We start from the raw sequence: 57671 nt of genomic DNA, 5'->3' as shown, positions 1-57671 counted from the left end.
CAGCGCTTTTAGAGAAGTTATAAATCAGTTCGTTGAATAGCTTACTTGATGACTTCTCATTTACTCCTCATTCTCTTCTCTTTGTGCAAATGTTCTTTTAAGAAAAAGTGATTTAAGGGCTAATTTCTTCTCTGTGTAGCGCGCAGCGCCTCGGTGTTCTCGGTGGTAATATTTTATTTATAAGTAACAAGAAGCTACGCTTCTAACCTGAGCAAGCTCAACGTCTACAAGTAAATAAAAGCAATTTAACTTTACTCTCGGTAGTGGGATTCAATAGCTGACATCTAATATCTGAAACCTAATATCTTTCCCTAACAAAACCTAGTTACAATGTTTTTTAAACATCCAACTGGTTCTGACTCGCTCAAAATGAGCGCCAAATTTAAGCGACAAACATAAAATAGGTAAAGTATCTACCTGCTTAGCAATGTCGAACGCGCGCGAAAACTTATGGCCATGCTTAGCTGCCAGCTTAAGCTCGTTAACATATAACGCTTTATATTTTGGAGGGAGCTGTTGCCAGTTCATTAGCGCAATTTGAATAATACCTAACTGTACATCAAACTTGTAAGGGCCTACCTTTTTAGCCTGCTGAATATACTCATAAACACGTTCGCTTGGCCCTTCTTGGTAACTAACAACTTGTGCTAGTGCAATCCAGGTTTCTGGCCAGCTTTGACGCAGCGCTACCGACTGTAAAAGTAATTGCTCTACCTTTTGGTAAATTGCTAAAACATCGGTGGTTTTATCTGTATCAGCCGCTAATTTAAGCATTTGAACATGTGCCATTAACTGCAGATAGTGCGGATGTGTGGGCTCGAGCGAACTGGAAAGGTTTATAGCATCTTGTGCTGATTGTAAATTTTGTTGGGAGTAATTATTAGCACTGCCTTTTAACGTATTAACAGCATTAAAATACCAAGCGTTAGCCCGCATGCTTTGAAAGCTTGAAAAACAAATCGCTAATGTAATTAGCACAAGCACAACTATTTGAACCTGCTTAAAAAGCTTATTGGTATTATTCATCAAATAATGACGCCGTTAAATTAAATGGATTTGTTACAAACAACTCATGGGCTTTATCTACCCCCATTAAATCACTCACAATTTGCCTAGCTTTACTTAAAATAGGTGGCCTGCGTTTAACCGAATGCGCGTCGCTTGCAATATAGTTCACTAACCCATTTTTAAGCATATCAACACTAATAGCTTTTGCTTGTTCGCCCCACTCGCCTTCAATACTTGACGCAGTTAACTGAAATTCACAACCTAGCTGCTTTAAACGCTCTATGTAAAAGGGTTTTGCTTGTATATCGCGGTTACGTTCTGGGTGCGGAATAATCGTTTTAATATTTTTTTTATCAAGCCACGTAATAAACTTATCGTACCCTTGCGGTACGTGTGAGTGCGGTAACTCAAGTAATACATAATTAGCACCATTTAAATTACCAATAAACGGTAGTTTTTTGCTCATAACCAAGGTCATTAGCTCTACATCTAACCTAACCTCTGCTGCAACAGCTAGTTTAATACCAATATTATTTACTAATGCCTGTGCTTTTAAATTAGCTAGATCGTCATAAATATGCGAAGCAGCGTTATTAAAGCGGCCTAAATGAATGTGCGGAGTAGCTACCATGTGAGTTATACCATCGGCTTGTGCCATTTTTAATAGCGCTAAAGACTCCGTTAAGTCTTTAGCGCCATCGTCAAGCCCAGGTAGTATATGAGAATGTATATCTATCATTCGTTTTAAGCTGTTGATTGCTCAGGTTTTTGTGAGTAATCATGGTAATCGTAGTAGCCGTAGCTGTGTTCATCGTTTGACTTACTCATATCAACTTGATTAAGCACTATGCCAGCAACATGTGCTTTAGACTCAAACAAACGCTCAATACCCGCTTTTATTGGTTTAATACGAGTTACATCAGATTTAACCACATAAATAACCGAATCTGCACTTTGTGCTATAACTAGTGCGTCACTCACTGCCTGAGTGGGCGGCGTATCAATAATAATATGGTCATACTTAGCTTTAAGTAGCTCAAGCAGTTCACTAAAACGAATATTAGACAAAAGCTCTAAAGGGTTACCTGGTATTTGCCCACTTGGCATAATAGCAACACCCGACTGCTCGTCTATATGCACACACTCAGTAAGCTCCTCGGTACCTACAATTAAGTTACTTAAACCTGGGTGAAATACCGGAATATCAAAACGTTTTGCAATACTTGGTTTACGTAAATCGCCATCTATAATTAGCACTTTACCCATTTGTGCAAGCGACATAGCTAAATTAGCAGAGGTAGTGGTTTTACCCTCACCTGGGGAGCTCGAGGTAACCGCAATAACTTTAAGGTCGCGCTCTAACTGGGTTAACAATAGACTAGTTCGGAACGTGCGTACCGACTCGGCAAAACGCCTGTAGTTGTCATCAAGGTAAGCATGTATCGGAAACACACTATTTTTTGGCAATTTAACATGCGGCAACAAACCAAGCATACGTTGTGCTAATTTACCCTCAACATCATTTTTTGTTTTAACTGTATCGTTAAGCGCATCAAAGATAAAACTCATTACTACCGCAAAACCAAAACTTGCCACAAAAGCTAAAATAATAATAAGCTTTTTATTTGGCTTTGCAGGTTTATTTGGTGCATAAGCGCGGTCAGTAAAACGTGCGGCAGCCGAGCTAAAATCACTGGTTACTTCGGTTTCTTTAGATCTCGATAAAAAGGTATTAAATATACTGCGGTTTGTTTCAACTTCACGTTTTAACTGGTTATAGGCAGTTTCTTTACGGGTGATCTCTTGGTATTCTGCACGTATTTTAGCTAAGTCAGCCTCAAGCGCGCTTACGGTACGAGTAATTCGGTTTAGCTCTTTTTCAATGCCGGTAATTAGGCCTTTAATTTGCTTATCTAGGTTAGTTTTTACCGTAGCAAGCTCAGCCTTTGCCGATATAATTTTAGGGTGCTTAGGGCCGTAAACCTCGCTTAATTCACTTACCTTACGCTCTACTAAAATAACCTCGCGTTTTACATCTTGTACCACTTTATGTGATGTAATTTCAGGCATGCTACCTAATAGCTCTAAATTATTATTACCGTATTCGCTTATTACACGGTTAATACTTTGCAGGTTGTTTTTTTCGTTACGGGCCACTAGTAATTGTTGCGACATTTGCTCAAGCTCTTGCGTTACAAGTCCTGCAATACCTTCAATATCTACCAGTTTTTGTGCTTCACGGTAAGCTTGTAGTTTTTGTTCAGAGGTATCAAGCTGAATACGTAGTGCCGATAAACGCGTATTTAACCAATTAGATGCCTGCTGGGTAATACCCATTTTAGCGCGCATTTGGCTTTCTATATATACTTCACCCACTGTATTCGCCACTAAAGCAGCTAATTTAGGATCGCTTGACTCAAAACTAATTTTTACTAATTGAGTATTTTGTATTGGAGAAACACTCAAATTGCTTTTAAATTCGTTTAAAAGATATAACATTTCTAGGTGAGATTTATCTTCCTGAGATAATTCAAGCTCCTTCGTCTGTAGAAAAGGTATAAAAGCTATAATAATATTTGCGAACTCTTTAGAAACTGAAGATTTTGGAATAAAGTCCACATGTGACTTTAGGTCTAGCTTAGTGATGACCTCACGAGCAATACTGTCCGACTTAATAACCTCAAACTGAGTTAGGTAATATTCTTTTTTAGATGAGTCGAGGCCGTAAACTTCATCAAAACTTACAGCCTTGCTTTGCTCTGACTCTATTAACAAAGTTGCAGTGGCGCTGTAACGTGGTGTCATAGTCAAAACTAACATTATAACTAAAATTGTAATAACTATAGCGAAACAAAAAACACGCCATAAATTCCTTTTAATAATATTTAAATAAACACCTAAATCAATAAGCTCACCAGAACTGTCCAAAATTTCATTTACGTCATTCTTCATGTTTAATACTCTTTACAACTTAAAATAAGCGCTGTTCGATTTTTATTGTATCGCCCGCTGCAATTAGGCTGTTTAAACCACCTTTTTGTTGCTGCTGTTTAGTTTGCTCTTTAAATATGTATATTTTATCAACAGATGCACGCTCAGTTAAACCACCAGCAAGTGCTATAGCTTGGTTTACTGTCATAGAAGGTTGATAAGGGTAGGCACCAGGGTCTTTAACTTCACCATGAATATAAAAAGGCCTATATTCAACAACTTGAACGTATACATTAGGGTTTATTAAGTAATCAGGTTGTAAGCCTTGTGTTATAACCTGTTCAACTTCAGAAATGCTAAGCCCCGCTAATTTCACTTTACCTAAAAACGGGTAATTAACCTCACCACTATTACCTAAAAGTGCAGTAACCTCTAAATCAGGCTGGCCAAAAACTTTTATTTCAACCATATCTCCTGCACCTAATACATAATTTTGCTCAGACTGTGCAAAACAAACGCTGCTTAAAAATAGCAGCGTTAAACTAAAAATAAACTTCATTAATTAGCCTTTAAAGCGAATGTAAAATTAACACCTACAATAACGCGGTCAAACTCTATTGCGCTTTGAGTAGAATCTTTATCAATAAAGTCTACATAGGTAGACACCATACCAAACTTACTCGCAATATAGTTCAAACCTAAACGTGCACTTTTGGATTTATCTTTACGGCCTACATCACCAGTATATTGCTCATTAGTGTAATTAACACCAGCAAGTGAGCTTAAATAGTCGCTCCAATTATGTGCCCAATTAATACCATATGTACTTTCTTTTATGTAATCGCCTTCAACTAATGGATCTTTTGCTGCACGACTAGTGCTTAACTGCACGGTCGAATAACTTAATGGCTGCCAATTAACCGCAGCTTCCCAACTTAAACCGCTAAAATCTTCACGCTGAGCCGATATAAAGCTCTTTTTTTGATAACCTAACTTAAACGAGCCTGAGGTAACTGCCGTTGCCTCCCATTCCATACCGGCTAGTAATTTAGTATCGTCAGAATCGCGGCTAATACCATTAGCCTGCATCACATCATAACGATAATCTTCGCGCTTTAACTCTATAAAGGTTCTGCTTGAAGCTTGTGTATTGTAGTAAGCAGTAATACCCATTAACGTTTTATCGTAATCACGAAATTGTGAAACAGCTCTAAAATTTTGGTATTTTTTGTTAAAAAAACCAGCCTGCAGTGCAACTTGGGCTTTTGAGCTTACGGCACCATATTCGTATCGAGCATTAAAATTGTGTTGTTGGTATTCTACCAGCTCGTTAATTGCATCACCTAAGCCTTCAGTTAAACCGCTACCACGTGGCTCATACAACCAATCGGCGCTGGCATTAATATCTAACCTATGTTGGCTGGTAAATTCGTTATGCGTTGCAGCACTTAAATTAACTTGGGTAAAATTATCTGCGCTGTCTTTGTTATGCAAGCTTGTACTCGTAGCTGCATTAATACTGTAATAATTTACGCCATCTTCTATCAGTGCATCAATGTTTGGGGTAATAGTCCATATTAAACGCGACTCTTCATCATTCGGGGTGCTAAAAAAGTTATCATTACTGCTAACTCCTGTAGTTAAAGTAGGCGTAATTTCTGCGCCGTCTTTAGTTATAACACTGCCTGGCTTAAGCGCCGCAAATGCTGGGGATGTAACCCCCATACTTACAATTAAAAGTAAGCCTTTAACCGGATTAGTAAGCGTTTGCATTTTTAAATCCCTTAAATATTGTTAAAAAAATAATTTTTATATCAAACCATAACGACCAATGCTTAATATAGTGCAAGTCAAATTCTACCCGTTTTTCCATTTTATTAAGGGTATCGGTTTCGCCTCGCCAACCATTGATTTGAGCCCAACCTGTTATACCGGGCTTTGCTTTATGGCGTAGCATATAAAACTCTACTTTTTTACGGTACTCCTCGTTATGTGCAACAGCATGTGGCCGAGGCCCCACAATCGACATATCGCCTTTTAAAACATTTATAAATTGCGGCAGTTCGTCTAGGCTGGTGCGGCGTAAAAAACCACCTAATGGTGTTATACGGGAATCGTTTTTAGTGGCTTGAGTTACCACTGTGCTGTTTTCGGTCACGCTCATTGAGCGAAACTTCCACACTTTAATTTTACGTCCGTCAAGCCCGTAGCGGTCTTGCTTAAAAATTACAGGTCCTTTTGAAGTAAATTTAACAGCGAACGCTATAGCAATAAGTATGGGTGAAATAAGCATTAATATAATCGACGACACTACTATGTCTTCGGTGCGTTTTATAAACTCACGCGCACCAATAAAAGGCGATTCAAATACGCTTAGTGTGTCTACGTTACCAACATGCTCTACACGTGCATGTATTAAGTTTGATAGTAAAAAGTCGGGTATAAAATGTACATCTACAGTGGTATCACCCAGTTGCAATAATAGATCTGCTATGCGCTTATCAGCTTTCATTGGCAGTGCAATGTAGAGTATGTCTATTTTTCCCTCGCGTGCTGCACAAATAGCGTTTTGTATTGTGCCTGTTACTTCGTAAGTAGCTACATTATTAAATAATCGTTCTGGCTTACGGTCGTCATAAAAGCCTAAAAACTTAAAACCTAACTCATCGTTTTTTTCAATCTCGTCATATAAATATACCGCCGACTCAGTAGCCCCTACTATGGCAACATTACGTAAGTTCATACCGAGCTTACGGCGATTTCGTTTATATAAATTAACGGCATAGCGCCACGTGTATAAAAATATAATACTAAACAGTAACCATAAACCTAAACCAACTCGTGAAAGTGACTCAGTCAACTTAAAAACAAACATAACAAAAAACAAAGTGGCAAATGCTAAAAACAATGCACTCCAGGCTGTAAAAATCATGTCTCTAAATTTACCTGCACGCCACGAACGATAAGCCGAAAATATTTCAGCGCAGTATAAGTAACTTAAGGCAACAGTTAATATTGCAATCATGTAGTGGGTAGTTAGCTCAAAATGATAAAGAAAACTCGAGCATTGAAAGGCCAAAAATAGCGAAAAAATGTCGAACAATCTATAAAAACTAGCATCTGAGGAGCCGTTAGGCTTAAAAGTCCTTGAAGAGGTCATGCGATTCCATTCCTTTATAGCAAATACTTAGAAGTAGATTTAATAATAATTTTACAATATTTTTGCGAGCTTAGCCATACATTACTATTAAGTTCGAATAACAGAAAAATTTACATTCTAACGAAAAAAGAACAATTAGGATAAGGTGAGTTTAATTAAATAGGCTCTTAAACCGAGACCAAACACCAAATGAATATCCTTCAAACAAATCAATTCCCAACGCAGATTTAATCAAATAAGCTATTAATGTAAATGATAATAGTAGTAGAAGTGCAAGCACACTGGTAAAAAAAACTTTTAATAATAGAGAGATTTTTTTACTCCCCTCACTAAGCACTCGCCTATTACGACCACCTAAAAAAACTATATAATAACGATATCTAAAAAAGCTGAGTACGCCGCGAAAGTCAACACTATGTTTCCCCCACTGACGAGCACCTATCGCAACTTTTAGATACATTAGCTGCTCATCAGTAAAGGTTTCTTGAATGTTTTTTGGCATTCTTTGTAAAAAACTATTTACTGCGGGATCATTTTTTATGTTCAAGTTAAAGCTCGCTGAAAGTTTAGTTTATTTATCTTATAAAACATCGAATTAAGGAGTTACTAATATTAAATATAACGTTAAACCTAACCGTTATTTGAACATTAACTTAATGTACAACTTAATAAAAGCATTTTGAAGCGTAAACCTCAACCTAAATGTAAACTCGATTGGATACAAATATTCGATACACTACTCCAACACCCTGCACATTTAGAATACATAACAGCTTTTATAAATATTAATTATAGATCTATAATAAAAATATTGTTTATCATGGCGTTTAATAAAATATCTTTTAGGTTTAATTCCTTTTGTGTCTAAAATATTATCTAAAATTCCATGTTGCTATTCCGCTAGAAATTTAATTTATTAGCTGAGTCCCGGGCATATACGGCATTAATTGGTAAATCTTTACTTATCAGGGCTCCGGCTCCAACAATTAAGCTCGAACCAATTGTTACTCTAAGTATAATAATACAGTTACTTCAATGAAACGTTACCCTTTAGTACTGTAGGTTTTACATCATCAATAGCCGGATATTCATTACAATACCATCATGATTTACAAAACCATTTAAGGTAATGCTGACATTGTTTTCGACACTTATTAAATATGGCTCTTAATCAAAATCGAGATGACCAACGTACCGTCAACCTTTCGCTACTGCCCCACCAAACTTTCGCAGAAGTGCTACTTGACTAAGAACTTTGCGCGTGTAGTCTAATTATGACTCAAGTATAGCAAGTATTTTTTATGGGTTACGTTTAATTTTTGACATTTTTGAATCTTGAATTAGGGATTATTTCGCTTCAGATTAATTAAACAATTGAGTACAACTTTAAAGCTTTGGAATTTTAGATTTTTGTAAATTCATCATAGTAGTTATTAATGATTAGCATTTGATAATATGTGAAATAAAAAACCTTACATTCGAGACGTTAAAGCACATAGTCACTTCATTCTTATATAAAGTCGTCTTTATTAAAAATACAGATTATAGGGGCAATGAAAGAGTATATCCATTTTCTTTACAACTGTGTCACATCCTTGAAATAAATAAAATTATATACCTGTAGCAATACTTAATAGAAATTTATATAGTTTATTAACTATATAATATGCAATTAAAAAACTCAAGCAATCAACTTAGAAATATTTTTTAGATAAATGGATTATAGCAAAGAAGAATAAAGCTATTAGTAGAGTATGTTTGTTAGAATAATATTTTTATAATTTGGCTCTTAAAAGCCATACTTTAATAATCATTAAATAATAAAACTTCCAGTTTTTGATTAGATAATTTCAATGATTACGTATGAATCTCATGTCCACCGTTCCTCAAATAGGTAATCCAGTTAACTTTAGCTTAATTAATTCAGTGAGTTATAATTAAATAAAGTTTAAGCTTTCAATTGAGTCAAACTTTACTATAATAGAAGCAGAAAGTGATAAAGGCAAACTTGGTGAAAATCAAGGACGCAAAGCTTCCGGCCTAAAGTAAATACTTCATTTATTATGGTAGCGGGGTTACCGCATAGACACTAGTTGAAATTCATAACTATACCTTTGTTTACCTATTCATTTTTCAAACCTATTTGAATATTAATTTACTAAAGGTATAAATCATGAAAAAATTTATTATAGTATCATCGTTCTTCTTATTTTCATTTACATTACAAGCAAATACAGCCTTTATTAGTCCTGATGGTTCTGGTAATGGTTATACAGCGAATTCTCCTGCGTCCATTAGTAATCTAAACAATTTATTATCTGACACATCATTAAATAAAATCAATTTGCTTCCTGGAACTTACTCACAAACTGATGCTCTAGTACTTAATCAAGGTAGTCATCCAATGGAAGTTGTTGGGCTTAATAATGTGACATTTAGTAGCAATTACAATTTTTATTCAGGTGGTAACTCAGGGCTTGTTATTGCTCGTAGTAATATTTCATTTAGAAACTTATCATTTTTAAACACCAGGTATTGTTTCCGGTTTAAAAATAATAATGTTGAAAACGTAAACATTGAGAGTGTTAATGCTTACAACAACTCTAGTTGCATAGAATTTGATAGCAATATTGATAAGTATGTATCTAATATTTCGATAAATAACTTAAAAAGTATGGGTTATTACAAGGCTGGTATACGCATAAATGGTTCTGACACCCATAATATTAGTATTTCAAACACAATTTTAGATGGTCTAGCGACTTCTACTGAAAATGAAAGAGATTGTCACATTTCAGGTATTCTTATAGATGGATATTCTAAGGATATATTAATAGATAATGTATCTATATCAAACAATATCGGTGGTATTGAAGGGTGTAGAAGCTACCAGCAAGGTGACGGAATAGTCTCAAATACAAATACCAGCAATATAACTATTAATAATACAGTAATTTCAAATAGTAGAGATGCAGATCTAGATCTTAAAGGAAAAAATATTACTTTAAATAAAATAAAGTCATTATCAGGTAACGAAGCAAGGTATAACTTAAAATTATGGAACAATGAATTTACATGCACCGAATGTTATATAAATACAGCAAACGTGTCTGCTTTAATCGCCTTTGATTCTCATATTAGGATGTTAAATTCAACCGTAAAAGTTGATGAATCTGCGAGACTATGTGATTTACGCTACTTAAACACAAATACAACTGCAATTGATTTTGTTAATACTAATTTCTCATATTACGGTGACTTAGCTTATCAACCAAATAATCTAACTCAATGTAAATAAAATTACCTTTAATTTAAATGCAAACCCAGAATTGCATTTAAATTTATCTAGAGGTTAAATATATTAAATTAAAGTGTTTCTGGTGTTTACCTACCGAAAATAATATTTCAAATAAAGTAATTCATATCTATTTATAATATGGGATATTACATTCATTTACTATTTCGTAATTTACCACTAAAAGGAAATGCTAATATATTAGATTTTTTAACTATTAATTGATGGAAATAAAATGTACTTAAAAGGGTAAAAATACAAATTTTCAAAAACTAAATCAGTATAGGGAGGGTATACTTAGACATTATTAAAGAATAACAATAACAGGTTGATGTAACAAATAGATTGTATAAATAGCATCGGAAAGGAGTTTTATTTTTTCACTTTTATTTCGACCGATATAAGAAAGTAAAGAGATTGATGCTATCCCAAAAAAGGCTCCTATGAATGTAACAAAAACTTTAGTAGAAGATAGTTAGTTGCAGATAACAATAAAGACAGAGAATAAAATAAAGCGCTTGTAAATACAATTTTAGCCATTGTTAAATTTATATTCATTAATTCAAAAAATGCATCTCTCTCTTTATACAAATACATACCAAGAATAAAGTAAGGAGCATAATCAAGAAGAGCTCTTGTTGAGATAAATAAAATTTCAGGTTTTATTATGCAAACCAAACCAAAAAGAAAAACCGAGGAAAGAGGTGTAACTATGAAAGAAAATAGTATATTTTACTGTTATTAACATTCTTACTTTTACAACATAGGGTCAAAAGAAAGTAAAAACATAAATAATATATAGCTAAATTACCTATAAACCAAAGGTGTCCCATCCAATCACCTTTGAGAATATAGTTGTAAACTCCGCTGTAGTGTTCATTGAAACTATAATAATTAAATACTGAATTAATTGTACCTCCAGTGAATATTAAAGGAATCATAACTCGGTTTAATCTGTCTCGAAGAATATTTTTAGAAATCCCTTGTCAAATACTAAAACGTAAAAAACACAAATTATATAAAATACCTCCATACGAAATAATTTAATAAAGTCAGTAAAATAATTAAATAAAATATTTCCTGAATCATTAAATATCCGCCAATCCGGCTGATATTTATATATCAAAGAAGCATGAAAAAAACACCAACAATCATCAATACTGAACTCGTATAATCCAAACCATGGTAGCGAAGGTTTATTATTCTAACTATTATTGTTGTGTCTAAAAGTTTCAGACAAGTTTAAAATTGACTTAAGTAATAACCATGGCTTTAAAAAGCCAGCTAATCGGAATCTATACTCTTTGCGGCATGCTAAACTAAATACAGCTCCAACAATATCTACAATAAAAAATGAGAAAATAATAGAGTAAATAGTACCCAATAAGCCCCACAATTCCATAAACAACAAGCCAGTGCTTAAATTACTAATAAGCAAGCCTAAAGATCTATAAATTAATATTTTGTTATAATTAAGTGATATAAAATATACTCCAGCTAAAGTGTTTCCCAAAGAAAACACTAGAGTTAAACAATACAAAGGTAAAAATTGGACTATATTTTCGGTACCGTCGATAATGTAAGGTAAAATAATAGGTAAAACAAATACAGAACATATCGTTATTCCCAAATATAAATACGAAAAAGCTCTATTTATATGAGTGTACAAAATATCTCTGCTTAATGTGCTTTTCATTAGTAGTGGAATTATAACAACAGGAAATACTTGCGTTGGGACTAAAAGTATTTCCAGCATTCGTGTGGAAAAAGCAAAAACAGCTGTTTCCTCACTTCCTAAAACATTAAATACTAATAACGTGTATATCTTCCCTCCAAGTAAGGCGATTATGTACGTAGATGCGAACGCTGCAGATGTGTAAAAAAAAGCCTTTAATAAATCTTTTTTCAACATATTGAACTTAAAGTCAAAACCTGTTCTCTTGATAAATGCAAGTGTAAAAAGACAATGCTCAATTAGGGTAATTAATCCAATAGTCTCTAACGTCGCTCCGTTATAAATTGCAGTCACTTTTGTAATTAATCCAAATAAATAAATCAAACTTTTCATTTTTGAGATAAATTTATTTTCAGAGTTCATCTCTAATTTGTATTCATTTAGTCTGAAACTAATAATTACTGTTACAAGGCTATAGTAGATAAAAAACAAACTATTATAGTACCATCCTAACCCTAAAAAAGTCAGAGCTATTGGGGTTATAAATAAAAGCCTAAGTACATAAAGAGAGCTATAAACTTCTTTCTTTGTGTGACTTTCAGTATCTGTATAATTACGCCTAAATACATTAGGAGTACCAAATTCAGCTATTGCTAAAAGTATCGTAGCTATTGATATATAATATGCATAATACCCATACTCACTCTTTCCCCATACTTTCATCATACATAATACGAGTATAATAGATGAAAAAACTTGAATAATTCGGTGTAATGAAGAGTAAGAAAACTGCTTCGCAAAACTCATATACTTATTTACTCTGTGTTACGCTAAAAGAACGAAATTGCATAGGACCTCTATCTGATACTTTTCTAGCCGGTAATCCTGCTATAGTTTGATTTCCTTCTTTAAATGATTTGTTTACAACACTATTTGCACCTATTCCAGTATTATCGCCAATAATAATATCCCCATACAATTTTGCCCCCGGGCCTATATAACAATTATCTCCAATGATTGGGACATGTAAGCTATTATTAGTTGCTGCTCCAATATTGACACAAACATGGACTCTACAATTAGTACCTATTCTTGTATGAGAGTTAATAACGATGGTGCCGATGTGAGCAATTGATAAACCCGCTCCAAAAGTATTAACGGGTATTGTAAAGCCAAATTTTTGCCCTACTTTTTTTGAGTAAAACCTGAATAATAACCCCAAAACTCTACCAGCAAAAGATTTATGGCAATTAGTCCAATATTCGGCTCTTCTTAAAGCTCTTTGAAAACGCCAGATATCGTGAAATAGCCATTCTTTAAAGCTATCTTTAGCACCGAGACTTTTTTTATCTTCTAATAAATATCTTTTATAATCATGCTTAGACATAATCATAATTTTCTGCCCCTTAATTTGTTATTGCGAACCGTATGTTGATTATATATTGTCAATGCTGTTATTAAAGCGTAAAGAGTAGACCCCTCTATTTGCCAAAGTGGCATAGTTGCTAAATTCAAAATAAAAAAACCTAAATGACAAGCTAACAGACGACTACTTATTTCTGTTTTTATAACATTTTTATTATTTATTATTTTTAATAGCCACAAAATTGGAGCTGTTAATAAAAATACAAAAGATACAAGCCCTAAAATCCCATACTCAAATAAGTACGAAACAAAAGAGTTATGGGCGTACTTTTCAAAATAGTTCTTCCAGTTATCTGGTCCAAACCCGAATATGTGAACTTGTAATCCAGAGTTAACATACTCAGTAATATATAAACTCCAGTAATATACTCGAGCCGAAAAAATATCCTGCTGACTTCTTGAATAATATATTGCTGGCTTTATAAGATCCCCAGCCTGATTAATTACAACAACAATATCTGAAAATCTTTCACCAAATAAAACGACTAAAACCCCACCGAAAACTACAACCGCAATTGTCAAAAATAAAGAAACAGCCAGCCTTTGAGTTTTTATTAGTGAGTAGGTTACTTGAGTCCACATGTAAAAAATAAGCACAGGTAAACACGCGAGTAATGTTGTTCTATAATTAGTCATTATTAAACTAAATATTGAAATTATTATTAATACATTTTGAAATTTTATTTTTTTCTTTGGAACAAGTGTTAACATACAAAGAAATGTAAATACTAAAATAGAAAATACCGCTTCGTGATTGTAACCACCAACAAAACTCACTGATCCATCCGCCTCAGTAGCTTTACTTTGCCCCAAAAAAATAGATATAACTTGCAAAACCACCGGCATACCTAATGGAATTAATATATAACGTATTGCAACACTCGTTTTTAAATAATTTATAGCAATAAAAAAATGCATAGTAATCGCGATAAAATATATCCATTTTGTTATTGCTGAAATAAACCCAATTATACTAACGTTTACTAGAGCACTTATAAAAATACATATAATAAAAATATACACCGGTGTTAATTTTTTTATTAATAATATTTTTATTGGTAATAAAAAAATCCCAATACTCGCAACTATAATAGCGGCTAAAGCATTTATAGATAATCCAGCAACTATTGGTGGAAATGTTATCTCATGAAAAGCAGAGAGAAAATACCTCAACCAAATAGCCAAACCTACAAACAGTAAACTAGTATTTTTAAGCTTAGCCCCTTTAGTTGCGGTTATGTATAAAAAAATTAAGCCCACTATAAGGGCTATAATCGTCCACATATTTAGCTATCATCTTTTGCGTTAATGCAAGACAACGCTGCGTTGTAAAATTTATTAGCGGTGCTTTCCCAAGAGAAATTACTTTGTGCATGCTCCTTCAACTTAACACCAAGATTAAAACAAAAATCTTTATCATTAGATATTTTCATAAGACCAGACTGCAGTAAGTCTAAATTATCTGCAGGGAATACTGCCCTATCATCATCAAGAATATCTGTGTTAGCTTTAATATCAGCGGCTAAAACTGCTTTACCATTTATCATTGCAGAAAGAATACTGTTAGACATGCCCTCTAAGATTGATGGCGATATAAAAGCTCTACTGTTTTTCAATAAAGCTTCCAATTCTTGTTGCCCTAAATGTCCAACAAATAAAATATCTCCATTTGCATCACTAATCTGTTTATTTAGGTACTCTGGATCTTTAGAGTTACCGCCAGCAATAACCAATTTCATTCTACGTTTTTGAGATATATTATTATGTGCATTAACCAAAAGGTGTAACCTTTTTACAGGATCAATCCTTGCAGCGAATAACATATATTCGTCAGGAATTAAATTATATTTACTGAGCGTATTTACAGCGTCAACGTTAATTGATTTAGCACCGTTTGGTACAAACAAAGCATCAGATCTGTATTTGCTATAGATCTCAATCATTTCTTTACTATTAGCCGTAAATACATTTGCAAAACGCCAAGCACAATATTCACCCATGCGTAAAATGTTACGACTAACAAATCCCCACTTATCTCTTGCGCTATCAATTGCCCTTAGGCTCGATACAACTTTTATTCCGCTTAAACGTAGTAAAGGTGTAAAAATACATGGTCCAGAAGCAAATACAAAAACTACATTTGGTCTACTTATAAACATTAAGTGCAAAACACACCAAAAAATAATTCCGTGTTGTCCTAGTTTTTTATAAATCCAACTTGGACTATTTACTGCTTGTACATTTTTTATAATTTCTTGATTTACTTTACTAAAGTCTTCCGTTTTTGTTCCATAAACAGTAACTTTTGTATTTTCTTTCTGACTTATTACATCTGAAATTTCTCTAATAGCATTCTCTACCCCACCATAGTTTGAGTAAATTCCACGACCGCCTAAAAAGGCTAAACGAATATTTCTCATATCAATGGCTTCTCATTATTTTGGTTTGCTAATGTATTTACTATTATTTCAACAAATTTATCGCGAAATTTATCTGGCGAATAATCCTGAACTCTTAAATAACTTTTTTTAGCTAATTTATTTTTTAAACTTTCATTAAGACTTAAGGTGCGTATAGCTTTCGACAAACCTATTTTGTCCTTAACGTTAATCATTATCCCGTACTCAGTTTCAACATACTCTTCAGCAGGAATAAGCTGATTTAACTTTAGAATCTCACTAGGACCATCAGTGCAATTAGTACTTATTACAGCTTTTTTTAAAGCCATAGCTTCTACTAATGCATTAGGAAAGCCTTCTAAACTTGAAGGTAATATAAAAAAATCTGCATTTTTAATATAAACATAAGGATTTTTTTGAAACCCCATAAAATGGATTTTTTTCTCTAATTTTAAGCTTATTACTTTACATTTTAAACGCTCAAGTTCTGGACCTTCGCCTAATATTCTAAGGTCTTCTTTTATATCTGCTAAAGCATAAGCATCGATTAAAACATCAAAACATTTTGAAGTAACTAACCTACCCATGACTGCTATGTATGGTTTAGTAATGCTAACATTTGAATCTTTCGCAATCTTTTCTATCATATTAATATTGACAGGGTTATGTAAAGAAACAACATTTTTGGGGTTAATAAAATAATTTTCAATCAAACAGTTTTCTACACCTTTTGATACTGCAATAATCTTATCTGCTTTTCCGTAAACCAGCTTAGTTACAATTTTTTTTATATAATAAAAACGTTTATTTAATCTTCCATCAGTATTACTTCGTTCGCTTATGATTGACTTGTAACCAAAAATAAGAGAGCCTAAAACATTAAAAAAATTAGCCCTTGTTAAAAAACTAACTACATACGTAGGTTTTTCTTTTTTTATTAGCACTAAAAAATCAATTAAATTCTTTAAGCTAGGTCTTGGTCCGTTTAGCTGGTTTAAATGTATTTCTGATGGAAGTTGATAAGCAACTTTTTTATCATCGAGTAAAATAACAGAAAAACTATTTAGTGTTTCTGATTCGCTTTGAATTTTAACTAAATTACTAAATACTCTTTCAGCACCACCGCCTTCAAGTGAATTTATTAAATATATACCTTTCAACGTTATTTTCTCTTTTATGAATTATATTTCTTATACCAATTAACAAACTGTTGCATACCGTATTCAATGTTTGTATTAGGTTTAAAGCCAACTTCTTTTTGTAGGCTATCTATATCTGCGAATGTTGCTGGTACGTCACCTGCTTGCATTGGCATATAATTTTTGTCGGCTATTTTACCTGCCGCTTTTTCAATTGACTCAATAAAGGTCATTAATGCGATAGGTTCGTTATTACCAATATTAAACACACGGTATGGTGCTTTACTAGATTCAGGTGAAGTGTTGGTATTATTTGCATTACGCACAGGAACCACATCTTGAATACGTATTATGCCCTCAACTATGTCGTCTATGTATGTAAAATCACGCTTCATTTTACCGTTATTGAATACTTTGATCTCGCGGTCATTTAAAATAGCATCTGTAAATAAGTAAGGTGCCATATCTGGGCGACCCCAAGGACCATACACGGTGAAAAATCGTAAACCAGTCGTTGGTAAATCATATAAATGGCTATAACTATGAGCCATTAGTTCATTCGACTTCTTAGTAGCAGCATAAAGTGATACCGGATGATCTACTGCGTCATCAGTCGAAAATGGCATTTTTTCGTTCATGCCATAAACAGAGCTTGATGATGCATACACTAAATGCTGTACTTTATTGTGGCGACACCCTTCTAAAATAGTAGCAGTGCCCACTAAGTTAGAGTCAATGTAAGCCATTGGGTTTTCTATTGAGTAACGCACGCCAGCTTGCGCTGCTAAGTGTATAACGCGGTCAAATTTTTCATCTTTAAATAAGTTGGCTATGCCGTCTCTGTCGGCTAAATCCATTTTTACAAAACGAAATTGAGTAAGGTGTTTAATACGCTCAAGCCTTGCATGTTTTAATGCAGGATCGTAATAGTCGTTTAGGTTATCTAGCCCTACTACTTCGTGGCCATCGTTACATAAGCGTTCAGCTACAAAATTACCAATAAAGCCTGCGGCACCTGTTACTAAATATTTCATTATTTATTCTCCTAGAATCGATAAACCGCGACCAATGCCGTAGTACTTAATTAATTTTTTATCCATGCGTTCAGGGTCAAATAAGTTACGCCCATCAAATATTACTAACTCGTTTAATTGTGATTTAATTAAATCAAAGTCTGGTGCTCTAAAATTTTGCCATTCGGTACAAATTACTAACGCATCAGCATTATTTAAAACCGATTCTTTAGTACCCATTAAGCTTAAATCTGTACGGGATCCATAAATACGCTGTGTTTTTTCCATTGCCTCTGGGTCGTAGGCTTGTACATTTGCGCCCGCAGCCCAGAGCTGTTCCATTAATATTCGACTAGGCGCTTCACGCATATCGTCGGTGTTTGGTTTAAAGCTTAATCCCCATACTGCAAACGTTTTGCCTTTTATTGCACCAGGGTTATTTGCTAAATCAAAGTGTTTGCTAATGTATTCAAACATTTTATTTTTTTGTGCGTAATTTACCGCTTCAACAGCTTTTAGTATTTGTGATTCGTAGCCTATCCCATCGGCAGTGCGTACTAATGCTTGAACGTCTTTTGGAAAACACGATCCACCGTAACCACAGCCTGGGTATATAAACTGAAAACCAATACGCGAGTCAGAACCAATGCCCTGCCGGACGCTTTCTATGTCAGCCCCTACTCGTTCTGCGATGTTAGCCATTTCGTTCATAAAGCTTATTTTGGTTGCTAACATACAATTGGCAGCGTATTTGGTTAGTTCAGCACTTTTTATATCCATAACAATTATTTTTTTCGTGGTTACGGTTGAAAGGTGCGTATAACTCACGCATTTGTTCTTCAGCTGTTTTTGAATCGGTTCCAATTATTATGCGTTCTGGGCGTTTGCAGTCATTTACTGCGGCGCCTTCTTTTAAAAACTCAGGGTTTGACACAACAGCAAATTCTAAATCGCTTTTACGTACATTAAGCACACTTTGTATTTTTGCTTTTACTTTATTTGCTGTACCTACTGGTACAGTTGACTTATCAATAATTACTTTAGACGTAGACATATGAGTAGCGATTGTTTCAGCTACTTTGAGTACGTATTTTAAATCAGCTGAACCATCCTCGTCTGGCGGTGTGCCTACTGCAATAAACTGTAAATCACCGAATTCAACACCAAACTTAACATCGGTTGTAAATATTAAACGCCCGTCAGCAAAGTTTTTTTCAACTAAAGGTGTTAAGCCAGGCTCATAAATAGGAATAATGCCTTTTTTAGGTTGTTTATACGCGTTTCGTCAATATCTACACAACATACATCGTGCCCTGCATCCGCCAGCACAGTAGCTTGTACTAAGCCTACGTAACCTATACCATAGAATGTAACTTTCATATTCTAGCTTCTTTTAATTTATTATTTAAATAAAGCTTAACGTACTTACTCAGTTTAACTTCAATATAAGTATACATAAGCTTTGCTAAAAGCACTGAGACAATAAAAGCCACTAGTGCAGCCGCTAACTTTGGAATGTTAGCATTCATCATTTTTGTAATTATTACATAACCTATGTTTTGATGAACTAAATATAATGAATAAGAGATTTCACCCATAAATATAAAAACTTTGAATTTTAGGAATTTAAGAACATCATAGACACCTAATAAAAAGAAAATATAAATAAAACCGTAAGCTATGAAATCCTCATTTTCATTATTAATAAATAACACAGTAAAAATTAAAAGAATCTGAAATACATTTCTATATTTTAAATATTCCTTTTTTAACTTATATGTCATTACTCCGAGCAAAAAGAAACTGACATAATTAATGAAAAATAATTTCCCTATAATTTTATAAATATTTTCAGGTAATAATTCAACAGTAAAAGATAAAAATAAAAATGAAAAAAGTGTGAATATCAAAAGATCTATTTTTTTAAATAAGATCAAAACGAAACACCAAAAATAAAATGTAATTTCAACAGTTAATGTCCAATAAACTCCATCAACGTGTGAAATACCCAAAAACTCTTGAAACATTAATAAATTTAATAAAGCGTTAAATACTCCAACCTCACGTCCTTGAAGACCAAATATGTAAACAACTGTAAAAGTAATAATTACAGCAAAAAAATATGTTGGGTATAATCTAGAAAAGCGACTAACAATGAAACTTACTGGCTTGGTTTCCTTACTTATAGACATAAAAATAACAAAACCACTTATCATAAAAAACAAATGAACGCCAAAATGACCAAAGTAAGTCCAATCCATTTCATTAGAGCCAGTGTTATATATTTCATCTATACGGTAGAAATAATGATAAATAACAACTGACAATGCGGCTATGCCTCTTAAACCATCTAGGCTTAATTGTCTAATATGTTTCATTTATAATTACTTAATAGTTCCATGGCTTGTTTAGTAAACTCTTCACCCATATGGCTTGATTGCATTGCATATTCTACATTGGCAAGCATATAGCCCAACTTAGAACCACAATCGTGCGACTGGCCTTTTAAGTGGTATGCTTCGAGTGTTTCTAGGTGGCGCAATTGTAATAAAGCATCGGTAAGTTGTATTTCGCCGCCTGCACCTGGTGGGGTGTACTCTAGTAAATCCCAAATAGTAGGCGATACAACATAACGCCCTGTAATAGCTAAATTACTCGGTGCTTCATCGTTATTTGGTTTTTCGACCATGTTTTTAATTGCAGCATTTTCGCCTGCATTTACTTTTTTACCGGCTATATCAACTACACCATACTGATGCACTTGCTCTTTTGGTACTGGCTCTACCATTACTTGGTTGTAGCCCGTTTTGTCGAATCGGTCGATCATTTGGCTTAAATTGTCGGTTTTTGGGTTTGATTTATATTTATCAATAATTACGTCTGGTAACATTACTGCAAATGGGTTATTACCAACAATTGGGCGCGCTGCTAAAACAGCATGGCCTAAGCCTAGTGGTGCTGATTGGCGAACCGAAATTACGGTTACATCTTTTGGCACTATTGAGCGAACCTCTTCTAGTAAACTACGCTTTACGCGCGCCTCTAGTGTGGCTTCTAGCTCAAAGCTTGTGTCAAAATGGTTTTCAATTGAGTTTTTTGAAGCGTGTGTAACAAGCACAATTTCTTTAATGCCAGCCGCTACAGCTTCGTCAACTACGTATTGAATTAAAGGTTTATCTACCAGAGGAAGCATTTCTTTAGGGATGGCTTTTGTGGCTGGCAACATACGTGTTCCAAGGCCAGCTACAGGTAATACGGCTTTTAAAACTTTCACTTTAATTCCTTTCATTATTATTTTGTAAATATATAAAGAAGAAACTAAAGTTTACTTCCATATAACGTGCTTCACATACCTTGTGTTAGGATTATTATACACGCCATACTATTTGACTCAATAAATAAAACATCCTTTTAGGTTGTTTTTTTGTTAACTTTATGTTGCACCAAACTGGTCGGGTTGAGTCATATTGGGGCATCTAATTCTTTTTGATGATCTACCTTTTTAAAAGTAATAATACTATACTGATTAATGTCGTTTATTAGGGATTACCAACTTAAGGAACATTTGTGCGCTTAGGGCTTTGCATTTTATTTATTGTCTCGTTTTTTGTATGCGCACAAGATATGCTTTTGTATTTGCGTAATAGCGATATTATTACCCGTGCACAGCAACAGTATGGCAACGAAGGTCATAAACGAATTAAAGATTGGCTTAACTTTATTGATGACTCGGCTGATGAAAGCGAATGGAAAAAAATTCACCTTGTTAACGATTTTTTTAATAAAAACATTAAATACAAAAGCGATAAAGATCTTTGGCAGCAAAAAGACTACTGGGCTACCCCACTAGAGAGTTTAGGTGTTGGTATGGGCGATTGCGAAGACTACGTTATTGCTAAATACTTTACGTTAATAGCGCTAGGTGTTCCTGAGGATAAAATTCGTTTAATGTATGTCCGACAGCGCACAGTAAACCAGCCCCACATGGTACTTATATATATAGAAGATCCAAACAGAATTCCCTTTGTTTTAGGTAACTTTAATACTAAACTGCTGCCCGCAAATAAGCGCCCCGATTTAACGCCTATATACAGTTTTAATGGTCAAGGACTATGGTTAGCAAAATCGAAAGGGTTAGGCAATAAGGTAAAAAATAGCCGTGGTGTGTCGGCTTGGAATACTATGCTAGAGCGAATTGAACAAGGTGAGCTTGCTCCCATTAAAAGTAACATTAAAGGAACTACCAGTTATGTCTCGACTTTTTAAAAATGGATTGAGTCTTAAAACCCAAGTTTACGGTTTAATAATCGTTATTTCGGTTGTTTCATTTGTGGTTAGGGTAGTTACAGATGTTGAAACCACCCGTGATTACTTACAAACCCAAATGGGAAGCCATGCCCAAGACACTGCTACTAGCTTAGGGCTTTCTATTTCGCCTTACTTAGATCCAGAAAACTTAGTAATAGCTGAAACAATGGCTACTGCTATTTTTGATTCTGGTTACTATAAAGAAATTAAATTTACAAATTCACAAAGCCAAGTTGTATTTGATCTGGAAAATCCTAAGCGTGTTGAGTCTGTGCCTAATTGGTTTATTGCTTTAAGTAGTTTAAAAGCACCCACTATGCAGTCGGAACTAAATAATGGTTGGATTATGGCGGGTATACTTGAGGTTACAAGCCATACTGGACAGTCTTATGTAACGTTGTGGGAGCATACAAAACGCAGTTTTTATGGTTCTTTTTTAATACTAATTACCTCGCTTGCAGTTGCCTTTTTAATATTACGTGAAGTATTTAAGCCTTTAAAAGCAGTTGAGCATCAAGCTCACCTTGTTACTCGTAAACGCTTTACATTAAACGAAGAAATACCTATTGCACGAGAGCTACGCACTGTAACTAAAGCTATAAACAATATGGTTATTAACTTACAAAGTACTTTTGATTCTTTAACTAAACAAACCCAAGCCTTAACAGAAGAAGTTTATATTGATTCTTTAACAGGGTTAGGTAACCGAAAGTTATTTGAAAATCACTTTAGCTCGGTTGTAGACACAATAACCACCGATGCGCCACTCACTGCAATGATGATTACTCTACCTTCACTTACAAATATAAACCAAAGTGTTAGTTATCAAGATGGTGACGCGCATGTAAAAGATGTGAGCGTTATTCTTACTAAAATTATTGGTAACCTTACTAACTCTAAAATATTTAGGTTAAATGGTAGTACTTTTATTGCCCTTATACCTTACGATACGCAGTTTTTAAATAGAACTCGCTTAGAAATTACCGATGCTTTTAGTAAACAAAAAAATAGCTTACACGTTAATGGGTTTGCTAATTTTGCAATATTGGAAGTGAATAAAGGCTCGTCTATTGGTAGTGTTTTATCTGCTTTGGATACGGGTAGTACTATTGGCGATACAATAGAAACTAACAAAATAGATAAAGACACGCTATTTAGTGTTAAACAATGGCGTACACTTATTCAGTCGATTATTGACTCTGGTGAGGTTAGCTTTTCGGTGCAGCCAGTTAAACGCGCTAACTCACAAAATAAGCAGTGTTACTTTGAGGCTTTTGCCCACTTTACCCATGAAGGTGAAAAGGTTAATAATGGCCATTTATTTGCTATGGCCGAAAAGCTTAATTTAACCGAAGAGTTAGACAAAAAAATAATTCGTAACTTTGTAAACGTTAAAGAACAATACCCTGATGACGTATTTGCTTTAAACGTAAGTAAGGCATCTTTATATTCGGCTGATTTTATACAATGGCTTACCCTTTATGCCCACACTAAACCTGTTATAAAAACTAACCTTATATTTGAGTTACATGAAATTAGTTTACTTTATAATGTACATATAGCTTCAAAGCACATAGATGCAATTAAAGATATTGGTATTAGTGTGTGTATAGAACACTTTGGAACGAGCTTAACGTCGTTTAGGTATTTACAGGGTTTAGACATTGAGTTTGTAAAAATTGATGGTAGTTATATTCAAGACCTTCTTGATAACACGCAAAGCCAATTTTTTATTCAAACAGTGAACAATATTTGTCATGGCTTTGGCATTGAAGTTTTAGCCTGTTTAATTGAAAAACCTGAGACTTTAAAGATACTTGAAAGCTTAGGCTGTGATGGTGTGCAAGGTAATTTAATTATGCCTCCCTCTAAAATAGTCAAAACTAATAATAATGGCGTAAATAAAGAGTTTACTTTTTGCACCGATGCGCTAAAATTTTGTAATTAGAACTCAACCAAGGGACGAGACATGAAATTATTTTTATTAGCTGGCCTAATTGCTGGTGCGTCTGCACTTACAGCTTTACCTAGTTATGCACAAACTGATACTGGTGTAACTGCACCTGCGCAAAATGTAAGTGCTTTGGTAACCATTTTAAATAATGCCACGGCTGAAACATCGCCTGAGCAGCTTGAAGCCGATTTGACTGCCGCAATTTTAGCAATTTGTAGCGATTGTACCCCTGACCAAATTGATGCAATGATGAACGATGTTATTGCTGCAATTGGAGCTGACAGCCCATTAATATCTAACTTTTTAGCTGCAATGACTGCTGCAGGCATTGACAGCGATGCAGTTACTTTAGCTGCAATTACTGCAGGCGTTGATGCTACTGTTGCATCTGAAGCAACAGCAGCCGGCCCAGATGGCGCACCAGCTCCTGATGCTCCGGTAATTGTTACTTTACCAACAACTGCTGTACCGCAAGGTGCCGGTGGCACTGGTGGTGATGCAGGTATATCAGAAGTAATTAACTAACTGCCTTTGCAATATTATAAAAACGCAGCCAATTGGCTGCGTTTTTATTTTGGAGCCGTTACTTTAAGCTCCTACCTTTAAGCTCTTTGTTTGAGAAAACTGTGAATCGTTTATTATTTTTTTTGCTGTGCTGCATTTTATTTTTACTCCCACTCCCTTTAGGCAGCTACCGCCCTTGGGCTATATTAGCTATGGGTTTATTAATTAGCGCTACTTTTTTAACTCATTTAGTTTATAGCGCTACCAATTACGAGCAATCGTTATACCCTCCTTTGTATTCTTGGCCTGTATTTACTGCTTTGGGCTTGGTTGCTGCTGCGTGCGTTGTGCAAATGTACACGGTGAGCGTTGACCCTTTTCAGACAAAACAAATGCTTATTAAAACAAGTTTTATGATTTTATTTTGTTGGCTATTATTTATTTATTGTAATACTGAAAAGCGTATTAAAAATTTAATATATGCAATTATAAGTGCCGGCGTGTTTCAGGCTTTATATGCCACTTATTTAAATTTATCGCCTGATATTATTAGCCCATTATTTGGTTATAAACATACCGACCGTGCTATTGGTACATTTACCTACTCTAACTTTTTAGCTAATTTTTTAGCTTTATGTTTATGTTTGGGTATTGGTGTTTTAGTTAGTGAATTAAAGCGCTCTACTAGCGATTACAAGCAAACATTAAAACAAACGCTTCGGGCGTGGACTGAAATACTTTTAAGCTCAAAAATAATTTTACGTATTTCGTTAATTATTATTATTGTTGCGTTAATTTTAACCCGTAGCCGTATGGGTAACTCTGCATTTTTTATTGCACTAATGGTTGTTAGCTTACTCGCGTTTTTTATTTACAGGCAAAAACCTAAAGCGTTTAAACTACTTATAGTTAGTTTTTTTATAATCGATTTAATTATTATTGGCGCTATATTTGATGTAGAAAAAGTTAAACAGCGTATTAGCGAAACCAGTATTTCATCAGAAACCCGTGACGAAGTTGTGCGTGATTCAATACCCCTTATTTTAGATAAGCCTTTGTTGGGCTCTGGTGGGGGCACATTTTATACTGCGTTTCCAGCGTATCAGTCTGAGCCGTATTCTGGTTACTACGATAATGCCCATAACGATTACGTACAGTTTGCAGTAGAGCTGGGTATACCCACTACAGCCGCACTGGGCTCACTTATACTTTATTGTTTATGGTTATGTATAGCGACTATGCGAAAGCGTAAAACAGCGCTGTTTCAGGGTGTTGCCTTTGGTTGTGCCATTGCAATTATAGATATGTTGCTGCATTCGTTGGTAGATTACTCTTTACAAGCTGGTGCAAACTCAATGTTGTTTATGACTATTTTATGTTTAGCAATATTGAGTAGTAAGTTACCTGCGTCTAAACGAAGCAGAAAAGAGCATGGTTAAATACAAAGCCAAGTAATTACCAATATAGAGTGATTGGAAGCTGCGCTTCTCACGCGAGCAAGTTCAGCGTCTACCGCCAAGGTTAAATTTACGGTTAACTTGTTAGCGTGACAAGCAAAGCCTTTAATAAGAGATTTATTCACTAAGAGGTTAAGAGGCGCTACGCTTTTAGAGGAAGTAATAAAGCAGAAACTATACCCTGATTGGCATTCTGTTTTCGCATTTACTCCTCTTTCGTTTCTCTTTGTGCAAATAGTTCTTTAGCTGGTTTTTAAATAAATTGAATAATTTTAAGCATTGCTTTGTAACAGCAGCGCCTGTAATTAGTGATTTTTTCACTAAGAGGCTAAGAGACGCTGCGCTTTTAGAGAAGAAAATAAACACCAAACGCAGTTTTTATTAGTATTATGTCTTCTCATTTACTCCTCTTTCGCTTCTCTTTGTGCAAATAGATCTTTAGCTGGTTTTTACTGTAACAGCAGCGCATGTAATTAGTGACTTTTTCACTAAGAGGTTAAGAGGCGCTGCGCTTTTAAAGAAGGAAATAAACACCGAAACTGTATTCTGATTGGTATTCTGTTTTCTCATTTACTTCTCTTTCGCTTCTCTTTGTGCAAATAGATCTTTAATTGATTTATTGGTAAATAGATTAAATAAATTAAGCGTTGCTTTCTTAACAACCTTACTCCGTATAAGTAATTTATTCACTAAGAGGCTAAGAGACGCTGCGCTTTTAGAGAAGAAATAAAACCGATAATATATCCTGATTGGCATTATGTTTTCTCATTTACTCCTCTTTCGTTTCTCTTTGTGCAAATAGATCTTTAATTTATTTAATTATTGATTAAAAATTACTGCTCTTCTAAATCGAACTCAGTTAAATGCCCTTCACCGTGTATAAGTTGATATCGGGCTAAATTCCCTTGCTCTAGTGTTATTAAACTAATAGCTGAGTCGCTCACTAAGTATTTTTGCCCTTCACCTATGGTTTGGTGTTTATCTACTTCCATATGCCAACGTTTGGTAAAAAAGTTTAAAGGACTTTTTGGGCCGTATAAAATTGAGTCGAGCTTATCGAGTATGTTTATTAACTTACGCGGGAACTCGTTTTTAATACCACTGGCGGTAAGTTGCCAAATTCGATTGGGATGATCGCCAAAACGCTTTTGCACCGAAAAGCAAAATGAGTAATGTACATCACCCGATAAAATAAGGGTTTCATTTGGGGTGTCGGTGCGTCTAAAAGTATCGAGTAGCTTTTTGGCTGAGCCTTCGTGCGCCATCCAGTTTTCTACGTCAACCATGAGCGGTTGGCCACATATGTTAAACATGGCTTGAATGGCTTCTATTGATTTAACACCAAATACAGGGGCTGGCGATACAATAATAACCTGATCGTGGCTTAATAGGCTTTCTTCAAGCTCTGTTAAACGCTCCCAATCAAGTAGGCCTGAAGGCTCGTTAAAGTTTTGCTCATTTCGCCAACGGTGCGTACGTGTATCTAGCACCACTACTTTTGGGGTTGTTGTTAACTCATAATGCCAAAAACTAAAATCGTTTAGTGGTTTATCAAATGCTTTAAACTGCCATAAATTATTAACAGTACGGCTTTGCTTAAAAGGTGTTAGTAACTCGCCTGTTTTATTTAGTGCATCGTTCCCCATTCCTTGAAAAAGCCAATAACTAATTAAACCGTTATTAATGATTCGTTTACTACTTGGGTTTTCATTTATAGCTTGCTCCCACCCAGCGGTGAGGTTCCAATCATCAGTTACATCATGATCGTCAAACATCATTAATGTAGATACATTGGCAAACAATCGCTCTACTTCACTTAAGCCTTTTGCATAATCAATCAGTGCTGTTTTTTCAGCGTCAAAAATAGTTTTGTTTTGCTCGCTTTGACCTAAATACGTTGTGTTTTGTATATCAACGCATTGCCAAGCAGCAGCACTAAAATTTAATAAATAAAGTGCTATATATTCTTCAAAGTGGATAAGGTGATTGTAGGCTTTTACGCTAGAAAAATGAGGTTCGTCTTTTTTTAGCCAGTAACCAACACCTAATTTTGAGCGTTTTTGCCAAGGCGTTTTTGGTAAAAACAAATGGCGATTATAAAGTTGCTCATTTATATCATCCGGTAGCTCAATGGCAAGTGGTTGCTCTTTATAGATACCTAAGGCTTTAATTAACTGATGAATAGCTAATAACATGGGGCCTGCTACGTCATCGGCATAAACCTGATCGCCGCTCAGTAATAGCAATTGTGCGCCTTGGTTATTATTACCACGCTGAGTATTTTGCCAGTGACTTGCAGACACTAAGCTATCTTTTGCTGGGTGATGTGCATTACGGCACGAGCCATGCAAAATATCACTGAGTTTATCGGGGATTACAAATGCAGGCGTTGTTTGATTGCTATAGCACCAAGGGGATAAATCGATTGCTGCATCGTCAATTACAAGTTCATAGCTTAATAAGCTATCTACAGGGAGTTTGTTGTCTATTGGCTTTATAATAACGAAATGCAGGTATAAATGTTCGCCTAAAGAAACCGTATGTTGATCGCTATAACACTCAACATTTAATAAGTTTATTTGGCAGTTTGCAGGCTTGGAGGTAGCAAACTGAATACAGACTCCAGTTTGCTCTGCACGGCGCACCATTGGCCCCATTAGTAAAATAGGAAGGTTTGCCGTGTGAGTAATCATGTATTTAGCCTTTAGCTGCTAATTTAAATAAAGAATAAAAGTTCTCGGTAGTCGCTTTAGCCAGTTCATTAAAGCTAATGCCTTTAAGTTCGCTAATGTAGTAAGCAACGTCTTCTACGTATGCTGGCTGATTAGTTTGCCCACGATACGGTACCGGCGCTAAATAAGGCGAGTCGGTTTCTATTAATAATCTATCTAGCGGTATTTGCTTTACTACTTCTTTTAGTTCAATAGCATTTTTAAAGGTAACAATGCCCGAAATAGAAATATAAAAGCCCATGTCTATGGCTTTTTTAGCCATATCCCAGTCTTCAGTAAAGCAATGTAGTACACCACCGCAGTTTTCGGCCTTGTGCTCACGCATTAAATTAATTGTGTCGGCACGGGCATCACGTGTATGAATAATTAACGGCTTTTGTAATTCGTTAGCTACTTCAATATGCCCAACAAAGCTTGCTTGCTGCACTGCGTGGGTATCTTTTGAATAGTAGTAATCAAGACCCGTTTCGCCAATAGCAACGACTTTTTCGTGTGAGGCTAAGTCAATTAGTTGCTGTTTATTAAGGGCGTCTTTTTGATCAAGTGGATGTACACCACATGAGGCTGAAACATCGTCGTAGTGCTTAATTTTATCAAGCATGCTTGGAAACTGATCAAGCGTTACGCTTACACATAAAAAGTGCTCGATTTGCTTTGCACGCGCTTTATCAAGAACTTGGTCAAGGTTTAAGTCTAATTTATCAAAATCAAGACGATCTAAATGGCAATGAGAATCTACAATCACTATAAGGCCTGTATTATGTTCAGGGTTTAAATTTGTTCTTTTAATTTATTATGTTAGCAATTAAAAGAACCCAATATAGGGCGGCGTTAATCTCAATGAAAAACCGACCCTATAGCTACATGGTATATGTTTGATCGCCTGAGTTTAACATAGTCCCAAGCAGCTTTTCGATTTTAGCGTTTAGGTTTGTTTTATCGTCTAAAAAACTAATACCAATACCTGGAGGATTAGAGCTTTGTGCACCTTGTGGCGTGATCCACGACACTTTACCTGTTACTACATCATCTTCTAAGGCATCGGGCAAAGTAACTCTAAGCGCTAATGAATGCCCTGCTTCGTAACGCATATTAGTACGTACAAATAAGCCACCTTTTTTTAAGTAAGGCATATAACAACGGTATAACTCGTCTAAATCGTCTATGTCTACTAGTAGTTCTTGCATGATTAATCCTTTTAAGAATTTCGCAATGTGTATGCTAATCGTGATACAGCAAGCGGTAAATTAAGGCCAAGTACTTGGGTGTTATTTTGTAAAAACTCGCCTAATGCATTTTGCGCACTTTGATAAGCGTCAAAACTCATGCCTTGCAGTAATTGCTGCTTTAGTTGCACGCTTAAAAACAAAGTAAATATACGAACAAGTTCAGGCTGTTTATTTATTATATCGACTAACGCTTTGAAATTATGGCTTTGTTTAAACTCAGTTGCAAACTTATACAGTGTATCAATATTTTTTAGCTGGTCTTGCTGTTGCCAATGCTTTACTTGCAGCGGTTGGTTATAAAAAAGTGCTAACCAACTATAGTTAGGAATATCTAATGTCTCTAGCCACTGCTGAGCAAGTGCAGTATTAGTTATTTTTACGTCACTTTTAGCGCATCGACTTAAAATAGTTGCAGGGAGCTGCTGTGGTTGGCTTGTGGTTAATATTAAAAAGCGGCTATTAGTTGGCTCTTCAAGTGTTTTTAATAATGCGTTAGCTGCTGCTGTGGTCATTTTTTCGCAATTTTCGATTATCGCGACTTTATTGTCATTTTGCGCTGCAGAGTGATTCATAAAATCACTAATACCACGTATATCGTCTACACCAATACTTTGCCCATCAACTTGCGTTAAACGTTTGTCGGGGTGAGTGCCAGCCAGGTTAAGTAAACAGCTTTTACACTGCCCGCAAGGTTTTAGCATACTGTTTTGCTCAGCTACCTGCTTAGCTATATTTTGGCATAGCAAAGCATTCCCAAGCTCATCACTTAACTCAAACTTACCTACGCCAACAGGCCCACAAAATAATTGCGCATGATGAAAACGCTCTGCGCGATAACTTTTCGCTAAAAGTGCTTGAGTATCATGTAGCCAAGGCAATGGCATATTATTTTAGGCCTTCAAAAAATGAATGCAGTACATTGGTAATATCGCGATGTACTTTATCAATACTTTGGTTTGCATCAACTGTTTTAATTGTGTTGTCGTCATTAGCAAGTTCAACATAACGCATACGTGTACGCTGAAAAAACTCAATGGCTTCTTGTTCAATTCGGTCTAGCTCGCCACGTCCTTTTGCACGTTCAAGGCCTATCACTGGGTCAATATCAAGGTAAATAGTTAAATCAGGCTTTAAGCCTTTTAACACCATTGACGAAAGTGAAGCTAATGTATTTGAGCTAATACCACGCCCGCCACCTTGATACGCCTGAGACGATAAATCATGACGATCGGCAAGTACCCATTGGCCTTTATCAAGCGCTGGGGTAATAACATTGTGCATTAACTGCGAACGGGCTGCGTACATAATAAGCAACTCGGTTTCAAAGGCAATCTCTTCTTCGTGCTCTGCTTTTACAAGCGTACGAAGTGATTCAGCCAATGGTGTGCCGCCAGGTTCGCGCACGTTAATGAAGTCTATTTTTTGTTTGTTTAAAAAGTCTTGGCATAACGAAATAGCGGTTGATTTACCCGCGCCTTCTAGCCCTTCTATTACTATAAATTTTGGTTTCATAAAATATTAATTCTTTTTATTTAATATATACGTTTTAACTGCTGCGTTATGCTGCTTTAACGTGGTTGAAAATTGGTGGCTACCATCGCCTTTTGATACAAAGTAAACATATTCACTTTGCGGCGGATTAACTGCAGCTAAAATAGCTGCTTTTGATGGCATTGCAATCGGTGTTGGCGGTAAACCATTAATACGATACGTATTGTAAGGCGTATAATCGCGCAAATCTTTACGTTTAATATCACCATCAAAATCAGCGCCTAGCCCGTATATTACGGTTGGATCGGTTTGCAGGCGCATATTGGTGTTTAATCGATTAACAAACGCTGATGCAATTAACGGACGTTCACTGGCAAGGCCTGTTTCTTTTTCAATAATTGAAGCCATTATTAGTGCTTCGTATGCTGTTTTATAGGGTAAATTAGCGGCGCGCTGCTGCCAAGCATCATCTAATGTTTGCTGCATTTTTTGTGCTGCACGTTTTAATACACTGCTTGCAGTATCGTTATTATGATAATGGTAAGTGTCGGGGAATAACCAGCCTTCTAAGTGCGTGTCATTACCCAGTATTTGAGTACTTAGTTCGTCAGTTTTTAAATCGTTTTGTAAATTATCAGCTTTTTTAATAGCACTTAGTACTTCACGTAAGTTTTGACCTTCAATTATGGTAAAACTAAAACTAATTTGCTGACCTTGGTTAATTTTTTTTACGTTGTTAATAACGCTATCGGCTGTTAGCTCGTAAAGCCCCGCTTTTAAGTCGGTAAGTGTGGGATCTAATTTGGCAATTACCTGATAACGCCAACAACTTTCTACCCAGTTATTAGCTTGCCATTGCTGGCATAACTTATTAAAGCCAGTGCCATGCTTAACTTCAAATTGTGTGCTTTGTGCTACCTTTAACGGGCTATTTATTGTTGCTTGTAATTGCTGGTAACCAACAGCAGTGGTTATAACAGCTAAAAAAAGTACCGATAAAATAACTTTTAACACTCAGCCTCCTTGGCTAATAATTTAGTTAGTAATGCGTGGCTGTCGTCTGTATTAAATACCTGTTGCTCAATACGTTTTACAGGTACTGCTCCCATTAAGCTATTACACACAAATACGGCGTCTGCTTGGGTTAAGTCTTCTACTTTCACGCATTTAAATTCAACAGGCAATTTATCACATAACGATTGCAGATAAACGCCCTTTATTCCGCACTCATCAAGCAATGGCGTAAACATACGCTTATTTTTAATCGCAAAAATATTAGCTGCTGAAGCTTCAATTACATTGTTATTGTAATCAAGCACTAACACATCGTCGCAGTCTTGCGTTTGCATTGCTTTTTTAACTAGTACTTGCTCAAGCCGGTTTAGTGTTTTAAGACCCGCTAAATAAGGCTGTGCTGCTAATTTAATTGGGCTTATTTCGAGATTTACACCCTTTTTAACAAGCGCTTCGTAATTACTAGGGTAATCTAATATGCTCAATAAAATAGTAATATTACACTCACTTGGCAGCCCATAACCACGTCCGCCTTCGCCTCGCGTTACAAGTATTTTAAGCACGTTGAGTGATGCTGCTTTTATATGCAAAGCAATTTGATTTTCAAGGCTATTAAAATCTAGCTCAGGAAAACCTAGGCGCTGTGCGCATTCAATCAAACGCGCTTTATGATGAGCCCAATACTGTACTTGCCCATCAACAACTTTAGCCGTTGTAAAAAAGCCGTCACCGTAATTTAAGCCTCTGTCACGCGTGCTTAAAGTGCTGTTTTGATCTACTGCTATTATTGTTTGCATTTTATTTGGCATATAAAAAAAGCCCAGTTAAACAACTGAGCTCTTATAATTTGATTCGTTGTTAAAAAAGATTATACCTTTTTAAATAGCAACGAGCCATTAGTACCACCAAAACCGAACGAGTTACACAGTGCAAAGTCTAACTTTGCATCACGTGCAGTGTGAGCAATATAATCTAAGTCACACCCTTCGTCTGGGTTATCAAGGTTGATAGTTGGCGACACTTTTTGATCTGTCAGTGATAAAATCGAAATAATCGATTCAACCGAGCCTGCAGCACCTAACAAGTGACCCATCATCGATTTAGACGAGCCTACCATTACATCTTTAGCTGCATTACCAAAAATAGATTTAACAGCGGCAGTTTCTGCTTTATCGCCTGCATTTGTAGATGTACCGTGTGCGTTAATGTAACCAATTTGCTCAGCGTTTACTTGCGCATCATTTAGTGCGTTTTGCATTGCAAGGGCAGCACCGGCTCCATCTTCTGGTGGTGATGTCATGTGGTACGCATCGCCGCTCATACCAAAGCCAACAAGCTCAGCATAAATTTTAGCGCCACGTGCTTTTGCATGTTCGTACTCTTCAACTACAACAACACCTGCACCGTCAGAAAGCACAAAGCCATCGCGGTCTTTATCCCAAGGACGAGAAGCCGCTTGTGGGTCGTCATTGCGGATTGAAAGTGCACGTGCAGCATTAAAGCCACCCATACCAATTGGGGTACAGGCTTTTTCTGCACCGCCAGCAACCATTGCATCTGCATCACCGTAGGCAATCATGCGCGCGGCATGGCCAATATTATGCAAACCAGTAGTACAGGCAGTTACAATTGAAATATTTGGACCACGAAGTCCATGCATCATTGATAAGTGACCTGAGATCATATTAATAATGGTAGACGGAACATAAAATGGCGATAACTTGCGCGGACCACTATTTAATAACTTAATGTGGTTTTCTTCGATAAGCGTTAAGCCACCAATACCAGAGCCCACAGCTACACCTATACGTGTTGCGTTTTGCTCAGTAATTTCAAGGCCTGAATCTTTAAAGGCTTGAACACCCGCTGCAATGCCGTACTGAATAAACAAGTCCATTTTTTTAGTATCTTTCGCTGACATGTATGCAGTTGCATCAAAGTCATTTATTAAACCAGCGAATTTAGTACCAAATTTTGATGTATCAAAGTGGGTTATTGTTTGAATGCCACTTTTGCCATCTAATAAGCCTTGCCAGGTTGATTGAACATCATTACCTAGCGGCGTCAACATTCCTAAGCCAGTTACGACGACTCGACGTTTAGCCACGGTTTGCCTCCAATAAGGGATATTTACAAGGGGATGATCATACCCAAGCTACCTCAAAGTGCTAGTCCCAAAATAGATTAAAAACGCATAACACAATCAAAATTAATTTTTAGCTAAAATTGAGCATTGAGGCTTAAGTTTTGAATCACGAACTTTGAGGTGGTTTGGATATAAAAAATTAAAGGCAGCGGATGCTGCCTTTAACGTGCGATTAATTACTCAGCGTGTGCTGTTACGTAATCGATAGCAGTTTGTACTGTAGTGATCTTCTCAGCTTCTTCATCTGGGATCTCAGTATCAAACTCTTCTTCAAGAGCCATTACTAGTTCAACAGTATCAAGAGAATCTGCACCTAGGTCATCTACGAAAGAAGATTCATTTTTAACTTCTTCTTCTTTAACACCTAGTTGTTCAATGATAATTTTCTTTACGCGTTCTTGGATATCGCTCATTCTTCTTTCCTTTATTAAAAACGCCGATGCGTTATTTTCAGATTGCCGCGTAGTTTACGCGGCATAATTCTCTGATTCAATGATTTGACCATAAATAATTGTCTGGTCAAACCTCTGAGTGTGTGTTTTGTCTTTTATCGCTTATTTTCGCAGCGATTTCAAGTATGTTTAAAGCAAGTTCACAAATAATTCAATGTTTTTGAGGTAACTTACTTAACTTTATTAAGTAACAATGTGGGTACAATGGTTATTAAACCATGTACATCGCGCCATTTACATGCAAAGTTTCACCTGATACGTACGCAGCCGCGTCAGATGCTAAATAACATACCGCAGCTGCAATTTCGTCTGGTTGGCCTAAACGCCCTGCTGGAACATTTGCAAGTGTTGCTGCTTTTTGCTCGTCAGTTAAATCATCAGTCATATCAGTTTGAATAAAACCAGGTGCCACTACGTTTACTGTAATACCACGTGATGCCACTTCGCGTGCAAGTGACTTAGAAAAACCAATTACGCCTGCTTTAGCCGCTGCATAATTTGCTTGCCCTGCATTACCCATAGTGCCCACTACTGAGCCAATATTGATAATACGACCTTTCTTTTTCTTCATCATTGGACGAAGTACCGCTTTAGATAAACGGAAAATCGAGCTTAAGTTAGTGTCGATTATATCGTCCCACTCAGTCTCTTTCATACGCATTAATAGGTTGTCACGTGTGATACCTGCGTTATTAACAAGTACGTCAATATCGCCAAAATCAGCTTTTATTGCGGCAAGTGTCGCTTCAATAGATGCAGGATCCGTTACGTTTAATGCATAACCTTTACCATTGTCACCTAAGTACTCGCTGATTTTAGCAGCGCCTGACTCGCTTGTAGCAGTGCCTGCAACTTTTGCACCTTGCGCAACTAATGTTGTTGCAATTGCTTTACCAATACCACGGCTAGCGCCAGTAATTAGGACAATTTTGCCCTCTAAAGAAAATAAATTAGACATTTTATATACTCTTATTTAGCTGCAGCGATTGAAGCGGCATCGTTTACTGAGCCACAAACCATTGCTTTATCAATTCGTTTAGCAAGTCCTGTTAATACTTTACCAGGACCAAATTCGTAGCTTTGCGTTACATCTTGTGCAACCAAGGCTTGTACTGTTTCTGTCCAGCGAACTGGGCTGTATAGTTGACGTACTAGTGCATCTTTAATTGCATCAGCGATCGATTCAGCTTTTACATCAACGTTATTAATTACATCACACTTAGGTGTATTAAATGTTAAAGCGGCCAAGTCTACCGCTAGCTTATCAGCAGCTGGCTTCATTAGTTCACAATGTGAAGGTACGCTAACCGAAAGTGGTAATGCGCGTTTAGCACCAGCATCTTTACATGCTTGTGATGCTCTATCTACTGCCGCTTTATGCCCTGCAATAACAACTTGACCAGGAGAATTGTAGTTAACTGGAGATACAACCTCACCTTGCGCTGAGGCAGCACATGCCGCTTTTATTTCTTCATCGCCTAAGCCAATAATCGCAGCCATTGAACCTACGCCTGCAGGTACAGCTTCTTGCATGTATAAACCACGGTTTTCAACAAGCTTAACAGCTTCACTCAAGCTTAGTACGTCGCTACATACTAGTGCTGAATATTCACCTAAGCTGTGACCGGCCATAACAACGTCTGCATCTGGGTTTGCTGCAAGCCAATCACGGTAAATAGCAACACTTGCAGTTAATAATGCTGGTTGTGTACGATGAGTTTGATTTAATTTTTCTTCTGGGCCATTAAGAACTAGCTCTGCTAAGTCGTAACCCAGTGCATCTGATGCTTCTGCAAATGTTGCTTTAACAATGTCAGAACTCTCTAGTAGCTCTTGTAACATACCAACGCTTTGCGAGCCTTGACCTGGGAATAGAAGTGCAATTTTTTGTGCCATACTTTGCTCTTTTTAATTAAACAAATAAATAATGAAATACACGGCACATCAATTATTGATTAACCGCCGTGTCTTTAGAATGTGTTTTTTCGAAAATAGCGGCTATTTTATCAGGAAGTTGACGTTCAACCTCTTTTACCGCTTCATCAATTGCTGCTTGAAATGCTTTAGCTGACGCATTTCCATGACTTTTAACGACAATACCGCGCAATCCTACCAGAGAAGCACCGTTATACTGGTCGGGGTTCACCCTTTTATAGAGTTTTTTTATTATTGGACGCAATATAAACGCCATACATTTATATAAAAGGTGCTTTTCGAGCGCAGCTGTAAACTTATTCATAATAAGCTTGGCAATGCCTTCGCATGTTTTAAGCGCCACGTTACCCACAAACCCTTCGCATACAATAACATCAGCCTTGCCAGAAAAAATATCACTTCCTTCGCTATAACCAATGTAATTAATATGTGAGCTTTGCTGCATTAATTGTGCAGCCTGTTTAATATCATCGTGGCCTTTAATGTCCTCAGCGCCAATATTTAATAAGCTAACGCGAGGGTTATCGCAGCCAAGTGCTTGACCAGCAACTACAGAGCCCATAATCCCAAACTGATAGAGCATTTGCGCATCGCAATGCACATTAGCACCTAAGTCGAGTAAATATACTGGGTTTTGGCTTTCTGTAGGAACAGATGAAATAAGTGCAGCACGTTTAACACCAGGCAGCATTTTTAATACGTAGTGAGCCATAAAAAATAAAGCGCCGGTATTACCTGAGCTAACACACGCTTGAGCTTCGCCCGACTTAACTAAATCAAGGGCAACACGCATAGATGAATCTTTTTTTGAACGTACAGCAATTGCAGGTTCGCAGGCGTTAGTAACTATTTCACTACAATGACGAATTATGAGTCTTGGATGAGATAAAGAATCGAGGGATTCGAGTTCTTTAGATATAACGTCTTCATTGCCACATAAAATGAGACTTAAATTGGCATGAGCGTTTACCGCATGAACGGCAGCAGGAATAGATGAACGGGGGCCGTAATCGCCCCCCATCATATCTAACGCTATGGTTAGATCTTTCAGCATATAAGTAATCTCTTATTTAGAAATTACTTGAACGCCTTTGTAGTAACCATCTGCAGTCACATGGTGACGACGATGAGTCTCACCAGATGTTTGATCTACAGTTAAAGTTGGACCACTGATCGCATCGTGTGAACGGCGCATGCCGCGTCTTGCACGAGACTTTTTGCTTTTTTGTACAGCCATAGTCTTCTCCTAAGAATCTTTCTTAAGTTGTTTCAAAATATCAAATGGATTAGGTTTATCATCTTCCGCCTTTAATACACCAAAGCTGGCAGGCTTTGCTGAATAACTGCATGAAGCTTCGTTGTGGGTAGCCACTAATGGAATTGCTAAAATTAGTTCGTCTTCAATTAAATCAAAAACGTTAACTTCACCATTTTCATCAAGTGCTACTTCGTCGTAGTCTTCAGGAAAAATATCTAACTCTGTATCTTCACCTACTGGTGAATATGCAAAGTCTTGAACCAAATCCAACCCTAAATCACCATTACAACGTTGACAAATGACAGTAACATGTGTGGACAAATTGCCTCTAATCACAGCGAAACCTTGATCATCGTTTTTGCAATGTATTTTTACCGCTATTTCACCTACTTCTTCCTGCACAACTTTCTCTAAACGAGTAAGTTTTTCAAGCGGTACAATTCCGTCATACTTTAAACGGTGCTGCGCTGCTTTGCCTGGATGAAGAGTGATGGGAATTTTCACCTTTTGCATAGGGGCTGCATCATATAGATAGTTAGTTTGTTAGTCAAAGTAAAAAACCATTTTTACTTGGTTTTTAACGTGTTTTACTCTCGGATCTGATTTATCCTAACTCAATCTGAATTATCGTAGGAAAACAGTCCATGAAGCTTCCACTCATTTTAGCGTCAAGCTCGCCTTTTAGGCAGTCTTTATTACAAAAATTTAATTTACCCTTTGATACGTTTTCACCCGACGTTGACGAATCAGCACTTGAATGCGAAACACCTACTGAACTGGTTAAGCGTTTAAGTGAGTTAAAAGCCTCAGCAGCTAATAAACATTTTAAAAAAGGGTTAGCAATTGGATCAGACCAAGTCGCTGTGTTTAACAATCAAATTTTAGGTAAACCGCACAATAAACAAAATGCTCTAAAACAACTAAATTTATTTAGCGGTAATACTGTAACATTTTTAACTGGGCTTTGTGTTTACGATATTGTAACTGGAACAAAAAAAACCTGCGTAGAACCTTTTAATGTGACGTTTAAAACCCTAAGTGATGCACAAATTAGTGCTTATTGCGACGCAGAGCAGCCTTATAACTGTGCTGGCAGCTTTAAAAGTGAAGGGTTGGGTATCTGTTTATTTGAAAAACTAAGCGGAGACGATCCTAATAGCTTAATTGGATTACCATTAATTAAACTCAGCCAATTACTGGCTGAGTTTGGGATTGATGTACTTACCGCTCAAAACAAGCTCTAGTTAAATAAATTAGCCAAGCAAAACCTGTTGCAATTGCAGATAATTATCTACTGTTGCAACAGGGCTAAGCTTATTTAGCTGCTGTGCGTTATGTACACCCATTGTTACGCCAATTCTATCCATGCCTGCAGCTTTTGCCATTGTCATGTCTATTTGGGTATCACCAATCATTACAGCGTCTTGAGCACTTATGCCAAGTTCTTCAAGTAATTGATACAGCATATTTGGAGAGGGCTTAGACAGTGCGTCGTCGCTTGTACGTGTTGCACTAAAAAAATGTCTAAGTTGGCTTTGATCAAGCAAACGCTCTAATCCATCTCGACCTTTACCTGTTGCAACCGCTAAAACAATGCCCTGCTCTTTTAAGGCACCTAAAACGCTGACAACATTATCAAATACAGGAGTTGGCGTGGTATCAACACTATATTGGTGTTTATACCCTTTAATTAGCGCTTGATGCTGCGCGACATTATCGGGAAATAAAACATCAATTGCTTTTTCAAGCGACATACCAATAATATTTTTAATTGCTAAATCACTTGGCGCCACTAAATTAAGTGACTCAGCACTACTACGAATACAGTTAACTATTTTAGTGACTGAATCCATAACGGTGCCATCCCAATCAAAAATGACGAGCTTATATTTTTTAATCGGCGTCACTGCAATCACTGTTTTGCGTCTCGTAATTTTAGTAATGTATTTTTAAGCGTTTTATCAAGGGGCGCTTCAATACGCATCGTTGTTTCGTTTTTAGGATGATAAAAACTTAAATCGTGTGCATGTAAGAATAAACGGTTTAACCCAACTTTACGCATAGATTCATCAAACCCCTGGTCACCGTATTTATCATCGCAGGCGATAGGATGACCTTTACATTGTGTATGAACACGAATTTGGTGCGTACGTCCTGTAACAGGTGATGCTTGTACAAGTGAGCAATCGTTAAAACGTTCAAGTACTTTAAAACGCGTATGCGAAGGCTTGCCCTCAGTGTTATCTACACGTACTACGCGTTCACCCGATTTAAGTGTATTTTTACGCAGCCCTTCGGTAACGTTTTTAGTTTTAGAGTCCCACTGCCCTTCTACAAGTGCCCAGTAATTTTTTTCCATGGTTTTTTCACGAAGCTGTTCATGCAATGCTGTTAACACCGAACGGCGCTTTGCAATAAGTAAACAGCCCGATGTATCACGGTCAAGCCTGTGAACTAGCTCAAGATTTCGCTCTTCTGGGCGAAGCGCGCGCAGCGCTTCAATTAAACCATAACTTAAACCACTGCCACCATGAACAGCCATACCTGAAGGTTTATTTATGACGATAAGGTATTTATCTTCAAATAAAATATCGTTTTCTAGGCGAGTTACTTTGTCTAACTTTGATGGTACAAACTCTTCACGTTCAGCAACTCTGATAGGTGCAATACGCAGTACATCGTCAAGCTGTAGTTTATATACAGGCTTAATACGCTTTTTATTAACGCGTACCTCACCTTTGCGCAAAAGTTTATAAATAGCGCTTTTAGGCACCCCTTTTAAATGGGTAATAAGAAAGTTATCAATACGCTGACCTAAATGGTCTTCATTGATCGTGACATAAGTTACTTGTAAGTCGTTTTTTTCTGACATTGCCTAATCACTAATTTAAGTAAAATAATTTAGTTGCTAACACTGTAATAATAGTGGGATAATCAGCAGCGCAAATATTTAGTATTTGCAAATAACAACGGTGCTTTTTAACACATTAAAACATTCGTGATGCACATTCTGGGTAGCCGATCATACAGATCCGAGTTAAGTTTTCCAAAGCTTTTATGCCTCCTCAGTTAACACGTGCGATCAATTAACGGCAATGCGCGTAATATATTGCTGGTTAAGTTTGAACATGAAGCGATTTTTAATGTGCTAGAGAAAGCAATGAACAGATAATTTGTCTGATAGTGACGACGTAAAAAACGTCGTTCAGCACTAGCTCAATTATTGTAGTACCGTACAGCAGCTTATTTAGAATTAAAAAAATCTAATAAATAAGCGTTCATTAACATCGGCAGCGATTTTTGCTCTTAAAACGGATATTAGCGATACACCAGTATGTATTGCTCACCAACTTAATGAGCCCTACGCGCCTAATATGAATGATATTTAGTAAGATTAATATGACAGGCCGACTTCTGGGTAAAACTTGTAAACGTAGCTGAAAAGCCGACAGTTTTAGCACCATTAAGAATTTAATAGCGGTAATAATCGCTATTGTTTGCCAGCATTTAAAATACTGCATACGAGATACAGAGCCGTTCCGTTAAAGACCCAGTCGTGAGGCTGCACATTCTAAAAATAGGGACAACTGAACAGGCGAGAAAAACATCGTCATGTCAGCGACATAAATAAGTAGAGTAACAATATGAAACGTATGCTAATCAATGCAACGCAGCAAGAAGAAATGCGCGTAGCACTGGTTGATGGCCAGCGCCTTTATGATTTAGATATCGAAAGCCCAGGTCACGAACAGAAAAAAGCCAATATTTATAAAGGCAAAATCACTCGCATTGAACCATCTCTTGAAGCAGCATTTGTTGATTACGGTGCTGACCGCCATGGTTTCCTTCCTTTAAAAGAAATTGCACGTACTTACTTCCCTGCAGGTTACACTTTTCATGGTCGCCCTAACATTCGCGACGTAATAAAAGAAGGTCAAGAAGTAATAGTACAAGTTGATAAAGAAGAACGCGGCCAAAAAGGCGCAGCGTTAACTACTTTTATCAGCGTTGCTGGTAGCTATTTAGTTCTTATGCCTAATAACCCTCGTGCTGGCGGTATTTCTCGTCGTATTGAAGGTGATGAGCGTACTGAACTTAAAGAAGCTTTAGGCCGTTTAGAACTACCTAAAGGCATGGGCTTAATTGTTCGTACAGCCGGTGTTGGTAAGTCATTTGAAGAACTTAACTACGATTTAAAAGCACTATTAATACATTGGGATGCAATTAAACAAGCAGCCGACAGTGCTAAAGCACCGTTTTTGATTCACCAAGAAAGCAACGTGATTTTCCGCGCAATACGCGACTATTTACGTCGTGACATTGGCGAAATTTTAATTGATAAACCACGTGTTTTTGAAGAAGCTAAAGCGCACATTGAGCGTTTTCGTCCTGACTTTATGAGCCGTGTTAAGCTTTATCAAGGTGACACGCCTTTATTTACACATTACCAAATTGAAAGCCAAATTGAGTCTGCATTCCAGCGTGAAGTACGTCTTCCTTCTGGTGGTTCAATTGTAATTGACCCTACTGAAGCACTTACATCTATTGATATCAACTCGTCTAAGGCAACTAAAGGCGGCGATATTGAAGAGACAGCACTTAATACAAACTTAGAAGCGGCCGATGAAATTGCACGTCAATTACGTCTTCGTGACCTAGGTGGTTTAATTGTAATCGACTTTATTGATATGACTCCTCCACGCCATCAACGTGAAGTAGAGAATCGTTTAAAAGATGCAGCGCGCCCAGACCGTGCTCGCGTTCAAATTGGTAAAATCTCACGCTTTGGTTTACTTGAAATGTCGCGCCAGCGTTTGCGTCCTTCATTAGGTGAAGCAAGCCAAGGCCCATGTCCACGTTGTAGTGGCCAAGGTACTATTCGTTCAAACGAATCAATAGCACTTTCAATTCTTCGCTTAATTGAAGAAGAAGCAATTAAAGACAATACAGCACAAGTAAATGCACAAGTGCCTGTTGCTGTTGCTGCTTATTTATTAAATGAGCAACGTCGTAGTGTTCATCGCATTGAAAAACATCATAAATGTGACGTAGTGATTATTCCAAATCAACATATGGAAACACCACATTATGAAGTTATGCGCTTACGTAAAGACGAAACACTTGAAACTGTAAGTTACGGACAAGTTGTTGCACCAGAGCCTGAAGTATTCGAGATGTCAAAATCTCCAAGTACGCCAGTCCGTGAAGAGCCGATGCTAAAAGGCGTGGTAATGCCTTCTACTCCTGCTCCACAATCAGCGCCTGCTAAAGCCGTAGAGCCTGCTGCGGTAGCACAAACTAAAACTGAAGGTGGCTTACTAGCTGCTATTGGTAATTGGTTTAAGTCGTTATTTGCAAGTGAATCTGAAGAAGAGAAAAAAGAAGCTGTAGAAAAAGAGCAGCAAGAAACGCGCAATAATGCACGTCGTGGTAACGATAACCGTCGTCGTAATAACAATCAACGCCGTCGTAATAATAACCCACGCACTAACAAGCCGCGCAATGAGCGTCCAGCCGCTGAAGAGGAAGCTAAAACTGACTCAGCAGCAAGCACCGAGACTCAAGAGAGAAGCGAGAACCGCAACAAGCGCCGTCGTAATCCTAACTCTCGTAAGCGCCCAGAGCATAAAAACCAAGAAAAAGATCAAGTTAAAACTGAAGCCCCTGCAAAGGCGGAAGTAGAAACTGATTCTAAGCCAGCACAAGCTGCAGAGCCTAAAGAACAGAAGCCTAAAGTTCGCCGTCAACGTCGTAACATACGTAAAAAAGTACGTCTGCAAGATGAAAAAGCTGAGCAAGCTAACTCAACAGAGCAAGCACCTGAGCAAACGGCTGTAACTGAAACTCCACAAGTTCAAGAGCAAGCTCCTGCTATAGAAAAGCAAAAGCAAACTCCGGCAGAAAAAACAGCTCACATTAAAGAAGAGAAAGTTGATGTTGTTGATTCTAACGATGAAACAGCAACTACTGAAGACGAACAAGAGCAAACACGTACACGTTCACGTCGTTCTCCTCGTCATCTTCGTGCATCTGGTCAACGTCGTCGTCGCCCTGAAGGTGAAGCAGAAGTTAAATCTGATGAAGCCCCTGCATTTATTCCAGTTGCTGATCAAGCTGCTGCAGAATACGAAGCAGAACTTAAAGCGAAATCAGAAGAAACACCGGTAGATGCGTCGCAACAAGTTGAACAAGCCGTTGCGGTTGAAGACTTAGCAAAAGTTGAAGCAGTAGAAGAGCCAGTAAAAGCTAAAGAACCGGCTAAAGCTGAAACGCCAGTAGCCACTGAAGAGCCAGTTAAAGTTGAAACACCAGTAGCAACTGAAGAGCCTGCTAAAGCTGAAACGCCAGTAGCAACTGAAGAGCCAGCTAAAGCTGAAACACCAGTAGACAAGACTGCTAAAGTTGAAACACCAGTAGCCACTGAAGAGCCTGCTAAAGCTGAAACGCCAGTAGCAACTGAAGCGCCTGCTAAAGCTGAAACACCAGTAGCAACTGAAGAGCCTGCTAAAGTTGAAACGCCAGTAGCCACTGAAGAGCCTGCTAAAGTTGAAACACCAGTAGCCACTGAAGAGCCTGCTAAAGTTGAAACGCCAGTAGCAACTGAAGAGACTGCTAAAGTTGAAGCAAAAGTGAAAACTGAAAAATCAGCACCGCATGTTAAAACAGCGGTTACTCAAGGGTCAGCAAGTGCGCCAATGGCACAACCGACTCCTGTAGCTGATAGCGAAGTGAAACATACGTCTGTAGCAATGGCTCACGATAAACGTGAACTAGTTCCAGACAGTGGTTTACGTGCAGGTTCAATCAAACCTGCTGGTCGTGCAAGCTCTGCAATGACTAAAACAATGAGTGTTGATTAATAACTAACATTCATTAAAAAGCCCCGCTATTTAATAAATAGCGGGGCTTTTTTGTGTTTATTGCCGAACAAAGCTTAGATTACGAGATTTAAGTATTATTTAAATGTATCAACTATATCTATATAATATGAACCGCTAGGCACTCATCGGTTCGATTTCTAGCTTACTTATAACTTCCCAAAGATTTTCTTTCTTTCTGAATACATAACGATATACATCATGAGGGTTAGAATATTGCCCCTTTGCTTTTTCAGCAAAACGCCATAAGGTTATTTGTGTATCGCCATTTTCCATTTTTTTAGTTTCAATAATGCGGTGCCTTGTTAATACCATAGATGAACGATTCATCTCTTCTTTCAAAAATTCGTATAAAAACTGATATAAGCTAAAATCTTTATCTTTATCTTTATCTTTATCTTCATCAATTCGTTTAAGCACGATCTGGTGTTTTCTGACACTCTGGTCTAATTCGATCAGGATCTCATTTTTTTCTCTTCTTACAATTGAAAAAACCAGCTCATGCTTCATTAAGAAACTAATCTTATTTTCTTCAATTATTCGCCAATGACCATCTGAGATGATCCCATCACTAAAATACTTAGTAACTGTGCCATCATTCTCTAAGCAATAGTATGAATTGTAATCACCAATCCAATTACCGCTCATTTCATGTTGAATATGTAAATATTCATCGGCTGTTGCAATAGGTTTTATTTCTTTATACTGTTTACAGCTATCGAGCCAATCAAAAATATTATTCGATAATCTCTGGCAATCTCCACCATCATGCCACCATAACCAAACTGAAAAAGCATCTTCTGGATCTATAAATAATAGATCACCATCCTGTTGAGAAATAACGATAACATCATCCAGTCTTTTTAATAAAAACACATCTTTGCTACAAGTCGTGGTTATATAATCTTGCGATAAAACCTCCAATAACATATTTTTAATTGGAACCATCGCATGAGGATCATTTAGTGATAGTTTAAATTTTTTATCCGTGCATTTAGGATCTTCAATCGTGAATTTACTAAATGCATTTATTAACTCACTAATCTCTTTAGGAAGTAATATATTATTTATTTCCATAATAATTTCCCTATATTAAAATAAACATTTTAAAAAAGTAATTTTTTATAATAGTTATACTTACATTTAGGTCTGTAATGTTCAACTGCCATCTGACCCTATTATTAATCTAAATTGAAACTTTAGATTCATTGTTTATAAACAATTCAAATAATGAATTAGTTGGAAGTGGTATATTCAAAAGAAGTGAACTATCAATACAATCACTTTCAATATCAAAAAGGTATATTCTCTGTTAATAGTCTCTTCAAATATTAAATTTGTTCTTTCTGATAATCTAAAAAATAGATTTCCTGGATCAACTAAAAGCTAATCACTTTCACAAACGATTCTTTTTAAACGTAGGATAACTTTGAGTTAAAATTATGCTCCTTATAATTTAATTATAATCAATTTCAAAAATATTCATCCTGCTAACAAAATTCAAAAAAGCGCAGTTTTAATTACTGCGCTTTTATAGCTTTCAAACTCATTTCAACGTGTCGCATATTTAAAATGCTTTACGACTCGCTTTCACTTTCCATAAAACGTTGTAACTGATCTTTTAAGTTTGGTGGAATACCTTTAATTACAAGCGTGTCCGTTGCCTCGTTGTAAGTTACGCGCTCACCTAAGTGTTTACGTTCAAAGCTTACACTCACACCACCACCAAGACCTGAGAACTTAACCATGCTGGTTACGGTTTTCTTATCAACAGGAAAAGTTTCTTCTAAGTCATAGCTTTGTTCTTTACAAAAACTATCAAACGGGCTGTCATCGCCTTTTGTAAGCGTTGCAGATAGCTCTCTTACGCTGGCATCTTCACCAGTTGTCACACAGTCATTACAGTAGTCAAAAACTTGTTTACGTAAATCGTCTTTTTCTGATTTATCAAATTGTTGCTCAGATAAATAATCCTCTACTGCGCTAAGCATTACTTGGCTTTGCTGTTTTGAATCAATACCCTCTTCACAACCTAAAAAGTCTAAGAAAAAGTCAGCAACTTTACGTCCAGCTCGCCCTTTTATAAATGAAATATAACGGTTGTCGTCAGCTTGTGTATCCCACGCTGTTAAATCGATACGAGCAGCAAGTTGCATGCGTGATATGTCTAAATGACGAGAAGCGGCTAAATCAAGCTCTGAGGTCATAGAATAATGCTCTTTGATGTTAATCATCGCAATTAGCATGTAATCAGTTGCAACGTACTGGTAATGACAAAATACTAAATAGCCTGTTTCACTAAATGCATACTTATCAAGCTCTTCTTTTAAAACCGTCGAGGCTTGCTCGGTCATATGCCAAAAGCCTAACTCATCATTACGGTAACTTTGCATTGCAGATGCTACAACACTGTTTTTGTCACCACTGAAAGCACAATAACCTTTACCAGGTTTACCATTGTATGCATGATGTAATTGTTCGATAAAAACGGCTACTTTATCGTTAATTACCATCTCATCATTTCGAAGGTGAATTTGCGTATCGTCGTCTTTTTTGTCTACATAGTGAACGACTAATTTTTTAACGTCTGTTGTCATCTTTGTTTTTCACGCCTCTAGTGTTAAAATACGAGAATATAACTATTTTATTGAACCAACTAATGCCAATCTTATCAAAATACTCTAATGAAGAAGTAGAACAAATCGTCGATCAGCTTATTGATGTGCTAACTAAACACAATGCGCCGGTTGATTTAAGTCTTATGTGTTTAGGAAATTCTATCACGCATATCTTAAAAGAGCATGTACCAACAGGGAAAAGACAAGCTGTAACCGAGAACTTTGCAAAAGCGCTCGCGCAGTCGGTTAAATAAAATTTATGAATTTATCGCAGCACAATCAATTTTCATCAAAAGCGAGTCAGCTGCTAAGTTGGGGGCATTGGTTTACCTTTGCCAATATCGGCTTAGCCCTACTTATTAGCTTAAGCTATTTATTTGCAGACTCGCCACCTACAAGCTTTTTAGGCATTACCTATATGCTAGTTACTTGGCTAAGCCACACTAGTTTTATAGCCTTTTTAGCGTTTGTGCTGACGGTATTTCCGCTTAGTTTAATATTCCCCTACCCACGACACATTCGTGGCATGGCCGCTGTAATAGCCACTGTAGGCGCATCATTGCTTACTCTTGATGCTTATGTGTATGTTAATTTAGGTTATCACCTAAGTATATCTGCCTTACCTGAGATCATTTCATTGTTGTGGCATCGTTTAACAAGCTCTCCTGCTTTAACAACCATTTTAGCCAGTGGTATTGTTGTTGTTATTTTAGGCTTTCAGCTACTTGTTAGTAATTACACATGGCACCACCTTGAGCGTTTAAAGCAATATAAATTTGCACGTTACGCAATTTCTTTTTTAATCGTGTGTTTTTCGCTTAGCCACAGTATTCATATTTGGGCTGACGCCAATTTAAACTTTGACGTAACAAAACAAGATAATGTTTTGCCACTTTCATACCCTACTACTGCTAAAAGCTTGTTAGCTAAAAATGATCTGCTAGATATAGAAAGCTACGAGCAAGCACACAACGTAAAAATTAATAACCAAAATATTAGTTATCAAATGCCAAGCCAGCTTGAAAAATGCGAGGACTACACACAAGCCAATGTAGATATATTTGTATTTGAAACTCAACAACAACTCGAAAAGTTTGTTGCCGAGAATAAAAACATGCACAAAACAGAGCAGTTTTTACAGCCAACAAATCATGACGATACGTTATTTAGCTTAGTGTATGGTTTACCCGCTTTTTATAAAGCAGCAATTTTAACCGAGCAGACACTCCCAGTTTGGCAAAGTCAGCGCCGTAGCATTGAAGTAACTGGCATTGAAGAACTAAGCTTTATTAATGATCAAGCACATAGCTCTAGTGCTATTCGAGTAATTAAAGCGAGTGATACCCCTACTGTTCGAGATGATGAAACACAGGTTTTTGCTTTTAGTCTTGCCAATAACAAGCAAGAAGTAGTAACCACCTCAACTTTATACAGCTCTGACAAACGTATTTCTAAGGTAGATGGGCTAATTCAACCTAGCGATTTAATTGCAACAAGCGTTGGGCAATATTTAAATTGCAAAGCTATTGCCAAGCAAACAATGCTAGGCGTTAATCTATACAAGAAAAAAGACGATATGGGCGTGAACTACTCTCAGGGTGTTGTTATAGCCTATAAAAAAGATAGGATTACCTTAATAGATTCAGATGGTAACTTTAAAAACATTTCCGCCGCTGAAGGTTTTTCTATTGAACAAGGTTTAGATATACCATTTTTAGTACAGAGTATTAAAAAGCTCAAAACCTTTACCCAATAACAGTTATCCTAACCTAGCTTGATATACCACCAAGCTAGGTTATAGTTTTATATTGTTGTTAGATATAAAAACCAAGGATGACATGTATGTTTAAAACTTCTCGTTATATTCTCCATTCTAGCTTTTTACTTATCAGTTTTTTTAGCTTTAGCGATACCACTTACTACAAATGTGTAACAGAAAAAGGCACTGTCTTTTCTCAACTCCCCTGTGACGACGAAGCAACGACTTATAAAGTTAACACAACGGGTAATCAGTATTCTGGTCCTAAGGTTGACTACACTAAACAACTAAACGAACTTGAGCGTGAAAGGCTTCTATCTGGCTTACAGGCAGAGCTTCGCAGTAATAACCATAAACTAACAATACTTGATCGTAATAAAGAGCGTGCTGAATACAAACAACAAGAGCGGTTAAATCATATCTTAGCCATTGATGATAAAAAGCGTATTACTAAAGACATTACTAAAAAACTAAAAATAATTAATAAAACATATAAGAAAAACGTATCGGCTGTGACTAAACAAATTAAAATTCTCGAAAAAAAGATAGCTCAATTCCAATAAGTTACTCTTAGTTAGTAAGTAACATTTATCTTGGTTTTAAACTTAAAATAACATACCCTTAACACAATAGAGTATAAACTCTAGGGACTTTTAAGGAGTGCAAATGCAACCTCGCCATATTGCTGAATTAATTTTAACGGGTTTTAAAAGGCACTATCAGTTATTTCAAAAAACAACAGCCAAAGCCCCTCTTGCCTTCGCAAAAAAAGATTGGCAAGCAATTAATGATATCAGCCGTTTGCGTATCAGCTATTATGATGATCGTGTTAACGAAACCACGCAAGCGCTAAAAAAAGAAACCCCAACCGAACAACTCGATGAAAGCCTATGGCTTGAAGTTAAAAAGGTATATCAGCATTTTTTATGTTTTCATCCCCAAGCAGAGCTCGCAGAAACTTTTTATAACTCTGTATTTTGCCGGCTGTACCATAGGCGCTATTTTCATAATGACTTTATATTTGTAGAAGCAACCTTAAAAGATGCTCCTTCAGTGCCTGTAGAGGCAGAATATAGAACATACTTTCCTGTAGTTGATGGCCTAAAACCAACAATAAAACGCATTATTAGTCATTTTGATTTTAAGGCCCCATTTGTAAATTTAGAGCGTGATATCCGCCTCCTTGTTAAAGCTTTTTATAAACAAGCCCCCGATACACATCACCAACCTTGGCAAATGCGCTTTGATATCTTACACACGCCTTTTTATCGTAATAAAGCAGCCTATATTGTTGGTCGTGTTGTTTCAAAAAGTGGGGTTCAGCCCTTTATAATCGCTGTATTACACGATGAAGATAACGGATTATATTTAGATGCACTTTTAACTAAGTCATCTCAAATGCGTGTTATTTTTGGCTTTGCCCGCGCCTACTTTATGGTAGAGACTCACGCACCTTCAGCACTTGTTCGGTTTTTAAATCAACTTATGCCAAACAAAACACTTGCTGAGCTCTATAACGCAGTGGGTTTTCATAAGCAGGGTAAAACTGAGTTTTACCGAGAGTTTTTAAATCATTTATCTCACTCTAGTGATGAGTTTACAATTGCACCGGGGACTCCCGGTATGGTGATGATGGTATTTACCCTCCCCTCATTTGGCTATGTTTTTAAAGTAATAAAAGACAAATTTGGTGAGAGTAAACCCTTTGGCCGTGATACCGTATTAAAGCGTTATCAACTGGTAAAAAATCATGATCGTGTTGGCAGAATGGCCGATACCATAGAGTATTCTAACGTCGTATTTCCTTTAGCGCGTTTTGATAGTAATTTACTTGCGCAATTACATAAAACAATTGGCTCATCAATGGTAATTGAGGGCGATTGGTTGATCATCAAGCATTTGTATATTGAACGGCGCATGACACCTCTTAACTTGTTTTTAGAAAATGCTGATGAAGAAAGTGTCGCCGACGCAATTGAAGAATATGGGCAAGCCCTAAAAGAAATGATTGCTGTTAATATATTCCCTGGTGATATGCTCTTAAAAAACTTTGGTGTAAGTAAGCACAAACGTATTATTTTTTACGATTACGATGAAGTTCAATATCTAACCGATATGAACTTTAGAACATTACCAAAAGCAAAGAGCTATGACGACTATTTAATGGATGTACAAAGTTACTCTGTTGCACCACAGGACGTATTTCCTGAGCAACTTTGTACATTTGTAATGCCAAACCCTATGTATAAAAAGTTTTTACTCAGCACTCATCCTGAGCTTATAGATGTTAGCTTTTGGAAGCAGGCACAACAAAATATAAAAAATGGTCAGGTAAGTCATATTTACCCATACCCGACAGCACAGCGCTTTATTCACCACTGGTAAGCGCTAAAGGACACACACAATGAATATAAGTAAAATAGATTTAAATTTACTCGTTTACCTCGATACATTGCTTCGAGAATGCAACGTAACACGCGCTGCTAATCAATTGAGTATAACGCAACCTGCAATGAGTAATGGCCTTAAACGTCTTCGTAACTTATTTAACGACCCTATTTTAGTTCGTACCAGCGATGGTATGGTGCCTACCGAGCGTGCTTTGGAGTTACAACCCGTTATTCGTGGCATATTAATGACCCTTGAAGAAACTCTAGCTCCTAATCGAGAATTTGAGGCAAGCCAAAGTAAGCGTGTGTTTAGAATAATGGCCAGTGATTACGCTGCAAGTACATTAGCACCAAAGCTTTTAAGTAAATTGCACGAAGAAGCCCCCGATACTACTTTAGATATACTCACACCAAGTGATGTCACCTTTCATGATGTAGAAAACGGTAAAGTAGATATGGCAATCAACCGTTTTGAAAACTTACCGCAGTCTTTTCATCATAAACGTATTTGGAAAGATAGTTTTTGCTGCTTAGTAAAAGCCGATAATCCTATAATTGAAAACTTTAGCCTCGACAGCTATTTAAAAGCGCGCCATATATGGGTGAGTAAAACAGGTTTTGGTGTAGGTGTAGGCATGGACCCTAAAGATGTTCAAAAACTTGGCTGGGTTGACGAAGCACTTGCTCACTTTGGTAAGCATCGTAATATTGCCACTTTTACGCGTAACTACCATGTAGCTATTCATTTAGCTAAAGAGAAAAATTTGATTGCGACCCTTCCTTCAAAAGCCGCAAATATATATTTGGATGATCCGGGGCTTAAAATTTTAGAGCCACCATTTCCAATTCCTCCTTTTGAGCTTGATATGATTTGGAGCCCACTGTTACATCGCGATGCGAGTCACATTTGGTTACGTCAAAAAGTAGCTGAAGTAGCTGAAGAGCTAAAATAACTTTATTACACAATATAATGTAAAAATTGCTAGGTTAACTTTTTGCCTGTTAACTTAGCATCTTACTAGATCAAAATTAAACCAATAAAATCAAATAACTACATAATAATTAAAACGTGGAACATACATTGCTTTTATTTAATTGAACTATACATTCATTTAATTAAAGAGGTCATTATGAACACCCATCAAGGATCAGAAGTAAATCATATTACTGACATCATTCAAGTTATGAACAGCGGCATCGATTTTTATCAAAAAGCACAGGAAAAAGTTGAAGACCCTGCTATTGGTGCACTTTTCCAGCGTATGATAGATGCCCGAAAAGTGAGTGTTGAGCGCTTGCAGCCATATGCAATTAATGAAAAAGGCGAACGCGAAGATGGCTCATCTTTCGCAGTTGAAGCACGACGTGCGTACACAGCCCTATTGACTACTTTCACCTCACACAACGACAGCACGTATGTAAAAGAGCTTGAAGAGGTAGAAGATAAAACCCTTGAAGAAATTAAAGCAGCAATGGATAAACCGCAACCAGCTGACTGCGAAGCTGCACTGGCTAAAACATTATTAACAATGCAAAGCTGCCATGCAGAAATGAGCCGTATGCAAAAGCATTAAGCTTACATAGCGCATAACTAGAACCCAGCCTCGAGCTGGGTTTTTTATTGCCTCTAATACCAATCTACATAGTTTTTTAAGCAATTTAACAAATTGCATTACATTATAACGATGCTAAATAGACCCCATATATAAGCAGAACGGTATAAACACCGCCTTATTTCACCACATTTTAAATACATAATTAGTACAAATATTTAATATTATTAGAATATTTATTTAACCACGCTTTATTTTTGCTGTGCTAATTTTGTTAATAGGTACCTAAAACCTTGCTGTGGCTCCGCAGCATTTAATTAAAAATAAGGTCCAATATGAAAAGTAAACTAACCAAACTACAAAATAATGCTGATGTAGATATGACCCCGATGTTAGACATAGTGTTCATATTACTAATTTTCTTTATTGTAACTACATCTTTTGTAAAACCTGTGGCTATTGAATTAAACCGACCACTCGACAGCCCTCAAATAGATAAGCCTGTTAAAAATGCTTTATTTAGAATTGATGAAAGTAACGGAGTATATTTTTCTGGGAGGTTAATTGATTTAGAGCAAGTTGCGACTAACTTAGCTATGTTCGCGGCTAAATATGAAATAAGTTCGGTACTTATAACCGCAGACGAAAACAGTACACATAATACTTTAATGAATGTAATGAATAATATTAAGCAATACGATGATTATCCAATAAGTTTGATTTCTAAATAAAATCAGCCCAAGCTAAAACCAAAAAAAGGGCCTTACGGCCCTTTGAGTTAAATAACAAAAGGGAGGTTATTAATTAAAAACGGTATTCTGCACCTACGTAGTAGTAAGCACCGTTAAATCCAAACGGAGCCGAACGACGTGAGTAGTCAAACACACCTGAGCTACTTATTACTGTGTTGCCACTAGCATCCACAATAGTACCTGAGCGAGAGTTACCTATTTCATTTTTATCTGGGTAAACATCGAACAAGTTATTTGCACCAATATTTACTGATAAATCTTCAGTAACGAAGTAGTTAACTTTAACGTCAGTTAAAATTTCTGCGCCATACGTTTGACGACCGCCATCTTCTACTGTGTATTCACCAAAACGATTAAGTGACAGGTTAACAGTCCAATCATCACGTTGATAAAGCGCACTTAAGTTAATACGGTCCTCTGGTTGCCACTCTTCTATAATAGAGATGTCTTCAGCTGAGAATATATCTTCTACTTTTACTGTCTCAAGGCTTGAGCCAGCAGGAGAGAACAACGATACAACATCTGTTTTGGTAAAGTTAGCTGCAAGTGTAAAATCAAGCGTGCCGCCTAAACCTTCAGTGTTCCACGTTGCTACAAAATCAACACCACGAGTTTCTGTATCAGCACCATTTAAGAAAAACTGCCCTACGCCAGCACCTGCACTATTTAGTGCTGCATCAAGGCTTGTAGATAACCCTTTACCTAAGCGATCACTAATTACAATACGGTCGTCAATATCAATCGAGTAGTAATCAACGGTTACATTAATATTATCGGTAACGTTATACACAATACCTAAACTACGGTTTTGTGATTTTTCTTCTTTAAGTTTTGGAATACCTAAACTTTGCGCAAGTGTTGAATCATTTCTAAATGTACCAACTTCTTCTGCAACTAAATTCCCATTAGTATCAACAACAAATTGTGTGCTTACGTTATTAAAGTAAAGCTGCTGCATTGAAGGCGCTCTAAATCCTGAGCTTAATGCACCACGTAATGAAATATCGTCGGTAATAGACCAGTTACCAGCAAGTTTAAAGTTTACTGTATCGCCAAAACCTTTGTAGTTATCGTAGCGAAGTGCTCCAGATAAAATCACATCTTCAATTACATAAGATTCTGCATCTACGTAAAATGAAATTACATCACGTGACTCATCCACTGAAGACGCAGGTGATGAACCACCAAAACCTTGTGAACCACCCGATGCATCTTCAGAGCCAACACCGCCACTTAAACCGCTGTAAATACTTACACCATTTAATGTGTCGTAATCGCGGTACGCATATTCATTACCTTCTAAAATACGGTATTCATCAGTACGTATTTCAGCACCCATTGCTAACGAATAATCATCAAAGTTTTGCGTAAAATCAATATTGATTGTTTGCAGTGATAATTCCATGCCGTAAGCGTACGCTTCACGTGGAATAGTTGTACGAATATCAGCTGCACTTAAGCCTTGGTCATAACGTAAAAAGTTAGCGTATGAGGCATTGATAGTGTCACTTGTAGTGTAATCAATGCTGTTCTCACCATAGGTGTAAGATAAATCAAGGCTTGCATCGTTATCAAATTCAGTTTTATAACCAAAGTTGTACGAGATATCGTCGATAGTTGTGTTGATTTTTGGTAAGAAACCTAGCGGAATCGTTGCATCGTTATCTTGTAGTACTGGGTTACCGCCTGCATTTGCATTATGACGGAAAAATGCAGCCGACTCATTTTCGCGTGTTGAGTAAGTAATAAAGCCGTAAAGCTCGCCATCACCTAACTCGTAACCGGTATTAATTGTTAAACCAAACTGCTGAGAATCAGCATCACCAATTCTAAAGGTATCACGATCGGCTGTCAGCTCACGCGGATCGCCAGCAAGTAAAGTGCCGTCACTTAGTTCTGTACAACCATAAAACTGACAAGAGCCATGTAAACCGGCACGGTTAGTCGGTGCACGGTCACGGTAATTGATAGTTGTATTTAAATAACCGTCATCACCTAGCGCAAAGCCTTTATTAAAATCAAGGTTAATGGTTTCGCCATCGCCTTCAGAATATTGACCGTAGTTAATAGCCGCTTTGCCACCTTCGCTACCATCTTTAAGCACAATATTAATAACACCTGCAATTGCATCAGAACCATACTGAGCAGCAGCGCCATCACGTAATACTTCAATGCGTTTAATTGCAGAAGCTGGAATTGCATTCATGTCAGTACCTGCGGTACCACGCCCAACAGAGCCATTAATATGAATAATACTTGCTTGATGACGACGTTTGCCGTTAATTAACACCAATGTTTGATCGGGGCCCAAACCGCGAAGTGTCGCAGGTCTTAAAGCATCAGTACCGTCACTAATTGCAGAGCTTGAAAAGTTAAATGAAGGGGCGATAGACTGTAGCATACGACCAACTTCTGTTTGGCCTGTATTTTCAAGCGCTTCTGCACTTAAGATATCTACTGGAACGGGTAAATCTTCAACTGAACGCCCTGCTACACGGCTACCGACAATAGCAATTTTTTCAATTTTTTCTTGAGCGACTTCTTCTGCTGCGTTTACACCTTGCGAATTTACTGCAAGTAAAGCTGGTAATACTGCTGCACTGACCGCTGAAAGCTTCATCATGTTGTTATCATTCCTGTTGATTTGTTTGAGTTTTATACTCAGTAAACCATTTTGATCAACAACCGCATCGAGCTCAGTCCCACCTAATAATGCCTCTAGAGCATCTAGCTGAGTGTAAAATCCATAAACTGAATTTGCGTCATACTGCTTTGCCAACTCATAAGAAAACACCACGGTTTGCTCTGTTTGTTTAGCATATTCAATTAAGGCTTTGTCTGCTCGCTGCGCTTTTATATCAAATTGCACCATTTGCCCAGTGGTTTGTGTTGCTGCTTGTACACTTAAACTAAAAATAGCCGGTGCAAGCACACTAAATCCACTCAATAAATGCGTTTGGTTACTGCGCAACTTATATAAACAGCTGACAAACAAAAATCCTCTATGGGTTTGTTTCTTTTTTTTAATGTTTTTTTTACGTTCAATCTTTATTGATGTAACTTTACCTAACATTAGTTTGATTTGCATAACGTCTACTTATGATTCTGTATGGTGTTTTAGCGTTACTACATGCTCACCTAAACGCTCATGATCAATCGAAAAGTTAGTTTGTAAACTTTCTAGTAAACCTTCAAC

At 36.7% G+C, this 57671-nt stretch carries 50 protein-coding genes, 1 pseudogene and 1 riboswitch (1 of these 52 only partly in view); of the genes and pseudogenes, 14 read left to right on the top strand and 37 right to left on the bottom strand.

Features of this window, described 5'->3' with window-relative positions; genetic code table 11:
- Positions 1-321 precede the first annotated feature (321 nt).
- From H5118_RS13585 to H5118_RS13555, 7 genes are all read right to left on the bottom strand, one after another.
- A complete protein-coding gene (locus tag H5118_RS13585) occupies positions 322-1026 on the bottom strand; it encodes a VpsP family polysaccharide biosynthesis protein (RefSeq protein ID WP_182749118.1) in 705 nt (234 codons plus the stop codon).
- A complete protein-coding gene (locus H5118_RS13580; RefSeq protein ID WP_182749117.1) occupies positions 1019-1747 on the bottom strand; it encodes a tyrosine-protein phosphatase in 729 nt (242 codons plus the stop codon). Before H5118_RS13580 ends, H5118_RS13585 begins: the two co-directional genes overlap by 8 nt.
- A 5-nt stretch (positions 1748-1752) precedes the next feature.
- A complete protein-coding gene (locus H5118_RS13575; RefSeq protein ID WP_182749116.1) occupies positions 1753-3960 on the bottom strand; it encodes a polysaccharide biosynthesis tyrosine autokinase in 2208 nt (735 codons plus the stop codon).
- 19 nt (positions 3961-3979) lie between these two features.
- Entirely contained in the window at positions 3980-4498 is a 519-nt protein-coding gene (locus H5118_RS13570) for a polysaccharide biosynthesis/export family protein (protein WP_182737648.1), read from the bottom strand.
- Positions 4498-5712, bottom strand: a complete 1215-nt coding sequence (locus H5118_RS13565) for an outer membrane beta-barrel protein (protein ID WP_182749115.1) — start codon at positions 5710-5712, stop codon at positions 4498-4500. Before H5118_RS13565 ends, H5118_RS13570 begins: the two co-directional genes overlap by 1 nt.
- The gene (locus H5118_RS13560; protein ID WP_182749114.1) at positions 5696-7099 is read right to left on the bottom strand and encodes an undecaprenyl-phosphate glucose phosphotransferase; all 1404 of its coding nucleotides are present in this window, start codon (positions 7097-7099) and stop codon (positions 5696-5698) included. Before H5118_RS13560 ends, H5118_RS13565 begins: the two co-directional genes overlap by 17 nt.
- A gap of 151 nt (positions 7100-7250) precedes the next feature.
- Positions 7251-7601: a 3-phosphoshikimate 1-carboxyvinyltransferase gene (locus tag H5118_RS13555; protein WP_182737810.1), complete on the bottom strand. Its 351-nt coding sequence runs from the start codon at positions 7599-7601 to the stop codon at positions 7251-7253.
- A 1489-nt stretch (positions 7602-9090) separates the two neighbouring features.
- Positions 9091-9182, top strand: a riboswitch (cyclic di-GMP riboswitch).
- Positions 9183-9272: 90 nt separating this feature from the next.
- Here H5118_RS13555 and H5118_RS13550 point away from each other — a divergent pair.
- Positions 9273-10397: a hypothetical protein gene (locus tag H5118_RS13550; RefSeq protein ID WP_182749113.1), complete on the top strand. Its 1125-nt coding sequence runs from the start codon at positions 9273-9275 to the stop codon at positions 10395-10397.
- A 707-nt stretch (positions 10398-11104) separates the two neighbouring features.
- Here the strand turns inward: H5118_RS13550 and H5118_RS20930 are convergent.
- From H5118_RS20930 to galU, 10 genes and pseudogenes are all read right to left on the bottom strand, one after another.
- Positions 11105-11362, bottom strand: a complete 258-nt coding sequence (locus H5118_RS20930) for an acyltransferase family protein (RefSeq protein WP_409074713.1) — start codon at positions 11360-11362, stop codon at positions 11105-11107.
- A 236-nt stretch (positions 11363-11598) separates the two neighbouring features.
- The gene (locus H5118_RS13540; protein WP_182749112.1) at positions 11599-12795 is read right to left on the bottom strand and encodes a lipopolysaccharide biosynthesis protein; all 1197 of its coding nucleotides are present in this window, start codon (positions 12793-12795) and stop codon (positions 11599-11601) included.
- An 85-nt stretch (positions 12796-12880) separates the two neighbouring features.
- On the bottom strand, positions 12881-13462 hold the full coding sequence (locus H5118_RS13535; protein WP_182749110.1) for a serine O-acetyltransferase: 582 nt from the start codon (positions 13460-13462) through the stop codon (positions 12881-12883).
- Positions 13459-14778 carry an O-antigen ligase family protein gene (locus tag H5118_RS13530; RefSeq protein ID WP_182737672.1) on the bottom strand — a complete coding sequence of 440 codons (1320 nt, stop codon included), beginning with the start codon at positions 14776-14778 and terminating at the stop codon, positions 13459-13461. The genes H5118_RS13535 and H5118_RS13530 overlap by 4 nt, the downstream gene beginning before the upstream one ends.
- Before the next feature lie 2 nt (positions 14779-14780).
- Positions 14781-15914, bottom strand: a complete 1134-nt coding sequence (locus tag H5118_RS13525) for a glycosyltransferase family 4 protein (protein ID WP_182749109.1) — start codon at positions 15912-15914, stop codon at positions 14781-14783.
- Positions 15911-17053, bottom strand: coding sequence for a glycosyltransferase (locus tag H5118_RS13520; protein WP_182749108.1), 1143 nt, complete (start codon positions 17051-17053; stop codon positions 15911-15913). Before H5118_RS13520 ends, H5118_RS13525 begins: the two co-directional genes overlap by 4 nt.
- A 14-nt stretch (positions 17054-17067) precedes the next feature.
- Entirely contained in the window at positions 17068-18066 is a 999-nt protein-coding gene (locus tag H5118_RS13515) for an NAD-dependent epimerase (protein WP_182737681.1), read from the bottom strand.
- A 3-nt stretch (positions 18067-18069) separates the two neighbouring features.
- A pseudogene (locus H5118_RS13510) lies at positions 18070-19425 on the bottom strand (UDP-glucose dehydrogenase family protein).
- On the bottom strand, positions 19422-20423 hold the full coding sequence (locus H5118_RS13505; protein ID WP_182749107.1) for an acyltransferase: 1002 nt from the start codon (positions 20421-20423) through the stop codon (positions 19422-19424). The pseudogene H5118_RS13510 and the gene H5118_RS13505 overlap by 4 nt, the downstream one beginning before the upstream one ends.
- On the bottom strand, positions 20420-21319 hold the full coding sequence (galU, locus tag H5118_RS13500; RefSeq protein ID WP_182749106.1) for a UTP--glucose-1-phosphate uridylyltransferase GalU: 900 nt from the start codon (positions 21317-21319) through the stop codon (positions 20420-20422). Before galU ends, H5118_RS13505 begins: the two co-directional genes overlap by 4 nt.
- Before the next feature lie 293 nt (positions 21320-21612).
- On the opposite strand from galU, the gene H5118_RS13495 reads away from it, so the two are divergent.
- The 4 genes from H5118_RS13495 (at position 21613) to H5118_RS13480 (ending at position 26250) form a co-directional block, all read left to right on the top strand.
- The gene (locus H5118_RS13495) at positions 21613-22311 is read left to right on the top strand and encodes a transglutaminase-like cysteine peptidase (RefSeq protein ID WP_182749105.1); all 699 of its coding nucleotides are present in this window, start codon (positions 21613-21615) and stop codon (positions 22309-22311) included.
- Positions 22295-24301: an EAL domain-containing protein gene (locus tag H5118_RS13490; protein ID WP_182749104.1), complete on the top strand. Its 2007-nt coding sequence runs from the start codon at positions 22295-22297 to the stop codon at positions 24299-24301. Before H5118_RS13495 ends, H5118_RS13490 begins: the two co-directional genes overlap by 17 nt.
- Before the next feature lie 21 nt (positions 24302-24322).
- Positions 24323-24832 (top strand): hypothetical protein, encoded by a 510-nt coding sequence (locus H5118_RS13485; RefSeq protein ID WP_182749103.1) that lies wholly within the window; start codon positions 24323-24325, stop codon positions 24830-24832.
- 101 nt (positions 24833-24933) lie between these two features.
- Positions 24934-26250 (top strand): O-antigen ligase, encoded by a 1317-nt coding sequence (locus tag H5118_RS13480; RefSeq protein WP_182749101.1) that lies wholly within the window; start codon positions 24934-24936, stop codon positions 26248-26250.
- An 851-nt stretch (positions 26251-27101) separates the two neighbouring features.
- Here H5118_RS13480 and H5118_RS13475 read toward each other — a convergent pair.
- From H5118_RS13475 to yceD, 14 genes are all read right to left on the bottom strand, one after another.
- Positions 27102-28961 carry an alkaline phosphatase D family protein gene (locus tag H5118_RS13475; RefSeq protein WP_182749100.1) on the bottom strand — a complete coding sequence of 620 codons (1860 nt, stop codon included), beginning with the start codon at positions 28959-28961 and terminating at the stop codon, positions 27102-27104.
- 4 nt (positions 28962-28965) lie between these two features.
- Positions 28966-29745 (bottom strand): TatD family hydrolase, encoded by a 780-nt coding sequence (locus tag H5118_RS13470; RefSeq protein WP_007585741.1) that lies wholly within the window; start codon positions 29743-29745, stop codon positions 28966-28968.
- A 115-nt stretch (positions 29746-29860) separates the two neighbouring features.
- A complete protein-coding gene (locus H5118_RS13465) occupies positions 29861-30187 on the bottom strand; it encodes a PilZ domain-containing protein (RefSeq protein ID WP_002962367.1) in 327 nt (108 codons plus the stop codon).
- 11 nt (positions 30188-30198) lie between these two features.
- Positions 30199-31113 (bottom strand): DNA polymerase III subunit delta', encoded by a 915-nt coding sequence (locus H5118_RS13460; RefSeq protein ID WP_182749099.1) that lies wholly within the window; start codon positions 31111-31113, stop codon positions 30199-30201.
- A 1-nt stretch (position 31114) separates the two neighbouring features.
- Positions 31115-31741 (bottom strand): dTMP kinase, encoded by a 627-nt coding sequence (gene tmk, locus H5118_RS13455; RefSeq protein WP_002962371.1) that lies wholly within the window; start codon positions 31739-31741, stop codon positions 31115-31117.
- A gap of 6 nt (positions 31742-31747) precedes the next feature.
- The gene (gene mltG / locus H5118_RS13450; RefSeq protein ID WP_138488902.1) at positions 31748-32734 is read right to left on the bottom strand and encodes an endolytic transglycosylase MltG; all 987 of its coding nucleotides are present in this window, start codon (positions 32732-32734) and stop codon (positions 31748-31750) included.
- A complete protein-coding gene (gene pabC, locus H5118_RS13445; protein WP_182749098.1) occupies positions 32728-33543 on the bottom strand; it encodes an aminodeoxychorismate lyase in 816 nt (271 codons plus the stop codon). The genes mltG and pabC overlap by 7 nt, the downstream gene beginning before the upstream one ends.
- 59 nt (positions 33544-33602) lie before the next feature.
- Positions 33603-34841, bottom strand: a complete 1239-nt coding sequence (gene fabF / locus H5118_RS13440; protein ID WP_182749097.1) for a beta-ketoacyl-ACP synthase II — start codon at positions 34839-34841, stop codon at positions 33603-33605.
- 215 nt (positions 34842-35056) lie between these two features.
- The gene (gene acpP / locus H5118_RS13435) at positions 35057-35293 is read right to left on the bottom strand and encodes an acyl carrier protein (protein ID WP_002962377.1); all 237 of its coding nucleotides are present in this window, start codon (positions 35291-35293) and stop codon (positions 35057-35059) included.
- A 250-nt stretch (positions 35294-35543) separates the two neighbouring features.
- Positions 35544-36290, bottom strand: coding sequence for a 3-oxoacyl-ACP reductase FabG (fabG, locus tag H5118_RS13430; protein ID WP_002962378.1), 747 nt, complete (start codon positions 36288-36290; stop codon positions 35544-35546).
- Between the two features lie 11 nt (positions 36291-36301).
- The gene (fabD, locus tag H5118_RS13425) at positions 36302-37228 is read right to left on the bottom strand and encodes an ACP S-malonyltransferase (protein ID WP_182749096.1); all 927 of its coding nucleotides are present in this window, start codon (positions 37226-37228) and stop codon (positions 36302-36304) included.
- A 52-nt stretch (positions 37229-37280) separates the two neighbouring features.
- On the bottom strand, positions 37281-38321 hold the full coding sequence (gene plsX / locus H5118_RS13420; RefSeq protein WP_024603493.1) for a phosphate acyltransferase PlsX: 1041 nt from the start codon (positions 38319-38321) through the stop codon (positions 37281-37283).
- A gap of 12 nt (positions 38322-38333) precedes the next feature.
- The gene (gene rpmF, locus H5118_RS13415; protein ID WP_002962381.1) at positions 38334-38504 is read right to left on the bottom strand and encodes a 50S ribosomal protein L32; all 171 of its coding nucleotides are present in this window, start codon (positions 38502-38504) and stop codon (positions 38334-38336) included.
- A 9-nt stretch (positions 38505-38513) separates the two neighbouring features.
- Positions 38514-39038, bottom strand: a complete 525-nt coding sequence (gene yceD, locus H5118_RS13410) for a 23S rRNA accumulation protein YceD (RefSeq protein WP_007375269.1) — start codon at positions 39036-39038, stop codon at positions 38514-38516.
- Between the two features lie 131 nt (positions 39039-39169).
- Between yceD and H5118_RS13405 the strand changes: the two genes are divergently transcribed.
- Complete coding sequence (locus H5118_RS13405; protein WP_154903353.1) at positions 39170-39769, top strand: nucleoside triphosphate pyrophosphatase; 600 nt, start codon at positions 39170-39172, stop codon at positions 39767-39769.
- 9 nt (positions 39770-39778) lie between these two features.
- Here H5118_RS13405 and H5118_RS13400 read toward each other — a convergent pair whose 3' ends face one another.
- Positions 39779-40441, bottom strand: a complete 663-nt coding sequence (locus H5118_RS13400; RefSeq protein ID WP_182711387.1) for an HAD-IA family hydrolase — start codon at positions 40439-40441, stop codon at positions 39779-39781.
- Complete coding sequence (gene rluC / locus H5118_RS13395; protein ID WP_024596136.1) at positions 40438-41397, bottom strand: 23S rRNA pseudouridine(955/2504/2580) synthase RluC; 960 nt, start codon at positions 41395-41397, stop codon at positions 40438-40440. The genes H5118_RS13400 and rluC overlap by 4 nt, the downstream gene beginning before the upstream one ends.
- A gap of 772 nt (positions 41398-42169) precedes the next feature.
- Between rluC and rne the strand changes: the two genes are divergently transcribed.
- On the top strand, positions 42170-45385 hold the full coding sequence (rne, locus tag H5118_RS13390; protein WP_182749095.1) for a ribonuclease E: 3216 nt from the start codon (positions 42170-42172) through the stop codon (positions 45383-45385).
- Between the two features lie 135 nt (positions 45386-45520).
- Here rne and H5118_RS13385 read toward each other — a convergent pair whose 3' ends face one another.
- Together H5118_RS13385 and yejK are read right to left on the bottom strand one after the other, a co-directional pair.
- Entirely contained in the window at positions 45521-46480 is a 960-nt protein-coding gene (locus H5118_RS13385; RefSeq protein ID WP_182749094.1) for a hypothetical protein, read from the bottom strand.
- Between the two features lie 500 nt (positions 46481-46980).
- Complete coding sequence (yejK, locus tag H5118_RS13380; RefSeq protein WP_182749093.1) at positions 46981-48000, bottom strand: nucleoid-associated protein YejK; 1020 nt, start codon at positions 47998-48000, stop codon at positions 46981-46983.
- A 62-nt stretch (positions 48001-48062) separates the two neighbouring features.
- On the opposite strand from yejK, the gene H5118_RS13375 reads away from it, so the two are divergent.
- The 7 genes from H5118_RS13375 to H5118_RS13345 all read left to right on the top strand — a co-directional run bounded on the left by H5118_RS13375 (position 48063) and on the right by H5118_RS13345 (position 54454).
- Positions 48063-48275, top strand: a complete 213-nt coding sequence (locus tag H5118_RS13375) for a DUF1414 domain-containing protein (RefSeq protein WP_002961475.1) — start codon at positions 48063-48065, stop codon at positions 48273-48275.
- 5 nt (positions 48276-48280) lie between these two features.
- On the top strand, positions 48281-49777 hold the full coding sequence (locus H5118_RS13370) for a DUF3413 domain-containing protein (RefSeq protein ID WP_182738151.1): 1497 nt from the start codon (positions 48281-48283) through the stop codon (positions 49775-49777).
- Between the two features lie 86 nt (positions 49778-49863).
- Positions 49864-50343, top strand: coding sequence for a DUF4124 domain-containing protein (locus H5118_RS13365; protein ID WP_024596961.1), 480 nt, complete (start codon positions 49864-49866; stop codon positions 50341-50343).
- Between the two features lie 103 nt (positions 50344-50446).
- Positions 50447-52165, top strand: coding sequence for a bifunctional isocitrate dehydrogenase kinase/phosphatase (gene aceK / locus H5118_RS13360; protein ID WP_182749092.1), 1719 nt, complete (start codon positions 50447-50449; stop codon positions 52163-52165).
- Between the two features lie 19 nt (positions 52166-52184).
- Entirely contained in the window at positions 52185-53123 is a 939-nt protein-coding gene (locus tag H5118_RS13355) for a LysR family transcriptional regulator (protein ID WP_002961484.1), read from the top strand.
- A gap of 177 nt (positions 53124-53300) precedes the next feature.
- A complete protein-coding gene (locus H5118_RS13350; RefSeq protein WP_002961486.1) occupies positions 53301-53744 on the top strand; it encodes a PA2169 family four-helix-bundle protein in 444 nt (147 codons plus the stop codon).
- A 314-nt stretch (positions 53745-54058) separates the two neighbouring features.
- Positions 54059-54454, top strand: coding sequence for a biopolymer transporter ExbD (locus H5118_RS13345; RefSeq protein ID WP_024596959.1), 396 nt, complete (start codon positions 54059-54061; stop codon positions 54452-54454).
- A 73-nt stretch (positions 54455-54527) separates the two neighbouring features.
- Here the strand turns inward: H5118_RS13345 and H5118_RS13340 are convergent, their stop codons facing one another.
- Positions 54528-57563 (bottom strand): TonB-dependent siderophore receptor, encoded by a 3036-nt coding sequence (locus tag H5118_RS13340; RefSeq protein WP_182695105.1) that lies wholly within the window; start codon positions 57561-57563, stop codon positions 54528-54530.
- A 9-nt stretch (positions 57564-57572) separates the two neighbouring features.
- Positions 57573-57671, bottom strand: partial view of a FecR family protein gene (locus H5118_RS13335; protein WP_024603563.1) — the end only. 981 nt of this gene lie beyond the right edge of the window; the window shows 99 of its 1080 coding nt (coding positions 982-1080); the start codon falls outside the window, past its right edge — the gene reads right to left on this strand; it ends in the stop codon at positions 57573-57575.

Origin of the sequence: Pseudoalteromonas sp. SR41-1 (genome assembly GCF_014164015.1) — a bacterium.
Taxonomy (GTDB): domain Bacteria; phylum Pseudomonadota; class Gammaproteobacteria; order Enterobacterales; family Alteromonadaceae; genus Pseudoalteromonas; species Pseudoalteromonas distincta.
The sequence above is the reverse complement of the archived record's forward strand: the minus strand, read 5'-3'. Positions and strand labels throughout refer to the sequence as shown.

Coding starts and splice junctions, on each gene's coding strand:
- H5118_RS13585 (WP_182749118.1), bottom strand. CDS start 1,026: ATGAATAATACCAATAAGCTTTTTAAGCAGGTTCAAATAGTTGTGCTT.
- H5118_RS13580 (WP_182749117.1), bottom strand. CDS start 1,747: ATGATAGATATACATTCTCATATACTACCTGGGCTTGACGATGGCGCT.
- H5118_RS13575 (WP_182749116.1), bottom strand. CDS start 3,960: ATGAAGAATGACGTAAATGAAATTTTGGACAGTTCTGGTGAGCTTATT.
- H5118_RS13570 (WP_182737648.1), bottom strand. CDS start 4,498: ATGAAGTTTATTTTTAGTTTAACGCTGCTATTTTTAAGCAGCGTTTGT.
- H5118_RS13565 (WP_182749115.1), bottom strand. CDS start 5,712: ATGCAAACGCTTACTAATCCGGTTAAAGGCTTACTTTTAATTGTAAGT.
- H5118_RS13560 (WP_182749114.1), bottom strand. CDS start 7,099: ATGACCTCTTCAAGGACTTTTAAGCCTAACGGCTCCTCAGATGCTAGT.
- H5118_RS13555 (WP_182737810.1), bottom strand. CDS start 7,601: ATGCCAAAAAACATTCAAGAAACCTTTACTGATGAGCAGCTAATGTAT.
- H5118_RS13550 (WP_182749113.1), top strand. CDS start 9,273: ATGAAAAAATTTATTATAGTATCATCGTTCTTCTTATTTTCATTTACA.
- H5118_RS13540 (WP_182749112.1), bottom strand. CDS start 12,795: ATGATGAAAGTATGGGGAAAGAGTGAGTATGGGTATTATGCATATTAT.
- H5118_RS13535 (WP_182749110.1), bottom strand. CDS start 13,462: ATGATTATGTCTAAGCATGATTATAAAAGATATTTATTAGAAGATAAA.
- H5118_RS13530 (WP_182737672.1), bottom strand. CDS start 14,778: ATGTGGACGATTATAGCCCTTATAGTGGGCTTAATTTTTTTATACATA.
- H5118_RS13525 (WP_182749109.1), bottom strand. CDS start 15,914: ATGAGAAATATTCGTTTAGCCTTTTTAGGCGGTCGTGGAATTTACTCA.
- H5118_RS13515 (WP_182737681.1), bottom strand. CDS start 18,066: ATGAAATATTTAGTAACAGGTGCCGCAGGCTTTATTGGTAATTTTGTA.
- H5118_RS13505 (WP_182749107.1), bottom strand. CDS start 20,423: ATGAAACATATTAGACAATTAAGCCTAGATGGTTTAAGAGGCATAGCC.
- H5118_RS13490 (WP_182749104.1), top strand. CDS start 22,295: ATGTCTCGACTTTTTAAAAATGGATTGAGTCTTAAAACCCAAGTTTAC.
- H5118_RS13485 (WP_182749103.1), top strand. CDS start 24,323: ATGAAATTATTTTTATTAGCTGGCCTAATTGCTGGTGCGTCTGCACTT.
- H5118_RS13475 (WP_182749100.1), bottom strand. CDS start 28,961: ATGATTACTCACACGGCAAACCTTCCTATTTTACTAATGGGGCCAATG.
- H5118_RS13465 (WP_002962367.1), bottom strand. CDS start 30,187: ATGCAAGAACTACTAGTAGACATAGACGATTTAGACGAGTTATACCGT.
- H5118_RS13460 (WP_182749099.1), bottom strand. CDS start 31,113: ATGCCATTGCCTTGGCTACATGATACTCAAGCACTTTTAGCGAAAAGT.
- tmk (WP_002962371.1), bottom strand. CDS start 31,741: ATGAAACCAAAATTTATAGTAATAGAAGGGCTAGAAGGCGCGGGTAAA.
- pabC (WP_182749098.1), bottom strand. CDS start 33,543: ATGCCAAATAAAATGCAAACAATAATAGCAGTAGATCAAAACAGCACT.
- acpP (WP_002962377.1), bottom strand. CDS start 35,293: ATGAGCGATATCCAAGAACGCGTAAAGAAAATTATCATTGAACAACTA.
- fabG (WP_002962378.1), bottom strand. CDS start 36,290: ATGTCTAATTTATTTTCTTTAGAGGGCAAAATTGTCCTAATTACTGGC.
- fabD (WP_182749096.1), bottom strand. CDS start 37,228: ATGGCACAAAAAATTGCACTTCTATTCCCAGGTCAAGGCTCGCAAAGC.
- plsX (WP_024603493.1), bottom strand. CDS start 38,321: ATGCTGAAAGATCTAACCATAGCGTTAGATATGATGGGGGGCGATTAC.
- rpmF (WP_002962381.1), bottom strand. CDS start 38,504: ATGGCTGTACAAAAAAGCAAAAAGTCTCGTGCAAGACGCGGCATGCGC.
- yceD (WP_007375269.1), bottom strand. CDS start 39,038: ATGCAAAAGGTGAAAATTCCCATCACTCTTCATCCAGGCAAAGCAGCG.
- H5118_RS13405 (WP_154903353.1), top strand. CDS start 39,170: ATGAAGCTTCCACTCATTTTAGCGTCAAGCTCGCCTTTTAGGCAGTCT.
- rluC (WP_024596136.1), bottom strand. CDS start 41,397: ATGTCAGAAAAAAACGACTTACAAGTAACTTATGTCACGATCAATGAA.
- rne (WP_182749095.1), top strand. CDS start 42,170: ATGAAACGTATGCTAATCAATGCAACGCAGCAAGAAGAAATGCGCGTA.
- H5118_RS13385 (WP_182749094.1), bottom strand. CDS start 46,480: ATGGAAATAAATAATATATTACTTCCTAAAGAGATTAGTGAGTTAATA.
- yejK (WP_182749093.1), bottom strand. CDS start 48,000: ATGACAACAGACGTTAAAAAATTAGTCGTTCACTATGTAGACAAAAAA.
- H5118_RS13375 (WP_002961475.1), top strand. CDS start 48,063: ATGCCAATCTTATCAAAATACTCTAATGAAGAAGTAGAACAAATCGTC.
- H5118_RS13370 (WP_182738151.1), top strand. CDS start 48,281: ATGAATTTATCGCAGCACAATCAATTTTCATCAAAAGCGAGTCAGCTG.
- H5118_RS13365 (WP_024596961.1), top strand. CDS start 49,864: ATGTTTAAAACTTCTCGTTATATTCTCCATTCTAGCTTTTTACTTATC.
- aceK (WP_182749092.1), top strand. CDS start 50,447: ATGCAACCTCGCCATATTGCTGAATTAATTTTAACGGGTTTTAAAAGG.
- H5118_RS13355 (WP_002961484.1), top strand. CDS start 52,185: ATGAATATAAGTAAAATAGATTTAAATTTACTCGTTTACCTCGATACA.
- H5118_RS13350 (WP_002961486.1), top strand. CDS start 53,301: ATGAACACCCATCAAGGATCAGAAGTAAATCATATTACTGACATCATT.
- H5118_RS13345 (WP_024596959.1), top strand. CDS start 54,059: ATGAAAAGTAAACTAACCAAACTACAAAATAATGCTGATGTAGATATG.
- H5118_RS13340 (WP_182695105.1), bottom strand. CDS start 57,563: ATGCAAATCAAACTAATGTTAGGTAAAGTTACATCAATAAAGATTGAA.